The 57,671-nt window shown below is 52.5% G+C and carries 48 protein-coding genes, 1 tRNA gene and 1 other RNA gene (2 of these 50 running past the window's edge); 21 read left to right on the top strand and 29 right to left on the bottom strand.

The genetic code is table 11. From position 1 onward, the window contains the following. From HV229_RS01050 to HV229_RS01040, 3 genes are all read left to right on the top strand, one after another. Positions 1 to 290, top strand: the end of a protein-coding gene (locus tag HV229_RS01050; protein ID WP_103766969.1) for an alcohol dehydrogenase catalytic domain-containing protein. The gene continues 736 nt to the left of window position 1, outside the view; the window shows 290 of its 1,026 coding nt (coding positions 737-1,026); the start codon falls outside the window, past its left edge; the stop codon is at positions 288 to 290. Positions 291 to 310: 20 nt separating this feature from the next. Further along, positions 311 to 1,495 (top strand): mannonate dehydratase, encoded by a 1,185-nt coding sequence (gene uxuA / locus HV229_RS01045; RefSeq protein WP_080859309.1) that lies wholly within the window; start codon positions 311 to 313, stop codon positions 1,493 to 1,495. 104 nt (positions 1,496 to 1,599) lie between these two features. Further along, complete coding sequence (locus tag HV229_RS01040) at positions 1,600 to 3,072, top strand: fructuronate reductase (protein WP_181546717.1); 1,473 nt, start codon at positions 1,600 to 1,602, stop codon at positions 3,070 to 3,072. Between the two features lie 8 nt (positions 3,073 to 3,080). Here the strand turns inward: HV229_RS01040 and HV229_RS01035 are convergent, their stop codons facing one another. Together HV229_RS01035 and HV229_RS01030 are read right to left on the bottom strand one after the other, a co-directional pair. Continuing rightward, a complete protein-coding gene (locus HV229_RS01035) occupies positions 3,081 to 3,752 on the bottom strand; it encodes a FadR/GntR family transcriptional regulator (protein WP_080859347.1) in 672 nt (223 codons plus the stop codon). 108 nt (positions 3,753 to 3,860) lie between these two features. Next, on the bottom strand, positions 3,861 to 5,057 hold the full coding sequence (locus HV229_RS01030; protein ID WP_115190079.1) for an NAD(P)/FAD-dependent oxidoreductase: 1,197 nt from the start codon (positions 5,055 to 5,057) through the stop codon (positions 3,861 to 3,863). Between the two features lie 229 nt (positions 5,058 to 5,286). Between HV229_RS01030 and pitA the strand changes: the two genes are divergently transcribed. Then, positions 5,287 to 6,786: an inorganic phosphate transporter PitA gene (gene pitA / locus HV229_RS01025; RefSeq protein WP_016154875.1), complete on the top strand. Its 1,500-nt coding sequence runs from the start codon at positions 5,287 to 5,289 to the stop codon at positions 6,784 to 6,786. Between the two features lie 64 nt (positions 6,787 to 6,850). On the opposite strand, the gene uspB is transcribed toward pitA, so the two are convergent. Further along, the gene (gene uspB / locus HV229_RS01020; protein ID WP_003023371.1) at positions 6,851 to 7,186 is read right to left on the bottom strand and encodes a universal stress protein UspB; all 336 of its coding nucleotides are present in this window, start codon (positions 7,184 to 7,186) and stop codon (positions 6,851 to 6,853) included. Between the two features lie 393 nt (positions 7,187 to 7,579). Between uspB and uspA the strand changes: the two genes are divergently transcribed. Further along, complete coding sequence (gene uspA, locus HV229_RS01015; RefSeq protein WP_003023368.1) at positions 7,580 to 8,017, top strand: universal stress protein UspA; 438 nt, start codon at positions 7,580 to 7,582, stop codon at positions 8,015 to 8,017. Between the two features lie 281 nt (positions 8,018 to 8,298). Further along, positions 8,299 to 9,771, top strand: a complete 1,473-nt coding sequence (gene dtpB, locus HV229_RS01010) for a dipeptide/tripeptide permease DtpB (RefSeq protein WP_181546715.1) — start codon at positions 8,299 to 8,301, stop codon at positions 9,769 to 9,771. Positions 9,772 to 9,971: 200 nt separating this feature from the next. Here the strand turns inward: dtpB and HV229_RS01005 are convergent, their stop codons facing one another. After that, on the bottom strand, positions 9,972 to 10,475 hold the full coding sequence (locus tag HV229_RS01005) for an Rrf2 family transcriptional regulator (protein ID WP_181546713.1): 504 nt from the start codon (positions 10,473 to 10,475) through the stop codon (positions 9,972 to 9,974). A 232-nt stretch (positions 10,476 to 10,707) separates the two neighbouring features. Between HV229_RS01005 and HV229_RS01000 the strand changes: the two genes are divergently transcribed. Further along, the gene (locus tag HV229_RS01000) at positions 10,708 to 11,907 is read left to right on the top strand and encodes an NAD(P)/FAD-dependent oxidoreductase (protein WP_181546711.1); all 1,200 of its coding nucleotides are present in this window, start codon (positions 10,708 to 10,710) and stop codon (positions 11,905 to 11,907) included. A 44-nt stretch (positions 11,908 to 11,951) separates the two neighbouring features. Here the strand turns inward: HV229_RS01000 and rsmJ are convergent, their stop codons facing one another. Together rsmJ and prlC are read right to left on the bottom strand one after the other, a co-directional pair. Continuing rightward, the gene (gene rsmJ, locus HV229_RS00995; protein WP_047358192.1) at positions 11,952 to 12,701 is read right to left on the bottom strand and encodes a 16S rRNA (guanine(1516)-N(2))-methyltransferase RsmJ; all 750 of its coding nucleotides are present in this window, start codon (positions 12,699 to 12,701) and stop codon (positions 11,952 to 11,954) included. A gap of 8 nt (positions 12,702 to 12,709) precedes the next feature. Further along, complete coding sequence (gene prlC / locus HV229_RS00990; RefSeq protein WP_181546709.1) at positions 12,710 to 14,752, bottom strand: oligopeptidase A; 2,043 nt, start codon at positions 14,750 to 14,752, stop codon at positions 12,710 to 12,712. Positions 14,753 to 14,966: 214 nt separating this feature from the next. On the opposite strand from prlC, the gene HV229_RS00985 reads away from it, so the two are divergent. Next, the gene (locus HV229_RS00985) at positions 14,967 to 15,809 is read left to right on the top strand and encodes a 23S rRNA (adenine(2030)-N(6))-methyltransferase RlmJ (protein ID WP_016154881.1); all 843 of its coding nucleotides are present in this window, start codon (positions 14,967 to 14,969) and stop codon (positions 15,807 to 15,809) included. A gap of 104 nt (positions 15,810 to 15,913) precedes the next feature. Then, a complete protein-coding gene (gene gorA / locus HV229_RS00980) occupies positions 15,914 to 17,266 on the top strand; it encodes a glutathione-disulfide reductase (protein ID WP_016154882.1) in 1,353 nt (450 codons plus the stop codon). 41 nt (positions 17,267 to 17,307) lie between these two features. On the opposite strand, the gene HV229_RS00975 is transcribed toward gorA, so the two are convergent. Continuing rightward, complete coding sequence (locus HV229_RS00975; RefSeq protein WP_016154884.1) at positions 17,308 to 18,702, bottom strand: cytochrome-c peroxidase; 1,395 nt, start codon at positions 18,700 to 18,702, stop codon at positions 17,308 to 17,310. Between the two features lie 425 nt (positions 18,703 to 19,127). On the opposite strand from HV229_RS00975, the gene HV229_RS00970 reads away from it, so the two are divergent. After that, the gene (locus tag HV229_RS00970; RefSeq protein WP_181546707.1) at positions 19,128 to 20,777 is read left to right on the top strand and encodes an alpha,alpha-trehalase; all 1,650 of its coding nucleotides are present in this window, start codon (positions 19,128 to 19,130) and stop codon (positions 20,775 to 20,777) included. Positions 20,778 to 20,804: 27 nt separating this feature from the next. Here the strand turns inward: HV229_RS00970 and HV229_RS00965 are convergent, their stop codons facing one another. Continuing rightward, positions 20,805 to 22,394, bottom strand: a complete 1,590-nt coding sequence (locus tag HV229_RS00965) for an STY4199 family HEPN domain-containing protein (RefSeq protein WP_181546705.1) — start codon at positions 22,392 to 22,394, stop codon at positions 20,805 to 20,807. 167 nt (positions 22,395 to 22,561) lie between these two features. On the opposite strand from HV229_RS00965, the gene HV229_RS00960 reads away from it, so the two are divergent. Both HV229_RS00960 and HV229_RS00955 read left to right on the top strand, forming a co-directional pair. Further along, on the top strand, positions 22,562 to 23,116 hold the full coding sequence (locus HV229_RS00960; RefSeq protein ID WP_181546703.1) for a GNAT family protein: 555 nt from the start codon (positions 22,562 to 22,564) through the stop codon (positions 23,114 to 23,116). Positions 23,117 to 23,187: 71 nt separating this feature from the next. Then, positions 23,188 to 23,538, top strand: coding sequence for a lysozyme (locus tag HV229_RS00955; RefSeq protein ID WP_141875776.1), 351 nt, complete (start codon positions 23,188 to 23,190; stop codon positions 23,536 to 23,538). 18 nt (positions 23,539 to 23,556) lie between these two features. Here the strand turns inward: HV229_RS00955 and HV229_RS00950 are convergent, their stop codons facing one another. After that, a complete protein-coding gene (locus HV229_RS00950; protein WP_080859302.1) occupies positions 23,557 to 24,159 on the bottom strand; it encodes a response regulator transcription factor in 603 nt (200 codons plus the stop codon). Positions 24,160 to 24,695: 536 nt separating this feature from the next. Continuing rightward, positions 24,696 to 25,454 carry an SDR family oxidoreductase gene (locus HV229_RS00945; protein ID WP_016157705.1) on the bottom strand — a complete coding sequence of 253 codons (759 nt, stop codon included), beginning with the start codon at positions 25,452 to 25,454 and terminating at the stop codon, positions 24,696 to 24,698. Positions 25,455 to 25,573: 119 nt separating this feature from the next. Between HV229_RS00945 and HV229_RS00940 the strand changes: the two genes are divergently transcribed. The 3 genes from HV229_RS00940 (at position 25,574) to HV229_RS00930 (ending at position 29,166) form a co-directional block, all read left to right on the top strand. After that, entirely contained in the window at positions 25,574 to 26,473 is a 900-nt protein-coding gene (locus HV229_RS00940) for a LysR family transcriptional regulator (RefSeq protein ID WP_016157706.1), read from the top strand. Positions 26,474 to 26,520: 47 nt separating this feature from the next. Further along, the gene (yhjD, locus tag HV229_RS00935) at positions 26,521 to 27,549 is read left to right on the top strand and encodes an inner membrane protein YhjD (protein WP_016154892.1); all 1,029 of its coding nucleotides are present in this window, start codon (positions 26,521 to 26,523) and stop codon (positions 27,547 to 27,549) included. Positions 27,550 to 27,843: 294 nt separating this feature from the next. Next, complete coding sequence (locus HV229_RS00930; protein WP_003023312.1) at positions 27,844 to 29,166, top strand: MFS transporter; 1,323 nt, start codon at positions 27,844 to 27,846, stop codon at positions 29,164 to 29,166. A gap of 93 nt (positions 29,167 to 29,259) precedes the next feature. On the opposite strand, the gene HV229_RS00925 is transcribed toward HV229_RS00930, so the two are convergent. Further along, the gene (locus tag HV229_RS00925; protein WP_181546701.1) at positions 29,260 to 31,320 is read right to left on the bottom strand and encodes an AsmA family protein; all 2,061 of its coding nucleotides are present in this window, start codon (positions 31,318 to 31,320) and stop codon (positions 29,260 to 29,262) included. Between the two features lie 76 nt (positions 31,321 to 31,396). Beyond that, positions 31,397 to 32,164: a cyclic-guanylate-specific phosphodiesterase gene (gene pdeH, locus HV229_RS00920; RefSeq protein ID WP_016157708.1), complete on the bottom strand. Its 768-nt coding sequence runs from the start codon at positions 32,162 to 32,164 to the stop codon at positions 31,397 to 31,399. A gap of 230 nt (positions 32,165 to 32,394) precedes the next feature. Here pdeH and HV229_RS00915 point away from each other — a divergent pair, with 230 nt between their 5' ends. After that, positions 32,395 to 33,324, top strand: coding sequence for a sugar kinase (locus HV229_RS00915; protein WP_104651753.1), 930 nt, complete (start codon positions 32,395 to 32,397; stop codon positions 33,322 to 33,324). 64 nt (positions 33,325 to 33,388) lie between these two features. On the opposite strand, the gene HV229_RS00910 is transcribed toward HV229_RS00915, so the two are convergent. The 4 genes from HV229_RS00910 to HV229_RS00895 form a co-directional block, all read right to left on the bottom strand. Further along, on the bottom strand, positions 33,389 to 34,882 hold the full coding sequence (locus HV229_RS00910; protein WP_047358202.1) for a pitrilysin family protein: 1,494 nt from the start codon (positions 34,880 to 34,882) through the stop codon (positions 33,389 to 33,391). 222 nt (positions 34,883 to 35,104) lie between these two features. Then, the gene (gene dctA, locus HV229_RS00905; RefSeq protein WP_003023301.1) at positions 35,105 to 36,391 is read right to left on the bottom strand and encodes a C4-dicarboxylate transporter DctC; all 1,287 of its coding nucleotides are present in this window, start codon (positions 36,389 to 36,391) and stop codon (positions 35,105 to 35,107) included. A 157-nt stretch (positions 36,392 to 36,548) separates the two neighbouring features. Further along, positions 36,549 to 38,555, bottom strand: coding sequence for a biofilm formation regulator HmsP (gene hmsP, locus HV229_RS00900; RefSeq protein WP_032931922.1), 2,007 nt, complete (start codon positions 38,553 to 38,555; stop codon positions 36,549 to 36,551). Between the two features lie 226 nt (positions 38,556 to 38,781). Continuing rightward, complete coding sequence (locus tag HV229_RS00895) at positions 38,782 to 38,889, bottom strand: type I toxin-antitoxin system toxin Ldr family protein (protein WP_016154898.1); 108 nt, start codon at positions 38,887 to 38,889, stop codon at positions 38,782 to 38,784. 425 nt (positions 38,890 to 39,314) lie between these two features. On the opposite strand from HV229_RS00895, the gene megL reads away from it, so the two are divergent. Both megL and HV229_RS00885 read left to right on the top strand, forming a co-directional pair. Then, positions 39,315 to 40,511 carry a methionine gamma-lyase gene (gene megL / locus HV229_RS00890; protein WP_181546699.1) on the top strand — a complete coding sequence of 399 codons (1,197 nt, stop codon included), beginning with the start codon at positions 39,315 to 39,317 and terminating at the stop codon, positions 40,509 to 40,511. 117 nt (positions 40,512 to 40,628) lie between these two features. Further along, positions 40,629 to 41,927 (top strand): amino acid permease, encoded by a 1,299-nt coding sequence (locus tag HV229_RS00885; RefSeq protein ID WP_046274482.1) that lies wholly within the window; start codon positions 40,629 to 40,631, stop codon positions 41,925 to 41,927. A 33-nt stretch (positions 41,928 to 41,960) separates the two neighbouring features. Here HV229_RS00885 and HV229_RS00880 read toward each other — a convergent pair whose 3' ends face one another. From HV229_RS00880 to HV229_RS00825, 12 genes are all read right to left on the bottom strand, one after another. Then, entirely contained in the window at positions 41,961 to 43,163 is a 1,203-nt protein-coding gene (locus tag HV229_RS00880) for a sigma 54-interacting transcriptional regulator (protein ID WP_016154900.1), read from the bottom strand. A 176-nt stretch (positions 43,164 to 43,339) separates the two neighbouring features. Then, the gene (dppF, locus tag HV229_RS00875; RefSeq protein WP_003827418.1) at positions 43,340 to 44,344 is read right to left on the bottom strand and encodes a dipeptide ABC transporter ATP-binding subunit DppF; all 1,005 of its coding nucleotides are present in this window, start codon (positions 44,342 to 44,344) and stop codon (positions 43,340 to 43,342) included. Beyond that, entirely contained in the window at positions 44,341 to 45,324 is a 984-nt protein-coding gene (gene dppD / locus HV229_RS00870; RefSeq protein WP_019078085.1) for a dipeptide ABC transporter ATP-binding protein, read from the bottom strand. The genes dppF and dppD overlap by 4 nt, the downstream gene beginning before the upstream one ends. 10 nt (positions 45,325 to 45,334) lie before the next feature. After that, entirely contained in the window at positions 45,335 to 46,237 is a 903-nt protein-coding gene (gene dppC, locus HV229_RS00865) for a dipeptide ABC transporter permease DppC (RefSeq protein WP_016154902.1), read from the bottom strand. Positions 46,238 to 46,246: 9 nt separating this feature from the next. Next, positions 46,247 to 47,266: a dipeptide ABC transporter permease DppB gene (gene dppB, locus HV229_RS00860; RefSeq protein ID WP_016154903.1), complete on the bottom strand. Its 1,020-nt coding sequence runs from the start codon at positions 47,264 to 47,266 to the stop codon at positions 46,247 to 46,249. A gap of 161 nt (positions 47,267 to 47,427) precedes the next feature. Continuing rightward, positions 47,428 to 49,035 (bottom strand): dipeptide ABC transporter periplasmic-binding protein DppA, encoded by a 1,608-nt coding sequence (gene dppA, locus HV229_RS00855; RefSeq protein WP_016154904.1) that lies wholly within the window; start codon positions 49,033 to 49,035, stop codon positions 47,428 to 47,430. Further along, on the bottom strand, positions 48,950 to 49,186 hold the full coding sequence (locus tag HV229_RS00850) for a hypothetical protein (RefSeq protein WP_137398959.1): 237 nt from the start codon (positions 49,184 to 49,186) through the stop codon (positions 48,950 to 48,952). Before HV229_RS00850 ends, dppA begins: the two co-directional genes overlap by 86 nt. Positions 49,187 to 49,605: 419 nt before the next feature. Then, positions 49,606 to 49,739, bottom strand: a non-coding RNA gene (locus HV229_RS00845) — RtT sRNA. A 33-nt stretch (positions 49,740 to 49,772) separates the two neighbouring features. Next, positions 49,773 to 49,849 (bottom strand) — tRNA-Pro (locus HV229_RS00840). 91 nt (positions 49,850 to 49,940) lie between these two features. Continuing rightward, positions 49,941 to 51,635 (bottom strand): kdo(2)-lipid A phosphoethanolamine 7''-transferase, encoded by a 1,695-nt coding sequence (gene eptB / locus HV229_RS00835; RefSeq protein ID WP_181546697.1) that lies wholly within the window; start codon positions 51,633 to 51,635, stop codon positions 49,941 to 49,943. Between the two features lie 210 nt (positions 51,636 to 51,845). Continuing rightward, positions 51,846 to 53,048 carry an MFS transporter gene (locus HV229_RS00830; protein WP_016154906.1) on the bottom strand — a complete coding sequence of 401 codons (1,203 nt, stop codon included), beginning with the start codon at positions 53,046 to 53,048 and terminating at the stop codon, positions 51,846 to 51,848. A gap of 251 nt (positions 53,049 to 53,299) precedes the next feature. Next, positions 53,300 to 54,001 carry an autotransporter outer membrane beta-barrel domain-containing protein gene (locus HV229_RS00825; protein WP_016157717.1) on the bottom strand — a complete coding sequence of 234 codons (702 nt, stop codon included), beginning with the start codon at positions 53,999 to 54,001 and terminating at the stop codon, positions 53,300 to 53,302. 159 nt (positions 54,002 to 54,160) lie between these two features. Here HV229_RS00825 and tag point away from each other — a divergent pair, with 159 nt between their 5' ends. Next, complete coding sequence (gene tag / locus HV229_RS00820; RefSeq protein WP_047358205.1) at positions 54,161 to 54,730, top strand: DNA-3-methyladenine glycosylase I; 570 nt, start codon at positions 54,161 to 54,163, stop codon at positions 54,728 to 54,730. Further along, the gene (locus tag HV229_RS00815; RefSeq protein WP_016157718.1) at positions 54,720 to 55,160 is read left to right on the top strand and encodes an N-acetyltransferase; all 441 of its coding nucleotides are present in this window, start codon (positions 54,720 to 54,722) and stop codon (positions 55,158 to 55,160) included. The genes tag and HV229_RS00815 overlap by 11 nt, the downstream gene beginning before the upstream one ends. Here HV229_RS00815 and HV229_RS00810 read toward each other — a convergent pair. Next, entirely contained in the window at positions 55,129 to 57,462 is a 2,334-nt protein-coding gene (locus HV229_RS00810; protein WP_181546695.1) for a molybdopterin guanine dinucleotide-containing S/N-oxide reductase, read from the bottom strand. The genes HV229_RS00815 and HV229_RS00810 overlap by 32 nt on opposite strands. A 159-nt stretch (positions 57,463 to 57,621) precedes the next feature. Between HV229_RS00810 and HV229_RS00805 the strand changes: the two genes are divergently transcribed. Further along, positions 57,622 to 57,671 carry the 5' end (the start) of an OmpA family lipoprotein gene (locus HV229_RS00805; RefSeq protein ID WP_016157720.1) on the top strand. It continues 613 nt past the right edge of the window, so the window shows 50 of its 663 coding nt (coding positions 1-50); it begins with the start codon at positions 57,622 to 57,624; the stop codon falls past the right edge of the window.

Raw genomic sequence — 57,671 nt, 5'->3', positions numbered from 1 at the left:
GCGAAACGCTGGATATGGCCTCTTTTGCTGGTCGTATTGCTTTCACTGGCTGGCCAAAACAGGAAACATCATTACCCACCAACCTGATCACGTTTAAGGAACTGGATCTTCGCGGATCCCGCACCAGCGCAGGTGAGTTTGAAGAAGCACTACAGATGCTGGCAACGCTAAACATCAATCCTGCAGATGTTGTTAGCAAAGTGGTGAGTATTGATGAGGTTCCTGCCGCCGTGAAAGAACTCGATCAATATCCGGAACGCTATCTGAAGATCAATGCGACCTTTCATTAATTTTCGCAGGAGATAAAACAATGGAACAAACCTGGCGTTGGTATGGCCCGAACGATCCCGTGTCGTTGTCCGATGTTCGTCAAGCCGGAGCCACCGGCATAGTGACAGCGCTTCATCATATTCCTAACGGCGAAGTCTGGTCCGTAGAAGAAATTCTTAAGCGCAAAGAGATCGTAGAGAAAGCTGGTCTGGTCTGGTCGGTTGTGGAAAGCGTGCCGATTCATGAAGACATCAAGACCCACACAGGGCAGTACGATTTATGGATTAGAAATTATCAGCAGACGCTGCGTAATCTTGCCCAGTGCGGCATCTATACCGTGTGCTACAACTTCATGCCGGTTCTGGACTGGACCCGAACAGACCTGGAATATGAGTTGCCCGATGGCTCAAAAGCCCTGCGCTTTGACCAAATTGAGTTTGCCGCCTTTGAGTTGCATATTCTCAAACGTCCAGGGGCTGAGGCGGATTACACCACGGAAGAGGTAGCTCAGGCGAGTAAGCGCTTCGCCACCATGAGCGAAGAGGACAAAGCGCGACTGACACGAAATATTATTGCAGGTCTGCCTGGTGCTGAAGAAGGTTATACGCTGGACCAATTCCGTAACCACCTGGCGACTTATAAAAATATAGACAAAGCGGCCCTGCGCGAGCACTTTGCCTTTTTCCTGCGGGCTATCATCCCGGTTGCAGAAGAGGTTGGCGTACGTATGGCCGTTCACCCGGACGATCCACCACGCCCAATTCTTGGTCTGCCGCGTATTGTCTCCACCGTTGAAGATATGCAGTGGATGGTGGAAACCGTCAACAATATGGCGAATGGCTTCACAATGTGTACTGGCTCTTATGGCGTGCGTGCAGACAACGATCTGGTTGATATGATTAAACAGTTCGGTCCGAGGATTTACTTTACGCATCTACGTTCTACGCAACGAGAAGATAATCCCAAGACTTTCCATGAAGCGGCGCATCTTTCCGGCGATGTCGATATGTACAACGTGGTGAAAGCGATAGTCGAAGAAGAACAGCGGCGTAAAGATGAAGGTAACGCCGTATTGATCCCCATGCGACCAGACCATGGCCATCAGATGCTTGATGATCTGAAAAAGAAAACCAACCCAGGTTATTCCGCTATTGGCCGTCTGAAAGGTCTGGCTGAAGTACGTGGTGTTGAGCTGGCTATCCGACGTGCCTTCTTCAGTCAGTAATATTGTTACCGCATGGTGTCCCCACCATGCGGTTTTTACATTCAGTCAGGACCGGTCTTTGATAGCGCATCATCAAAGAAGATCATCAATGACAGGAGGTTGTCATGGAACAAAATCTCGCCAGCGCTCAGATTTCCACCCCACGCCCGCGTTGGGATCGCTCACGCCTGGTTTCACGCATAGTACATCTTGGCTGCGGGGCCTTTCACCGCGCCCATCAGGCGCTTTATACCCATCATCTGCTGGAAAGCAGCGACAGCGACTGGGGTATCTGTGAGGTCAACCTGATGCCCGGAAACGATGCAACACTGATTCAAAACCTGCGGGCGCAGGATCTGCTTTACACTGTTGCCGAGCGTGGAGCACAAAGTACAGAACTTAAAATCATTGGCTCGATGAACGAAGCACTGCATCCAGAATTTGACGGCAGTAATGCAATTATCCGCGCAATGGCGCGCCCAGAAACTGCCATTGTTTCACTGACAATTACCGAGAAAGGTTATTGTACTGACCCCGCCAGCGGCGTGCTGGATCTGAATCACCCGTTTATCCAGCATGACGTTGCAAATCCACAGTCACCAAAATCGGCGATTGGCTATATTGTCGAAGCTCTGGCATTGCGTCGCGAACAGGGATTAAAGGCCTTTACCGTATTGTCTTGCGACAACGTACGAGAAAACGGTCATGTCGCGAAAGCCGCTGTCCTGGGGCTGGCAACAACACGCGACCCGCGACTGGCCGAATGGATAGCGGCACATGTAACGTTTCCTTGTACGATGGTGGATCGCATTGTTCCGGCAGCAACGGATGAGACCTTAGCGCACATCGCCGGGCAGCTTGGCGTTTACGATCCCTGTGCCATTGCCTGCGAGCCGTTCCGCCAGTGGGTTATCGAAGATGACTTTGTTAATGGTCGTCCGGACTGGGATCGGGTTGGCGCACAGTTTGTGCAAGATGTGGTGCCGTTTGAAATGATGAAGCTGCGCATGCTTAACGGCAGTCACTCTTTCCTCGCATATCTTGGCTATCTTGGCGGTTATGAAACCATTGCCGATACAATGGCTAATCCGGCATATCGCGATGCTGCGCTGGCGTTGATGCTTGATGAACAAAGCCCGACGCTGTCAATGCCTGAAGGTACAGACCTTGCGGGTTATGCGGAATTGCTGATCGCACGCTTTACTAATCCATCACTGAAGCACCGAACCTGGCAAATCGCAATGGACGGCAGCCAGAAATTACCTCAGCGTTTGCTGGATCCCATTCGGCTACATCTTGCACAAGGAGACAATTACCGTCACCTGGCTTTGGGAGTTGCAGGCTGGATGCGCTACGTCAGTGGTATAGATGAAAAAGGCGATTCATTCGAAGTGGTCGACCCTATGGCGGCACAGTTTCGGGCTATTTATCAAAAATATAAATCATCAGGGGAGCGTATCCGGGCACTACTGGCAATCGACACCATTTTTGGGCAGGATCTACGCGATAACACCGACTTTATTGAGCATGTAACCGCTGCCTGTCAGCAATTGCACAGCATAGGCGCACGTGCAGCGGTAGCTGGTCTGAGTCATTAACGCTTTTTTTAAAGACCCACGATCTGCCTGACATAAGCCAGATGTTCCAGCGATTTTTGATAAGCACCGTCAGCATCAGCCTGGCGAATTGCATCCACAATTGCTTTATGTTGCTTATTCATGCTGGTTAACACATCCCGATTGCCGGAGCGTTCATCCAGTCCGGCATACGGGATGTTGACACGTTGCTCCCACAACATACGCGACATATCGAGCAAGACGCGGTTCTGACTGGCTTCAGATACCGTTAAATGGAATTGCTTATCGAGAGAGTAAAAGCCATGAACATTATTTTCACTAATGGCTTTTTCCATGCTGAGGTGCAGTAGTTCAAGCTGGCTAATAAGCTCATCTTTGCCTGCTTCTGCAGCGAGACGCGCGCAATGGCTGTCAACCAACTCACGCGAGTAGAGTATTTCTTCAACTGTATAATCGCTGGCAGAATGCTTTTTATCAGCAACAATTACACCATTACCGGATTGGATGGTGATCCATCCTGAGATCTCAAGCACAATCAATGCTTCTCTGAGCGATGCCCGGCTCACGCCAAGTTGCTTCGCCAGTTCACGTTCAGGAGGCAAGAAGCTTCCCGGTGGAAAAATACTGTCGTTGATGAGCTTAATGATGAGATTGGCTATCTTTTGATAGAGCCGCTCCTGTTTTACCTCAGGAATAACCATGTGCATTCCGTTCCCTTCTGTGTACGATTTTTAACTGATTTATCATATCATTCCCGGAGTTAAGAAACGCATGCCTGAGTCAGTTCCTTGTATCAGAGGTAAACAATTTTAATCACCAGAGACCAAATCCTGCGCGCATGCCCAGGCGCTCGACCACGCCCACTGGAAGTTATAGCCGCCCAGCCAGCCGGTGACGTCCATGACTTCGCCGATAAAGTAGAGTCCCGGTACTTTGCGCGCTTCCATCGTGCGCGATGACAGCTCGTTGGTATCGACGCCGCCCAACGTGACTTCAGCGGTACGATACCCTTCCGTACCGTTCGGCTGCACCCGCCACTCGGTCAGCGTCTCAACCAGCGTTTGCTGATCGCGCACATTAAGCTGCTTCAGCGAGACATCCGGGATTTGCCCTAACTGCTGTAAGCATTCCACCAGACGCTTTGGCAACTGCATTGCCAGGGTGTTCTTTAAGCTTTGATTAGGGTGTGCGCTACGTTGGTCATCGAGGAAGCTCGCGAGGTCAACATCCGGCAACAAATTAATGCTGACAAATTCACCTGGCTGCCAAAAACTGGAAATTTGCAGCACGGCCGGACCAGAAAGCCCGCGGTGCGTAAAGAGCAGATTTTCACGAAATACGGTGCCGTCCTCGGCGGTGATAACGGAAGAAACGGATACGCCAGAGAGCACCTGAAGCTGCTCCAGTAGCGGCTTATGTAAGGTGAAAGGCACCAGCCCTGCGCGCGTAGGCAAAACGTTCAGGCCGAACTGTTCCGCAATTTTATAACCAAACGGCGTCGCGCCCAGACCCGGCATAGAGAGACCACCGGAGGCAATAACCAGCTTTTTCGTGCCGACACTCATCCCATTCAATTCCAGGATAAAATCGTCACCATCTCGCTCAACGCTCAGGATTTCGCTACGTAACCGCATAGTTACGTTACCTTTTTCACACTCATCCACCAGCATATCGACAATTTGCTGGGCGGAATCATCGCAGAAAAGCTGGCCTAGCGTTTTTTCATGCCAGGCAATACCGTGCTTACCCACCAGATCGATAAAATCCCACTGTGTATAACGCGCCAGCGCCGATTTGCAAAAATGCGGGTTTTGACTCAAATACGCAGCCGGCTCGACATAAAGGTTGGTAAAGTTGCAGCGGCCCCCGCCAGACATGAGAATCTTGCGCCCGGGCTTTTTACCATTATCAATTAGCAGTACGCGACTACCTGCTTGTCCTGCCTGCGCGGCACAAAACATACCCGCTGCGCCAGCGCCTATAATAACGGTATCAAACCTTTCCACGTTGCGATCCTCTCTAAAAAGCGGGAGTGAATTGTAAAGATTCCTCAGTGGTCGCACCAGCACCAAACTACCGATAAAGGGTATTTATCTGAAATATATAGGATAATTCTTTAGTGGTGTGAAACAAAGCAGGAGACAAATCAAAAAAACTCTATATTTCACTTTGCCCGCGCCGCCAAAGTCACTGATAATGCGCCGCGTTCATGTCCTCAAAATGGCGTAACGTCCTATGCTACATTTGTTTGCTGGCCTGGATTTACATACCGGGCTTTTACTATTGCTTGCTCTGGCTTTCGTGCTGTTCTACGAAGCAATTAATGGCTTCCATGATACAGCCAATGCTGTCGCAACTGTGATCTATACCCGTGCAATGCGTTCGCAATTGGCGGTGGTCATGGCTGCGGTGTTCAACTTCTTTGGTGTTTTGCTGGGCGGTCTCAGCGTGGCGTATGCCATCGTGCATATGTTACCAACGGATCTGCTGCTTAATATGGGATCGTCACATGGCCTCGCCATGGTGTTCTCCATGTTGCTGGCGGCAATTATCTGGAACCTGGGTACCTGGTACTTTGGTCTGCCTGCATCCAGCTCCCACACGCTGATTGGCGCCATTATCGGTATTGGTTTAACCAATGCGCTGATGAACGGCACCTCGGTGGTGGATGCACTTAACATCCCGAAAGTTATCGGTATTTTTGCCTCGCTTATCATCTCACCTATTGTCGGTCTGGTGGTTGCAGGTGGTCTTATTTTCATTCTGCGTCGCTACTGGAGCGGTACGAAAAAACGTGCCCGTATCCACCTGACGCCGGCAGAACGTGAAAAGAAAGACGGAAAGAAAAAGCCGCCGTTCTGGACGCGTATTGCACTGATCCTCTCCGCTATCGGCGTGGCGTTCTCCCACGGCGCGAACGATGGTCAGAAAGGCATTGGTCTGGTGATGCTAGTGCTGATTGGCGTAGCGCCAGCAGGTTTCGTGGTGAATATGAATGCTTCCGGTTACGAAATTACCCGTACCCGCGATGCAATCAATAACGTCGAAGTCTTCTTCCAGCAGCGCCCTGACCTGCTTAAACAGGCCACAGGCGTAGACCAGCTGATTCCGTCCCCGACGGACGCGGCACCAGCGACGCCGACCGAGTTCCATTGCCACCCGGCGAATACCATCAACGCGCTGGAACGTGCGAAAGGTATGCTGGCGAATCTGGAAACCTACGACAAGTTAAGCGTCGAACAGCGTGGTCAGTTGCGCCGTATTATGCTGTGCATCTCTGATACCACCGATAAAGTGGTTAAGCTGCCTGGCGTAAGCGCTGACGATCAGCGTCTGCTGAAGAAACTGAAATCTGACATGCTGAGCACCATTGAGTACGCGCCTATCTGGATCATTATGGCCGTCGCACTGGCGCTGGGTATTGGTACGATGATTGGCTGGCGTCGCGTGGCAACCACCATCGGTGAGAAAATCGGTAAGAAAGGCATGACCTATGCCCAGGGGATGTCGGCGCAGATGACCGCCGCAGTCTCTATCGGTCTTGCCAGCTACACCGGTATGCCCGTTTCCACCACACACGTTCTCTCCTCTTCCGTTGCGGGAACGATGGTTGTTGATGGCGGCGGTTTGCAGCGTAAAACGGTGACCAGCATTCTGATGGCCTGGGTCTTCACCCTGCCAGCAGCAATTCTTCTTTCCGGTGGGCTGTACTGGCTCTCCCTGAAGCTTATCTAAGCGAATGCGCGGTAAAAAAGCGGGTCAGGAAACTGGCCCGCTTTTTTTGTATCTGTCGTTGGAATCAGTGCCAGATAATCAGCGCAACCATGCTGATTAGCACCAGGCCGCATAGCGCGCTGGTGAGAATGAACTGACCGCGAACCCGCTCACAGCGGCGAATAAATTCATCATCATGATGATCGCGGTAACGCTGAGCGTAGATATACCACACCAGACGCATCTGCTTGTTCGGTTGCCCATGCGAGGTAAAAAAGCCCCCTCCATCTACATACTGGTAAAGCAATGGATCGCAACCACGAAGTACTACTAGCAGTGCGCGTAGCGAAGAAAAATAGCGCGCCATATTAACAATGCAAACGACACATAAAGCCCAGAACAATGCAATGGTGCTTATCATACCCCCTCCCCGGCGACCCGCCCACGGAACTCCTTTCCGGGACTACCGCTCCCCGATACCCTGCCAAACCATTCAGTGAAGAGTACTGAAGAAACCGTTCGTATTAGTATCACGCATTCGAACGCCCCTCTAGATAGTGTAGGAGATTAGTTAATTTTTTTGCCAGAAGGTTAATCGCTATCAATGCAATTAACTAAAAAATTTGTTTAACTGCTTGGCAAGCAAGGCGGATTGACGGATTATTCTGGTCGCTATAATGTAAGGATAGTCCTTATATGGTACGTTTTTACGACTGGGCTAGCCCCGCGCACAAGGTTCGCAGGACGCGGATGACGCGGCGGCAGAGAAACGCCAGCAGGCTAGTCATCGACAACTTATGGAAGGAGTAACACTATGGCTTATAAACACATTCTTATCGCGGTTGATCTTTCTCCGGAAAGCAAAGTTCTGGTTGAAAAAGCGGTCTCTATGGCGCGGCCTTACAATGCTAAAGTTTCCCTTATCCACGTTGACGTAAACTATTCCGACCTGTACACCGGCCTTATCGACGTGAATCTGGGCGACATGCAGAAACGCATTTCTGAAGAAACCCACCACGCGTTAACCGAGCTGTCCACCAACGCAGGCTACCCTATCACCGAAACCCTGAGCGGTAGCGGCGACCTGGGTCAGGTTCTGGTTGATGCCATCAAAAAATACGACATGGATCTGGTCGTTTGTGGTCACCACCAGGATTTCTGGAGCAAACTGATGTCCTCCGCGCGCCAACTGATCAACACCGTCCACGTCGACATGTTGATTGTTCCGCTGCGTGACGACGAAGAAGCATAAAATGCTTGCCGCCGGGATATAGCCCGGCCTGCTGCAAGTAGTTAAGCCTGTAAACGCCCGCCTGTGCGGGCGTTTTTGTTTTTATCATTCGGACACAATTAGTACATCAATCCAACAAACAAATCATAATTAGTGTGATCAACTAATTGGATCGAAAACCATCTCTATAATACTCTACTCTCGCGGCCAATAGCCGCAGTCTATAACAAAATAAGACTTTTTCGGCGCGTTTAAGCATACGCGTTCATACTTTTCGGGATGGCTTTGAAAGGCGATGGAATATGAATAAAACTGCACCTACGGGCTTGCTGCAGCAACCTCGTCCGTTCTTCATGATCTTCTTTGTAGAATTATGGGAACGATTTGGCTATTACGGCGTTCAGGGCATCCTGGCGGTATTCTTTGTTAAGCAGCTAGGATTTTCACAGGAACAGGCATTTGTCACCTTTGGTGCCTTTGCTGCGCTGGTCTACGGCCTGATCTCGATCGGCGGCTACGTCGGCGACCACCTGTTAGGCACTAAGCGCACGCTGGTTCTCGGTGCCATTGTGCTGGCAATCGGCTACTTCATGACCGGGATGTCGCTGCTCAAGCCCGATCTGATCTTTATTGCTTTGGGTACCATTGCCGTCGGTAACGGGCTGTTTAAAGCCAACCCGGCAAGCCTGTTGTCAAAATGCTATCCACCAAAAGACGCCCGTCTGGACGGTGCTTTCACCCTGTTTTATATGTCGATTAACATCGGTTCGTTGCTGTCGCTGTCGCTGGCGCCGGTGATTGCCGATAAGTTTGGCTACGCGGTGACCTACAACCTGTGCGGGGCCGGGCTTATAGTCGCGCTGCTGGTCTACTTTGCCTGCCGTGGGATGGTAAAAAATATCGGTTCTGAGCCAGACCATAAGCCGCTGAATTTCCGTAATCTACTTTACGTGCTGGCCGGTACGGTAGTGATGGTATTTATCTGCGCCTGGCTGATGCACAACGTGCAGATTGCCAACCTGGTGCTGATCGTCCTGTCGATTGCCGTGACTATCATCTTCTTCCGTCAGGCATTCAAACTGGATAAAACCGGGCGCAACAAGATGTTCGTGGCCTTCATCCTGATGCTGGAAGCGGTTGTGTTCTACGTGCTGTACGCGCAGATGCCGACATCGCTGAACTTCTTTGCTATCAATAACGTGCACCATGAAATTCTCGGTTTCGCCATTAACCCAGTGAGCTTCCAGGCGCTGAACCCGTTCTGGGTGGTGCTGGCAAGTCCGGTACTGGCCGCGATCTATACCCGTCTGGGAAACAAAGGCAAAGACCTGACTATGCCGATGAAATTTACGCTCGGTATGTTCCTGTGCTCGTTGGGCTTCCTGACGGCAGCCGCTGCCGGGATATGGTTTGCGGATGCGCAGGGGCTGACGTCGCCGTGGTTTATCGTGCTGGTATATCTGTTCCAGAGCCTGGGTGAACTGCTGATTAGTGCCCTGGGACTGGCGATGGTCGCCGCTCTCGTGCCGCAGCACCTGATGGGCTTTATTCTCGGGATGTGGTTCCTGACGCAAGCCGCCGCCTTCCTGATGGGCGGGTATGTCGCCACGTTTACTGCCGTACCGGAGAACATCACCGACCCGCTGCAAACGCTGCCTATCTACACCAACGTCTTCAGCAAGATAGGCCTGGTCACCCTGGCTGTCACGGTGGTGATGGCGATTATGGTGCCCTGGCTGAACCGAATGATTAATACGCCAGATAGCAGTAAATAAGCTTTTTTTAACATTAACCGCGAGTCACATCGCGGTTTTTTTTGCCTTTTAAGTCCTGCATTGTAAGAGCGTAGTTTATACAAACAGGTCATCATGAATGGACATGACCATGAACGATATTGCGTTGATTAAGACTTCGGTCTTATCACGCCAGCGGAAAGCGCTTCTCACCGAGGATGAGCACCGGGCATTTTCAATCGCTACCCTTTGCGCACGTTAATCCACTCCTGAACTTCGACCACAAAAGTGTCCGGCGCTTTGCGGTACATTTTGCGCGCCAAATCCAGAATCGTATGCTGACCGAGCGCTTCTTCCATTCGCTGCTGAGCCATATCCATTACCGAGCGCACACCACAAATGCCTTCACAGGCCCACTCCGGCGGATGCTCCTCAAATACCGCCAGCCGCTGGCGAATTTCACGACACTCAAAGATGCGCTTATCGCCATCAATGGCATTCACCACGTCCAGCACCGTAATGTGTTCAGCAGGTTTAGCCAACTGGAAACCGCCGCCCTTTCCCTCAATGCTGCGCACCAGGCCCGCTTTCGACAAACGGGTGAAAATTTTCGCCAGGTAGTCATACGGCACGCTTTGCAGCTCGGCAATTTCCCGCACGCTCATATCCCGCGCGTCGCCCTTGCTGTCGACCATACACATCAGGCTATGAATGCCGTACTCAACCCCGGAACTGTAAAATGCCATTCTCTTATCTCAGCCAAAATGAATCTGAGTTAATTGTAGCTTTTTCGTCTCATTCATTCCAGACAGCAGCACAACCCATATTTATATAAAAACTTTAATCTTATATTTATCAAATAGATAATCAAAAACCCTACGACATCAGGACAAAAAGGATCCTGATCGCATTGTAATTCTTAACTCAGACAAATAAAATCCGAGTAAATTATTCGTAGTCACCAGAGAGAACCCCCCAATGCGTAAACGAATTCTGATCGTGGGCGCCGGCTTTGCCGGTATGTGGGCAGCATTAAGCGCCGCACGACTGGCGGATAAACATCAGCAGGCCATTGATATTACAGTAATTGCACCACAGCCAGAGCTGCGTGTCCGCCCACGCTTTTATGAACGCGCCGTACAAACCCTGGTCGCCCCGCTGCAACCCTTGTTTGACGTTACCGGCGTCAACTTCCTGCAAGGTCACGTCGAGCAGATCATCCCGGACTCTAAAGAGGTGAGCTGGAAAGATGCCAACGGAGAAATTCATCTGCGCCGCTACGACCGCCTGGTACTCGCCAGCGGGAGTCACGTTAACCGCGACGCCGTTGTCGGTGCAGCCGAGCATGCGTTTGACCTCGACCAGCTCGAGAGCGCCACCGCACTGGAGCAGCACATTACAGACCTGGCATTACAGCCGGAAAGTGAGACTCGCAATACGGTGGTGGTCTGTGGCGGCGGCTTTACCGGGATTGAGATGGCGCTGGAATTACCTGGTCGTCTGCGTGAGATTCTGGGTGCCGATGCTAAGACCAGAGTGGTCGTAGTTGAACGCGGTGCTCAGCCTGCCGGGCGCTGGAGCCAGGAATTACGCGACGTGATAATCGAAGCCTCCGCTGAACTGGGCATCGAATGGTTGGTAAATGCAGAAGTAGAAAGCGTGGATGCTGGCGGCGTAACGCTGAAAGATGGGCAGGTTATTGCCTCTCAAACAGTTATCTGGACCGTCGGTGTGCAGGCCAATAGCCTGACAGCGCAGATTAACGCCCCGCGCGATCGACAGAGCCGCCTGCATGTGAATGCCAATCTGCAGGTCGTGGGTCATGATGATATCTACGCCACTGGCGATGTGGCCTACGCCGCCACTGATGACAAAGGCAACCATGCGTTAATGACCTGCCAGCACGCTATTTTGTTGGGTAAATTTGCCGGTAATAACGCCGCTGCAAGCCTGCTAGGAGTAGAACCTTCACCGTACCGTCAGGAGATGTACGTCACCTGTCTGGATCTCGGCGCGTGGGGCGCGGTGTATACCGAAGGATGGGATCAGCAGGTCAAACTCACTCGCGCAGAAGCGAAGAAACTGAAAGTATCGATTGTCAGTGAACTGATTTATCCGCCGAAAGCGGAAAAAGCCGGCGCATTTGAGATGGCTGACCCATACGCACCGTTTGTTTAAGCAGTAATGCCGGATAGCGGCTAACGCCTTATCCGGCCTACAAACTACGCGGTCCCCGCGTAAATATCAAACCGATGCCCTTTCGTAACTACCGCGTTCGGCGTGGCGACATCCGCCAGCGGCGGTGCGTAATCCGGGCGCTTCACTACCACACGTTTAGTGGCTAGCTGACGCGCAGGCTCCAGCAGCCCATCCGCATCCAGGTCCGGCCCCACCAACGACTGAAACACGCGCATCTCTTTTTTCACCAGCGCACTTTTCTGCTTATGCGGGAACATCGGGTCGAGGTACACCACCTGCGGACGCGGGGTGATATCGGTTAACGCCGTCAGGCTTGAGGCGTGGATCAGTTGTAAACGTTCCTGCAGCCACGGACCGATTTCCGGGTCAGCATACCCTCTCGCCAGGCCATCATCCAACAGCGCCGCCACGACCGGGTTACGTTCCAGCATCCGCACGCGGCAGCCTACTGAGGCCAGCACAAACGCATCGCGCCCCAGCCCTGCAGTCGCATCAACCACATCCGGCAGGTAATCGCCTTTAATGCCAACCGCCTTCGCCACCGCTTCGCCGCGACCACCGCCAAATTTGCGCCGATGGGCCATCGCACCGCCAACGAAATCCACGAAGATACCGCCGAGTTTGGGCTCATCACGTTTGCGCAGTTCCAGATGTTCCGGTGTCATCACCAGCGCCATCAGGTTATCTTCATCGTGCGTAAGATTCCAGCGGGCGGCAAGAACAGATAAGGCGCCGTCTCCGGCGCCTGTTTCATCTACTAAGCAGATTTTCACGTGAATAATCAGCCTTTAATCCCGTAATGCTCCAGCATTGCATCCAGTTGCGGCTCACGGCCACGGAAGCGCTTGAACAGTTCCATCGGCTCTTCAGAACCACCACGGGTGAGAATGTTATCGAGGAACGATTGTCCGGTTTGACGGTTGAAAATCCCCTCATCTTCAAAGCGAGAGAATGCATCCGCCGCCAGCACGTCGGCCCACAGGTAGCTGTAGTAACCCGCCGCATAGCCACCAGCAAAAATGTGGCTGAAGGCATGCGGGAAGCGGCCCCACGTTGGGCCCGGCACCACGGCGACCTGCTTTTTAATTTCCGCCAGCGTTTCGAGGATTTTCGCCCCTTGCTGTGGGTTAAACTCCGCATGCAGACGGAAATCAAACAGGCCAAACTCCAGTTGACGCAGAATAAACAGCGCCGCCTGGTAATTTTTCGCCGCCAGCATTTTATCCAGCAACTCCTTGGGCAGCGGCTCACCGGTCTCAAAGTGACCAGAGATAAATGCCAGCGCTTCGGGCTCCCAGCACCAGTTTTCCATAAACTGGCTCGGCAGTTCGACCGCATCCCACGGCACGCCGTTGATACCTGAAACACCGGCGGTTTCGATACGGGTCAGCATATGGTGCAGACCGTGGCCGAACTCGTGGAACAGGGTGATCACTTCATCGTGGGTAAACAGCGCGGGTTTGCCGTTCACCGGGCGGTTAAAGTTACAGGTCAGGTAGGCAACAGGCTTTTGCAGCGTACCGTCGGCTTTACGCATTTGGCCGACGCAGTCGTCCATCCACGCCCCGCCACGTTTATGTTCACGGGCATACAGGTCAAGATAGAAACTGCCGCGCAGTTCGTTGTTTTCGTCATACAGTTCGAAGAAACGTACTTCCGGGTGCCAGACGTCAACATCAGTGCGCTCTTTAGCGGTAATGCCGTAAATACGTTTAACCACTTCAAACAGGCCGTTAACGGCTTTGTTTTCCGGGAAGTATGGACGCAACTGCTCGTCGCTGATGCTATAGAGGTGCTGTTTTTGTTTCTCGCTGTAGTAAGCGATATCCCACGGCTGCAGCTCATCGACACCAAATTCCGCTTTCGCGAAGGCGCGCAGTTGAGCCAGCTCTTTCTCGCCCTGAGGACGGGCACGTTTCGCCAGGTCGGTAAGGAAGTCGAGTACCTGCTGCGGGTTTTCCGCCATTTTGGTGGACAGAGATTTAAAAGCGTAGCTTTCAAAGCCCAGCAGCTGTGCCAGCTCGTGGCGCAGCCCGAGGATCTCTTCCATTATCGGGCTGTTGTCCCATTTACCAGCGTTTGGCCCCTGGTCAGACGCGCGAGTGGAGTAAGCGCGATACATCTCCTCACGCAGCCCCTGGTTATCACAGTAGGTCATCACCGGCAGGTAGCTTGGGATATCCAGCGTTAACAGGTAGCCTTCCTGCTGTTTAGCATCAGCCTGGGCTTTTGCAGCCGCCAGCGCGCTTTCCGGCATGCCGGAGAGTTCCGCTTCATCAGTCACCAGCTTAGTCCAGCCCATCGTGGCATCGAGGACGTTATTGCTGTAGAGATTGCCCAGCTCAGACAGGCGGGTGGCAATCTCACCATAGCGCAGCTGTTTTTCCTTCGGCAGACCAATACCAGAAAGCTCAAAATCGCGCAGCGCGTTATCGACCGCTTTTTTCTGTGCGGTGTTCAGGGTAGCGTAATGATCGCCGTCACGCAGGTCGCGGTACGCTTTGTACAGACCTTCATGTTGCCCAACCCAGGTGCTGTATTCAGACAGCAGCGGCAGCGTTTGTTCGTAGGCTTCGCGCAATTCCGGGCTGTTTTTCACCGAGTTCAGGTGGCTAACCGGAGAGAAAATACGCCCCAGCACATCGTCAACTTCCGCCAACGGCTGGCAAAGATTTCCCCAGGTGTACGGCGCGCCCTGCGCAACCACTCGCTCAACGTTTTCGCGGCAATCGTTCAGCGCCTTAGTCACGGCAGGCACGACGTGCTCAGGCTGAATTTTAGAAAACGGCGGCAGTTCGAAGGGGGTCAGCAATGGATTGGTCATTAGCGCGGTCCTGTTGAAAAGAGTGAATGAAGCGCGTATCCGGCGCTGTGCATATTAATTTGTACAATGGGGTTAAGTGTAGAGGATTTCAATGCCAGGCGTTGCGCTTTCGCGGCAGTGACGACTTTTCTGTATACTGTGGCGATACGCTTTATTTTCGCCCGATATTGCGCTGTTTTCGGGCCTACGTTTATAACCTGGAACACGTTTACCCATGCTGAGTTATCGCCACAGTTATCACGCTGGCAACCACGCCGACGTCCTTAAACACACCGTCCAGAGCCTGATCATCGAATCGCTTAAAGAGAAAGAAAAACCGTTTCTCTATCTGGATACCCATGCTGGCGCAGGCCGTTATCAGCTGAGCAGTGAGCATGCCGAACGTACCGGTGAATATCTGGAAGGGATCGCCCGTATCTGGCAGCAGGACGATTTGCCTGCCGAACTGGAACCCTACATTGGCGTGGTGAAGCACTTCAACCGTAGCGGCCAACTGCGCTACTACCCCGGCTCTCCATTAATTGCTCGCCAGCTGCTGCGAGAACAGGATAGCCTGCAATTAACGGAACTGCACCCGAGCGACTTTCCTTTGCTGCGCGGCGAATTCCAGAAAGATGAGCGCGCACGCGTGGCCAAAGCCGATGGTTATCAGCAGCTAAAAGCAAAATTACCGCCGGTTTCCCGTCGCGGGCTGATCCTTATCGATCCCCCCTACGAAATCAAAAGCGACTACCAGGCGGTGGTGACCGGTATTAACGAAGGCTATAAGCGTTTCGCAACCGGCACCTATGCGCTGTGGTATCCGGTAGTTCTGCGCCAGCAAATCAAACGCATGATCCACGACCTGGAAGACACCGGTATCCGCAAAATTCTGCAGATTGAGCTGGCGGTGCGTCCGGACAGCGATCAGCGCGGCATGACGGCGTCCGGTATGATTGTAATAAACCCGCCGTGGAAGCTGGAGCAGCAGATGAACAGTGTCCTGCCGTGGTTGCACAGCAAACTGGTTCCGGCAGGAACCGGTCATACGTCGGTAAGCTGGATCGTGCCGGAGTAATCGCAGTCATCGGTGGAACCTTTTAATTTCAGGTATACAATCGCGAATATTTTGGCGGATGGCGTAACGCTTCTCCGCCCTACAATGAACATGAAGGAGCGGTCATGACCAAGCACTATGATTACATCGCTATTGGCGGCGGCAGCGGCGGTATTGCCTCCATTAACCGTGCAGCAATGTACGGCCAGAAATGCGCGCTGATTGAAGCCAAAGAGCTAGGGGGCACCTGCGTTAACGTTGGCTGCGTACCGAAAAAAGTGATGTGGCATGCCGCACAGGTCCGCGAAGCAATCCACATGTACGGGCCGGATTACGGTTTCGACACCACCATCAATAAGTTCGATTGGGATAAACTGATCGCCACGCGCACCGCTTATATTGATCGCATTCATACCTCGTACGACAACGTGCTGGGCAAAAATAATGTCGATGTGATTAAAGGCTTTGCCCGCTTTGTGGATGCCAAAACCATTGAAGTGAACGGTGAAACCATTACTGCCGATCATATTTTGATTGCTACCGGTGGTCGCCCGAGCCATCCGAGCATTCCGGGTGTGGAATACGGTATCGACTCCGACGGTTTCTTTGAGCTGCCCGCGCTGCCAAAACGCGTGGCCGTTGTTGGCGCAGGCTACATCGCCGTTGAACTGGCGGGCGTAATTAACGGTCTGGGCGCAGAAACGCATCTGTTCGTGCGTAAACACGCGCCGCTGCGCAGCTTCGACCCGATGATCGTCGACACGCTGGTTGAGGTGATGAACGCCGAAGGCCCGACTCTGCATACTCACGCAATTCCAAAAGCGGTCGTTAAAAACGCTGATGGCAGCCTGACCCTGCAACTGGAAGATGGTCGTAGCGAAACGGTAGATTGCCTGATTTGGGCGATCGGTCGTGAACCTGCCACCGACAACTTCAACCTGGCGGTTACTGGCGTGAAAACCAACGAAAAAGGCTACATCGTCGTTGATAAATTCCAGAACACCAGCGTGCCGGGTATTTATGCCGTCGGCGATAACACCGGGGCCGTTGAGCTGACGCCGGTTGCCGTTGCCGCGGGCCGCCGTCTGTCCGAGCGTCTGTTTAACAACAAGCCGGACGAGCATCTGGACTACAGCAACATCCCGACCGTGGTCTTCAGCCATCCGCCTATTGGTACCGTGGGCCTGACCGAGCAGCAGGCTCGCGAACAGCACGGCGATGATCAGGTGAAAGTGTATAAATCATCGTTTACCGCGATGTATACCGCTGTCACCACCCACCGTCAGCCGTGCCGCATGAAGCTGGTTTGCGTCGGTCCGGAAGAGAAGATTGTCGGTATTCATGGCATTGGTTTTGGGATGGATGAAATGCTGCAAGGCTTCGCGGTCGCTCTGAAAATGGGCGCAACCAAGAAAGACTTTGATAACACCGTTGCCATTCACCCAACGGCATCTGAAGAGTTCGTGACCATGCGTTAATCAATAAAAAACCGGATGGCACTTTGCCATCCGGTTTTCTCTTATTTACCCTGCATATACGGTGTATATACCCCATTAAGGCTTTCGAGGAATGCTACGATATCGTCGATATCTTCCTGCGGCAGTTCTTTACCCACCTGATAACGCAGCATCAGTTTTACCGCACCGTCGAGCGTAGGCACATCACCGCGATGGAAATAAGGTGCAGTCAGCGCAACGTTACGCAATCCAGGGACTTTCTGACGCAGCTTGTCACGTAATTCATTGGTGACGTTCATGCGGCCAATATCTGCAGCAGTGACCTCGCCGAAATTAAAGTCCTTTTTCAGACCCAATGGCTCAAATGAACGTCCGCCTAAAATAATACCGCCATGACAGGTCGCGCACTTATTATCTTTAAACAACTGATAGCCATGTTTTTGCTGAGCGGTTAAGGCCGCTTCATCACCACGCAGCCATTTATCAAACGGCGAATTTGGCGTAATCAGCGTTTTCTCAAACTCAGCAATCGCATCGGTAATATTATCCCCACTGAATCCCTGCGGATAAACGGCAATGAACTCTTGCTTAAGTTGCGGATCCTTGTCCAGTTTCTGGATAATTTCATCCCAGGATTTAGACGCCATTTCGATAGGGTTCAACGGTGGACCACCGGCCTGCGCCTGCAGTGTTGGCGCACGGCCATCCCAGAATTGCTCAACGTTAAAGACCGAGTTAAATACCGTTGGCGCATTGATAGGGCCAACCGCGCCGCCTACACCGATTGACGTTTTCCGGCCATCCACGCCGCCCGCATTCAGGGCGTGACAGTGCGCACAAGAAATCGTGCTGTCGCCGGAAATACGCGGGTCATGGTAAAGCGTAAAACCAAGCGCTACTTTGCGGGCATCGGTCGGGATGCTTTCCGGTATCGGCTGTACAGGTTCATTACGATGCTGCGTGGCAGTATCGTTACTGGCGTAGTACTGCTCACGCTGTTTCGCAATCCAGCCCAGGATCTCTGCTCGCTCCGTATCGCTTACCTTGCCAGCCCAGTGCAATGCGGTATAACGCGTCGGCGGCATGGTGTCGTACTGCATCACCCACTCAATTTTATTCAGATCGCTTTGCGAAACGGGTTTATCCGCGACCAGCGCCGCACGAACGGCCTCAAGATTGAATGATTTGTATCCCAGTTGAATATCGTAATTCATCAACTGCTTAGCGACGGGAAAAGAAGAATAGAAAGGTAATTCAGCAGAAGGAGTGTGACAATAATCGCATCCTTTTTCACGTAAGAACCCCAGTACTTTATTATTTTCTTCCAGCGTAGAGGCCTGAACATCAGCCTGTTTACTCCGTTGATTATCGTGATACCACACATAACCGGATAATCCAAAATAACAAATCGCGACGCCAGCTATGGCAATCACGGTAAGACGGGTAATGATTTTCATTATTTTACCCTCACCGTTGTGAGTTATTGTGACCCAGAAAATTAGAATAATTAATAGACAGTCTTTGTCAGACCTGACCATCATAGGAAATGAGGGGATTACTATTTTGATAAGTATCAAGCAATTACATGGAGGAGAACTATCGATAGAATAGCCTGTGCCTATTATAGAGTTAAACGTTACCAGGTTGTGTTCACACCTCGTTGCAATCGAATGTTCTGAAAATGGAATATCCTCAGTTTGTGCAGAATTCGGAATTCTGCATTATTTTCATTGGGATAGATTTATTTTTTGGATATTGCGCAGCACTAAAATGTGATCGACCGCACGCTTTACTCACCAGATACCGAAGCGAATGTCTACGCTTAATTGACGAGCGGGCAATAGCCTTAATCTTTCAACGTCCATCGGAGGTCTTTCGCATTATGCTCAACCAGAAACTACCCCACGCCCCTTCTGAAGAAATGACGATCGACATCGATCTGCTTTATGAAATGGATCCGTGCGAGTTAAAGCTGGATGAAATGATTGAGGCGGAGCCTGAACCAGAGATGATTGAAGGGTTACCCGCTTCAGATGCGTTAACTCCCGCCGATCGTTACCTCGAGCTGTTCGAACACGTTCAGTCGTCGAAACTGTTTGCCGATAGCAAAACCTTCCCCGACTGTGCGCCGAAAATGGATCCGCTGGATATTTTGATCCGCTATCGCAAGGTTAAACGCCACCGCGACTTTGATCTGCGACGCTTCGTCGAGAACCACTTCTGGCTCCCGGAAACGCCCTCCAGTGAATATGTTTCTGACCCGGCAAATTCGCTGAAAGAGCATATCGATCAACTGTGGCCGGTGCTGACGCGCGAACCACAGGATCACATTCCCTGGTCCTCGCTGCTGGCGTTACCGCAGTCATATATTGTGCCCGGCGGACGTTTTAGTGAAACCTACTACTGGGATTCCTACTTCACCATGCTGGGTCTGGCGGAGAGCGGTCGCGAAGATCTGCTGAAATGTATGGCGGATAACTTTGCCTGGATGATTGAAAACTATGGTCACATCCCGAACGGTAACCGTACTTACTACCTGAGTCGCTCGCAGCCGCCGGTCTTTGCGCTGATGGTCGAACTGTTTGAAGAGGATGGCGTACGCGGCGCGCGTCGTTACCTTGATCATCTAAAAATGGAGTACGCGTTCTGGATGGATGGCGCAGATTCCCTGGTACTCAACCAGGCCTACCGTCACGTGATCAGAATGTCGGACGGCTCCCTGCTCAACCGCTATTGGGACGATCGTGATACGCCGCGCGATGAGTCGTGGCTTGAAGACGTCGAGACTGCCAAGCATTCGGGTCGCCCACCCAATGAAGTGTATCGGGATTTGCGCGCGGGCGCGGCCTCCGGCTGGGATTACTCCTCGCGCTGGCTACGCGATGCAGGCCGTCTTGCCAGCATACGCACCACTCAGTTCATCCCTATTGACCTGAACGCGTTCCTCTACAAGCTGGAGAGCACTATCGCCAATATTTCCGCACTGAAAGGCGACAAAGACACTGAAGCGCAGTTTCGCCAGAAAGCCAATGACCGCCGCGATGCGGTGAATCGCTATCTCTGGGACGATGAAAACGGCTGCTATCGCGATTACGACTGGCGGCGCGAACAAATGGCCCTGTTCTCTGCCGCCAGTATTGTGCCGCTGTATGTCGGCATGGCAACGCATGAACAAGCCGACCGACTTGCCAATGCGGTCCGCAGTCGCCTGCTAACCCCCGGAGGGATTTTAGCCACGGAGCATGAAACGGGTGAGCAATGGGATAAACCCAACGGCTGGGCGCCGCTGCAGTGGATGGCGATCCAAGGTTTCAAACTTTACGGCGACGACCATCTCGGGGATGAAATCGCCCGTAACTGGTTGAAAACGGTGCATCTCTTTTATCAGGAACACCACAAGCTTATCGAAAAATACCACATCGCCGACGCCGCGCCGCGCGAAGGCGGCGGCGGAGAATATCCGTTACAGGACGGCTTTGGCTGGACCAATGGCGTGGTGCGCCGACTCATCGGTCTGTATGGCGAACCCTAGCAGCTGACAGTCTGAATTATCAGACCGTCAGTTAATCGCATCGTACAGTTCGGCGTGAATTTTCTGCCATTTCTTGTTCTCTGGGCTTGGCTGCGCGCGAACGCGTAGCTCGGCCTGTTCAAGGTCATACTGCTGACGCGCGACAACCGCCGGCACCGAGCAAAAACTTTGCAGATAGCTTTTATGCAGCGATGTGAGTGACGCCCCATTCGCCATCGCATGGCTGACCGTGGTCATAAACTGCCGACATGGCTTACTCTCACTCATCTGCGAAGGGTAACGCAGCAGCAGCCTCAACACCTCGGTATTGCCTGCCGAGAATGCCTGCTCCGTCCACGCCAGCTTCCAGTCCATCCCGCCCTGCAGGAAAAGTGACGTCACACGGGTGTCGTTGCGCTCGATAGCCGCGCGCATGTTAAAGGCATCCCAGGTGATGCCCATTCGGGTCACCGACTCCCGCGCACCAGGGGCATCACGCCGTGGCTCCTCCTGCACGATTTCAACGGATAGCCCGGAAGACGCTTGTGGCGCTGGCGAAGTGAATAACCAGAACGCGCCCAGCGAAATCACCAGCACCATCACGCCGACCGCTACCCACAACATGCCGGAAATCAGCTGTTCACGTTCTTCCGCCGTGCGCCTGGCCCGCTTCTCCGGCGGATCGATACTGTCTGCGATTTCCTGTTTATCGCCCCCCGCCTGCTCGTCTTTTTGCTTTGCGCTTTCCCAAAACTGGCGAACCGTCGCCTCATCGGACGCCAGATACGACGCAGGATTAATGCGCGTACGCCGTTCTTCAAATGCCCGCTGCACAGGGTGAGTAATCTGTCGGTACTGGCAATCCAGCAACAGCAGTTGTACTGAGGTTAGCGGTTGCTGCGCGATAACGCAGTTACGGGCCAGGCGGCAGTCATCCAGGAACATCCTCAGCGTGATACGTGGCTCAACAAACGACATGAGCACCGAGGTATCGTTAAAAATCTCGCTAAAATGCCGAACGAATAACTTCTTATCGACAACCATCAGCGCCAGTTCGCTAAACATCATGCCGTCCAGCGCATCCCGACTTTCCCCCAGCTTTAACCAGCGACGCAGACGTTCACCGCCAAAGTGCTGTTTCAGGAAGCTGTTGAGCGGATGTTGATCCGGCCATACCCGCGCAATCAGGGATTTGAGGGTTAATTCTATTGCGCGAAGCTGACGCTGCGCCCGCATCTGCGCATCCGGCTCTGCACGTTCAATCTCGGTTGGATACTTCAGGAGGGGCTGTTGCTGGCGCAACTGTTCCAGAGAAGCGACAAAGCGCAGCGCAGAAATCAGCTGGTTTTCACTGACGTCCTGGCCATTTTCATATTGCGGCACGCTCTGCTGAAGATGGCGTAGCCGCAACGTGAACTGACTCAATTGCGCGTCATTCATCTGCAACCGCCTGGCGACAACACCCCAACCTCCCAGATTCAATCGCGCCTGGTCAAGCTGCTCAAGAAACCAGCGTGGATCTTTACCCTCTGCGACGCGCACGCCAAGCATCAGTAAAATTTCTACCGAGGCTTGCCGGATTATCCCCAAACAATGTTCGAATGGTGTACATGTCGCCTGTAACGCGCTATTGGTCATTATCTTCCCTAAAAGGACCCAAAAAGTGCGGCCTCACAATGGTGTGTAGTTATCTTTTTTAAATGCAGCGCTGTGCCGCCACAGACTAAAACATATTCATATAGCAAATAAATATGTTTTACAGTGACTTCCACACAATCATTGAAAATTATTCTGGAGATAAGCCTGTGCCTGTACTGAAAACCTCGCGTTTGATCTGCCGCCCGCTCACACATGACGACTGGGCGTTTTTCTTAACGCTACAGCAGAACGCAGATGTGATGCGCTTTGTCGCTGACTCGCGTACCGAAGAGGAGATACGGACAGTCTTTGACTCCCGCTTGCCTGAATGGTCTCCCGGCAGTCCACACTGGCTGTGCCTGATCCTGTGCGATAAGGCATCGGGCGTACCGCTTGGGGTAACCGGATATATTCAGGATAAAAATGAATGTGCCGAGGTCGGCTTTCTGCTCACTCCCGAGGCGCAGGGCAAAGGTTATGGCGCTGAATCCCTGCATGCCGTTTGCGATTATGCGTTTACCGCCGGAGGACTACGCCGACTGACGGCCTGCGTCACTGCAGGAAACGATGCCTCACGGCGTCTACTGGAAAAGGTCGGGTTCATTCTCGAAGGCACGCTGCGAGAAAGCTACTGGCTACATCAAACCTGGCATGATGACTGGATTTTCGGCCTGTTAAAACAGGAATATCAGCCGCCCGCGCCATCAGGCGTTTCGCTGTAAAAAATGGCTGGATGGCGGCTGGCGTAACGGGGTGTGTTTCTTAAAATAGGTCTCTTTGTACAGAGATTATTATGCCGCTGCATTCGACGCATTTCACGCCCGCCTGTATCGCATTTATTAAGCAATGGCAGGGCCTGTCGCTGGAAAAGTATCAGGACAAAAAGGGGATCTGGGTCATTGGCTACGGGCACGAAATCACCGCAGATGAATCCTTTGATGCCCCAATTATGCTGATGCAGGCCGAAACATTGCTGCTCGCGGATATAAATATCTGCGAGGCATTCATCCATAAGGAAATGCCGCAAATACAAGATCGGTTTCAACAGGAAGCGTTAATTGCATGGATGCTCAGCGTGGGGATTAGCCGGTTTTGCACTGCTGAATTCTGGCCGATGGCTATTTCACAGCCAGAAACAGTCTGACTGTGAAATATTTTCCCATTATAGGGTGTCGTTTAGCATCATTGCCGCCTGCGTACGGTTTTTTACCTCCAGGCGCTGATACAGCGATTCAAGATGGGCTTTTACCGTTCCGGTGCTGATATTTAATAATCGACCAATTTGTTTATTAGATTCCCCGGCGGCCAGCATCGTCAGAATCTCCCGCTGACGCGCGCTGAGCAATCTGATATTTTGCCCGCCACATTCGGTCGCTGTGATGCAATCTCTGGGGATAAACATCATACCTATCGCGACGCTATTGAGTGCCAGCGTGAAGGTTTCCGCATCAGAATCGCGCGGAATAATGGCCAGCACGTTTAATTGCGTGACTTCCTGTAGCCATTTTTTACGGCAGTCCGTTGCGGTTACCAGCACTTTTACCTTCGCAAAGCGCTCTGCTATCTGTTGCAGCAAGCTACGGCAGAACTCAGCGTCAAAATCTCCATCCAGCATTACCAGTGCATCAGGATTGTCTTCCAGCGTCCGCCAAAGATCATCTGCCTGACTGACACCCTGAACATTCACTCCTGGAATACGCTCTTGCAAAATTACATTCATTCCATGAATAAATATTGACTGCCTGTCAAACATTATTAACTGCATTATTTATCTCCGTCTGAATAAGATATTAGCCTTAACACGCGGAAGGGTATTATCCGAGGGGCAAAATATGAAGTCACCATTTGGCGGAGGTCATTTTACCGATAGACGGAGAAGAAAGAAGCAGACGTTATAAATAGTTACAGCTGAAACCAAAGAATCACATAAAGGATCAAAATCGGGGTCAAATATTCAGAAAATCCTTAATGTTTGATGTTCAAACCTGGATTACTAATATTAATAATCCGGAGTTTATATTCTTAGCTAAAAATAAGGAACTCACGATAACAGACAAATATGTTACAAAACAAAATATCGCATTAAATGATCATTCGGGCATGAGAATGGGGAGGTGATCATGGTTTCTGATGCAACAAATCCACTCCCGAAGAAGAATGAACTCTTAAGAACGTTTATCCCCGATCTCTTTCCGCGGTATCAGATTCCAAATAATACCGGCAAACGCCATCAGCTATATTTTGACCTCTGATAGCGCGCCAGTTTTCTCTTGCTCAAAAGGCTAAGTAAGAGGCGGTCGATTACAGGAACATCCCGCCAGAGACTTCGATACGCTGTGCCGTCATCCAGGCCAGTTCATCGCTGAGCAACGCAGCAATGGCGTCGCCAATATCGTCCGGTAACCCAACACGCCCCAGCGCCGTCTGCGATGCAATGTAGGCATTCAATTGCGCATTATCCCGCACGTTTCCGCCGCTAAAATCCGTCTCGATTGCCCCAGGCGCAATAATATTCGCCGTAATGCCGCGCTCTCCCAGCTCCTTCGCCTGGTAACGGGTTAACACCTCCATCGCCCCTTTCATGGCAGCGTAAGCGCTGTAACCCGGTAGCGCAAAGCGCGACAATCCGGTCGAGACATTAAGAATTCGTCCGCCGTTGTTGATCAGCGCCAGCAGGTTCTGTGTCAGGAAAAAAGGTCCTTTAAAATGGATGTCCAAAAGCTGGTCAAATTGCGCTTCAGTGAACGCCGGATACGGTGCGTTAATGCCAACTCCGGCATTGTTCAATAAATAATCAAAGGTGTCGCTTTGCCAGTGCGTTTGTAGGGTTTCCTGCACCTGTTTGACAAACTGAGGGAAAGTGGAAATATTTCCGACGTTCAACGGTAATGCTGCAGCTTTACCGCCAGATTGGCGAATTTCATCTACAACCTGCTGCGCTTCTTTTTCATTGCTGTTCCACGTCAGGATGACACCAATGCCTTTACTCGCCAGCTTTAGCGCCGCGTTTTTACCGAGTCCACGGCCGCCGCCGGTCACCAATGCGATACGTTGCGTCATAAGAAACCTCATTTCAGGTGTTGTGAAGATTGAGACAAAGCTTATTAGGTGGTAGAAAAACAATAAATACCGCTAACTGCGCATTACTGTTTCATTTAGAACAACAATAGGGCATGAGAATGGATAAAATTCACGCAATGCAGTTGTTCATCCGCGTCGCAGAACTGGAGAGCTTTTCGCGCGCGGCAGACACCCTCGGACTTCCTAAAGGTAGCGTATCGCGTCAAATCCAGGCCCTGGAAAATCACCTGGGCACACAGTTGTTGCACCGCACAACCCGCCGCGTTCAGCTCACGCAAGACGGCATGATCTATTACGAACGAGCGAAAGATTTGTTGAGCAATCTCGATGAACTGGATGGGCTATTCCATCACGACCCGGCCAGCATCAGCGGCAAGCTGCGCGTCGATATGCCGGTTGGTGTGGCGAGAAATCTGGTGATGCCCCGCTTACCGGCCTTCTTGCATCAGTATCCGGGGCTTGAGCTCGAACTTAGCAGCAGCGACCGCCTGGTAGACTTGATCCGCGAAGGCTTCGACTGTGTGGTACGCGTGGGGACGCTGAAAGATTCAGGGCTGATTGCGCGCCCGCTGGGAAAACTCACGCAGATTAACTGCGCCAGCCCGCAATACCTCGCCCGATTTGGTTATCCGGAAAGCCTGGAGGATTTAGCCTCGCATGCGGTGGTGCACTACTCAGTCAATTTGGGAACACGTGCGCAAGGCTTTGAAGTGGCGACAGACAACGGTGCTAAATGGGTTAAAACCGGCGGCATGCTGACGGTGAACAGTACCGAAACGTATCATGCGGCATGTCTTGCCGGTCTGGGCATTATTCAGGTACCGCGCGTGGGCGTGCGTGATGCCCTGCGCGCCGGTACGCTGATTGAAGTATTGCCGCAATATCGCGCCGAACCATTACCGGTTTCATTGCTCTATCCGCATCGCCGTAACCTCTCCCGCCGCGTACATCTGTTTATGGAATGGCTGACCGGCGTGATGAAAGACTATGTGGACTGACAAGCTATACTGTCCTGAGAATGAACAGAACAAGGATTACTGCCCTGATGACGCAGGAAAAAGAGATTAAACGCCCCATTCAGGAACTTGAGCACGCACCAATCCCAAAAATTGAGACCCTGGAGCGTAAGAATACAGAAACCAACGGTAAGACCAACCAGGCGCTGAAAACCGCCCTGACCTTCGCCGATAAAATTCAACGCCAGCCCATGATTGCCCATCTGATTCGCGCCGCGGAGAGATTTAACGATCGTATGGGAAATCAGTTTGGCGCCGCCATTACCTACTTCTCGTTTCTGTCGATGATCCCTATCCTGATGGTGTCGTTTGCCGCCGCGGGTTTTATTCTCGCTTCGCACCCTACGCTGTTGCAGGATATCTTCAGCAAAATCCTGCTCAACGTCAGCGATCCGACGCTCGCCTCCACGCTGAAAAACACCATCAATACCGCCGTTCAGCAACGCACCACCGTCGGTCTGGTGGGTCTTGCCATCGCGCTCTATTCCGGAATTAACTGGATGGGAAACTTGCGCGAAGCTATTCGTGCCCAGTCGCGGGATGTCTGGGAGCGGACCCCACAGGATCAGGAAAAAATTTGGGTCAAATATCTGCGTGATTTTGTCTCATTGATTGGCTTACTGATTGCGCTGATTGTTACGCTGTCCATTACCTCCATCGCCGGTTCCGCCCAGCAGATGATTATCTCTGCGCTGTATCTCGACGGCATCGAATGGCTGAAGCCCGCCTGGCGGCTGATCGGCCTGACCATCTCTATTTTCGCCAACTACTTGCTATTCTTCTGGATTTTCTGGCGGCTACCGCGTCACCGACCGCGCAAAAAAGCGCTCATTCGCGGCACGTTTATCGCGGCACTGGGGTTTGAAGTCATCAAAATGATCATGACGTACACGCTGCCATCACTGGTGCAATCGCCGTCAGGCGCGGCGTTTGGTTCCGTACTTGGCTTGATGGCGTTCTTCTACTTCTTCGCCCGTCTGACTCTGTTTTGCGCTGCCTGGATTGCCACAGCAGAATACAAAGACGACCCGCGTATGCCGGGGAAAACCCACCGCTAATCTTTGTTAACTGCCGGATAACGCTGCGCTTATCCGGCCAACCCAATGCTTACGTCGAAATTCTGCGCATTATCAGAATTAAAATCCAGCCCGTAACTTTTGTTTAACCAAAAACCAGTTTTATCATCCAAGTTTTAAATTATGTGAAGCATTTCATGGAAGTGAAATCTCCAGCCTAAAAATTATCCCCTTTTTGCTCTATTTTTGACCGATCGCATGGTTTGTTACAGATTGAAATGTCTCTTTTGCTGTGCGTAATATGACCTTTCGTTCGACCAAAAATAAGAAAATATTATGCAAGCAACAGCCACAACGCTCGACAACGAACAGGAACACACCCCGGTCAACTCGCGCAATAAAGTCGTCGTCGCCTCACTCATTGGCACTGCCATTGAGTTCTTCGACTTCTATATCTACGCCACCGCCGCGGTGATCGTGTTCCCCCATATCTTCTTCCCGCAGGGGGATCCGACCGCGGCAACGCTGCAGTCCCTTGCCACCTTTGCTATCGCCTTTGTGGCACGGCCTATCGGTTCTGCTGTGTTCGGGCATTTTGGCGATCGCGTAGGGCGTAAAGTCACGCTGGTTGCCTCACTGCTCACTATGGGGATCTCGACGGTTGTCATTGGCCTGCTGCCGGGCTATGAAACTATCGGTATTTTCGCCCCGCTGCTGCTGGCGCTGGCGCGTTTTGGTCAGGGTTTAGGACTGGGCGGTGAATGGGGCGGCGCGGCGTTACTGGCGACGGAAAACGCACCGCCGCGTAAACGCGCGCTGTACGGATCATTCCCGCAGTTGGGCGCACCTATCGGCTTCTTCTTCGCCAACGGCACTTTCCTGCTGCTCTCCTGGCTGCTGACCGACGAGCAGTTTATGAGCTGGGGCTGGCGCGTACCGTTCATCTTCTCTGCGGTGCTGGTGATTATCGGTCTGTACGTTCGCGTTTCGCTGCATGAATCCCCGGTCTTTGCCAAAGTGGCTGCGGCGAAAAAACAGGTGAAAATCCCGCTGGGTACCCTGCTGACAAAACATGTCCGCGTGACGATCCTCGGCACGTTCATCATGCTGGCGACCTATACGCTGTTCTATATCATGACCGTCTATTCCATGACGTTCAGCACCGCCGCGGCGCCTGTAGGGCTTGGCCTGCCGCGTAATGAAGTGTTGTGGATGCTGATGATGGCGGTTATTGGCTTTGGCGTCATGGTGCCGGTGGCGGGCCTGCTGGCCGATGCGTTTGGTCGTCGCAAGAGCATGCTCATCATCACCACGCTTATTATTCTGTTTGCGCTGTTTGCCTTTAAACCGCTGCTCGGCTCTGGCAATCCGGTGCTGGTGTTCGCCTTCCTGTTGCTTGGTTTGAGCCTGATGGGTTTGACATTTGGTCCGATGGGCGCGCTACTGCCGGAGCTGTTCCCGACCGAAGTGCGCTACACGGGGGCGTCGTTCTCGTACAACGTTTCGTCGATTCTTGGTGCTTCCGTTGCCCCTTACATTGCCGCATGGCTGCAGGCGAATTACGGCCTGGCGGCGGTCGGTACGTATCTGGCATCAATGGCGGCGTTAACGCTGATTGCGCTGCTGTTAACCCACGAAACCCGCCATCAGTCATTGTGATTTTTTGGCTGTAACCACCGTCTGCGGCCTACGTTGAGCATGAAATGTAGGCCGCAGAAGCGAAGCGTTAGCGCCATCCGACAACGGCAAAAATCACTTCTTCATTTGCGACAAAATGGTCCGGCATTGATTAGCGTCTCCTTCAGAAGGTGAAATCAGCGCCAACAAGGCCGCCGCGGGCGTCACTAACGTTGCCAGCGCGGCAGCAACCGCACCGCGCGCAATCAGCGGCCCGGCCTTCACACCGGTCTGCGGATTCTTAAAGGTGCCGCGAACATACAGCGGCGAACGCAGGGTAATAATACGAATGCCTTTGCTCTCCGGATCAATGGTTAAATCCAGTTGCTCCGACGCAAAACTCGCCGTACCAGTGACATTAATGACCGCGTTTTCCGTGTCGAAGGCAAAAATCTGCGGGCGGGCTACGCCGTTAACAATATCCAGATTCGCCGCCGCGCAGTTCACCCGCACCTCGTCATCACCAAATATCTGTCCAACAAGATAGTTGCCCAGATTCAAGCCAACAATTTCCATCAGATTCCGGCTGATCAAACCGTCGTTCATCAGCAGCTTCAGGTTGCCATTGCTGTTACCAAGCAGCGCCGCTACCGAGTTTCCGCTCCCGCTAAACCTGGCGTCACCGTTCATTTCACCGAGCGTTTTCTGCATCAGCTCCACATCCGGCATCAGCGCTTTTAGCTTCAGGCGGCGAGCCTGGATGTCCGCCTGCCCCCGCATCGGCTTTTTATCCCCTTCCAGATGGATGCTGGAGACAATGCTGCCTCCCGCGAGGCCAAATTTCAGCGGCTGCAGGCGCAGGTCGGCATTTTTCAGGATGATATGGGTGGAGAGATCGCTGATTGGCAGGCTACTGCCGTGCTCAATACGCCGTCCTTTGAAACGTACGTCAGCGTCCATCACGTTCCATTTGTCGGTTTCAAAACGGTCATACGGCAAGACCTTGTCCGCGGGCTGGACGCTCTTCTCACCTTTGCGCTGTTCAGATTGTTTGGCCCGCTCCGACCCTTTGCCTGAATCCACACCGATCAGCGGCCCCAAATCAGCCAGCCTCAGTTGGCGTGACTCAACATCCCCTTTCAGCATTGGGCGCGGCTTACCGGTGGTATAGGTCAGCGTTCCGTGAATATCGCTGTCGCCAATTCGGCCATTAAAATCGCGGTAATCAAAAACAGAGGATTTTTCCGGGTCAATTTTCGCGACCAGATGTCCGTCGGTTTCAAACGGCGGCGTATCCGGGAGCAGCACGCCGGTCAAATCGTACAAATCCCCTAGCGAATCTCCCGAGAATTTAAGCCGCAGATCCGCCCCGCCCATATTCATCGGATCGTTTATCGTACCCATAAACGCCACACGCGTATTACCCGAACGGAAATCAGCCTGAATCGGGAAAGGGGTTCCTTCACCGCGCAGCGCCAGCATTCCGCCTATTTTCCCGCTACCGCTTAGCGGTTCGCCGTTATATCGGCCTTGCGCTTTCAGACCAAACACGTAGTCCTCAATGTGGGCGTTGCTCTCTTTACTTTTTGCGCCAGTCACTTCGCTAAAGGGCAACGGCTTACCCAGCGGATCGACCAGGATCTCAATCTCTGACTTCGTCACCTTATCGTTAATGGCGATGCGCCCTTGGTCGAACAGAATGTTATCCAGCCGGAAAGACCAGGCTGATGGCGGCGCTTTGGGATCGCGGTTTTCATCCCCTGCCAGGTTAAAGGTCCAGTTATTGTTTTCCTCCGACAGGCGGATAAGCCGTGCATCGGGTTTTACCAGCTTGATCCACGGGAGCCAGACGGTTTTTGTCAGCAACGCCAGTGGGGCGAGCGTTGCTTCAACGCGCGGGAGATGCACCATGGTGACGTCAGGAATGTCCGGCGGGTTGCCGAGGATGATATCCTCAGCATGAACATGCGGCCACGGAACCCAGCTACGCCAGCCGGTTTCCTGTTTTTGGCGTTCCCAAACCACGCCCAGGTCACCCCGTATGGCGAAGGGACGGTTGAGTTCTGTAGAGACTTTCTGGTTGATGGTCGGTTTGAGCCGGTTCCAGTCAAATGTCGCAATCACGATGATGAGTACGACGATCAACAACAAGAAAACCCCTATTACTGAAGTGGTTATTTTGCCTGTTCTCGTCATGTTTAACCTCCTTACTTTCTTCCTTGCCTGTCCTAAAGATAGTCCAGCAGAGGAAAGGAGGCGCTCTACATCCTTATCAAAGCGACAGAATTACGTCTTCAAGGGTATCCAGAGGCACTGGACGAGAGAGAAAATAGCCTTGCGCAGCGAAAGCCGGTGAGTTTTGCACATCACGCCACTCTTCCAGCGTTTCAACGCCTTCGACAATCACACCGCGGCAATAGCGGTTCATCAGCTGTAACAGCAGCGTAAAGAGATTGCGGCCCTCCGGCGTCTGGCGCAGCATGACAAACAGATCCCGCGCCACTTTGATATAGTCGTAACTCACTTCGCTCAGAGCCGAGAAGTTTGCCATTCCGGTACCAAAATCATCCAGCCAGAGCGGGCCAAACTCGCACATTGAGGCGAACGACGAACCTTTCGGCAAGCGGATATGCTCCACCAGTTCAAAGCGCAGCCACGGCAGACATTCGATGATTTTCAGGATTTCGGGATCCTGGCGCATTGCAATCAGCGTTGGCCCGTCGACATTCACGGATGCCAGCAGATCGTGGGCTTTGAAAAACGCCCCTTTTTGTTCAAGCTGTACGAGCTGCTCTTTCACCACATCTACACGATGTCGTACGGCCACTTCGGCGAAATAGCGGTCCGGCGCGATACGTTGGGAGGGGTTTTCAGGATGGCTCACGACGGTCAGCAGCTCAACGGCCATCAGCCGTCCGTTGGTCTGATAAATCGGCTGGTAGGTGTAAGCACGCTCGCACTGCAGCCAATAGCGTCTCTCCTGCAAGTTTTCAATACTCGCATCGAGCGTAATTAGCTGCTGGGTAACCTGCTTTATCATCTGAGATGTCCTGTAAATAAGAGTGTGACTGACCGGACTCGTCAAAGGTTATCGGCGCTCAGGCGAAGAACTTTACGTTCAGCCCTACGCAAAATAGAAACTAAGCGGCAAAAAACGACGCAGAACACGTGCTGGCTCAAAAAAATAATGGAACGATGTTTTAATATAGTTGACCACTTAACACCCACAGCGCACACTAACGCTAATTTTTTTCAGAGCAGGTTACGACTATGTCCAGAAAGATTGCCGTGATTGGCGAATGCATGATTGAGCTGTCACAGAAAGGCGCTGACGTTCAGCGCGGATTCGGTGGCGACACGTTGAATACATCCGTTTATATCGCCCGTCAGGTCGATGCTGCGGTACTTTCCGTACACTATGTGACTGCGCTGGGTACCGACAGTTTTAGCCAACAAATGCTGGAATCCTGGCAGAGCGAAAATGTGGATACCTCATTAACCCAACGCATGGAAAACCGCCTGCCGGGCCTCTATTACATTGAAACCGATAGCACCGGCGAGCGCACCTTCTATTACTGGCGTAATGAAGCCGCCGCAAAATTCTGGCTTGAGAGCGAACAGTCCGCCGCTATTTGCGAAGAACTGGCGACATTTGACTATCTGTATCTGAGCGGAATCAGCCTGGCTATTTTAAGCCCGGCAAGTCGTGACAAGCTGCTGTCGCTGCTGCAAGAATGCCGCGCCAACGGTGGAAAGGTCATTTTTGACAATAACTACCGCCCACGTCTGTGGAGCAGTAAAGAAGAGACCCAGCAGGTGTATCAGCAAATGCTGGAATGCACCGATATCGCGTTCCTGACGCTGGATGATGAAGACGCGCTGTGGGGTGAAAAACCGGTTGCCGAGGTGATTGCCCGTACTCACGCGGCTGGCGTACAGGAAGTGGTTGTGAAACGCGGTGCTGACTCTTGCCTGGTTTCCATCGCAGGCGAAGAACTCATCGACGTTCCGGCCGTAAAACTACCGAAAGAGAAGGTTATCGATACGACCGCTGCGGGAGACTCCTTCAGCGCCGGGTATCTGGCGGTACGTCTGACCGGTGGCGATGCCGCTGATGCCGCAAAACGCGGCCACCTGACGGCAAGCACCGTTATTCAGCATCGTGGGGCGATTATTCCTCGCGACGCCATGCCGCAATAATTTGGCGTTCTGGCAGGCCGGATTAGACGTTAACGTTGCGTCCGGCCTGCAGGTCACGATTCCCTTATTGCACCGGCGGGATGTCCGTCACTTCAGAATGTGATTCATCCGTTTCTACCGACGTTGCCGCGGCGGTAACCGGCGCCATAATGCTATCCCACGTCGCCTGCAGATCCTTCATATTGAATTCAGGTTCACCCTTCGGCTGCAACAGAATTAACGCCATATCTTGCGACAGTTGCTGACGCAGGTCCTGATTCAGCATCTCAACACTCAGGTTGTTCAGGAAGCTCTGACGTAAACGCTGATACTGTTCAGGCGCAATATCTACGACCTGGTTTTGCAACGAGCGCAAACGCTGGCTGATCAAAATATCGGTATCGGTGCGACCATAGGTGGCAAACAGCTTCTGCAGTTCCAGATTCTTTTGCGCCACCAGCGCATTAAACTCTTCTTCCGGCAGCCCCTTATCGCGCACTTTGGCCAGCTCACGCGCAACCGTGCTGAGGTTCGCGTTCAGCTTACCGTTCGGTGATTCAACGTTAATGGCACATTGCGCGCGCAGGAACAGCACCCGACAGTCAAAGCCAAGGCCAATGTCTTTGGCATTGTTTTTGGTGAGCTCCTGCTGAATGTGCCAGAACAACGCTTCACGGGCTAAATCAGCGCGCCAGTAACGTAACAGCGCGGCAGATTCACGGATCGGCTGCCACGGCGTATCCCACATAATAGACAGGCGATCCTGACGTACCGCATCGGTCATTATGCTTACGGCCTCTGCACGCAGCGGAGAGAGCGTGGGTACCGGCGCAGGCGTTTCACGTTTACCTTTTAATTCGCCAAAGGTTTTATTGATTTGATCAGCCACGCTGCGCGCATCTACGTTACCGACGATAATCAGCGTCATCGCATCCGGGGTATACCATTTCTGGTAGAAGGACTGGATTTTCGTCGCATCAACAGGCGTTTTCAGCGGATCGGCAGGATCGTGACCCAGTAGCGTCGATCCCTTCAGACGATAGCGCCACCATCCCTCTTTGGTATCTGACGGCCAGGTTGCAACCATATCTTCGCTACTCAGCGCATGATTGACCGATTCAGGGGTGATGCTCAGATTACCGGAAATATTCGCCAGATAAGAAAGTGACTCTTTCAGCAGATCGTTACGGCTGTTAGGCAGACTGAGGTTATACAGCGTGGAATCATAGGAAACGATAACGGGCGGCATGGGACGACTGGGATCGAACCCCTGCTGCCACAGAGAACGGGCTTGCGTAGCATCGAGGCCACCGCTTTGCGTCAGCGCGATACGCGGGATCGCATGGCTGAAACCACTCTGTTGTGTACTTTCGGTGAGTGAACCGGTATTGACCAGCAGGCGAACCTCAATACGGTCGCTGGGGCGCTGGGGAGTGGCTAAGACTTGCCACTGTAAACCATTTGCCAGCGTGCCCTGTTGCCACGCCGGGTCAGGCTGGAGCGCATCTGCCTGCACATAGCCGGCAGTGGCCATCATCAGCAAGCCGCCCGCTAAAAGTCGAATTTTTGTGCCCTGCATGTGAACCCCTGATCAACTATCCTGGAAATAAAAAGACAGCCCGCGAGAGGACTCTCTGAATATGACGTTAAAAACACTTCGTGTTAGACCGCAAGAACATAAAAATGTCACGGAGGAAGTGAAAAAATCCCGACGCCGCCGAATCGGCGGTTTCAGGCACAGGGGTTAATTATGCGCAAACGCCCGCAGTCCTGGAAGGGACTACGGGCATAAGTGGAGAGATTAAGAGGATATTTCGTGCGTTTTGCCATCCGGCGCACGATTATTCAGCACATCATCCAGCTTTTTATGGTCCAGTTCTTTCACCCATTTCGCTACTACAACAGTTGCCACACCGTTACCGACCAGGTTAGTCAGCGCACGGGCTTCAGACATAAAGCGGTCAATACCGAGAATCAGCGCCAGACCAGCAACCGGCAAATGGCCCACAGCGGAGATAGTCGCGGCCAGAACAATGAAGCCACTCCCGGTCACACCCGCAGCACCTTTTGAAGAGAGCAGGAGCACCACCAGCAGGGTTATCTGATGGAAGATATCCATATGGCTGTTGGTGGCCTGAGCGATAAATACCGCCGCCATCGTCAGATAGATTGATGTCCCATCAAGGTTAAACGAGTAGCCCGTGGGTATAACCAACCCGACAACCGACTTGCGACAGCCGAGTTTTTCCATCTTATCGAGCATACGCGGCAGCGCGGACTCGGAAGAAGAGGTACCCAGAACGATCAGCAGTTCTTCACGGATATAGCGGATGAATTTGAAAATGCTGAAGCCGGTTGCGCGCGCAATCGAGCCCAACACCACAACCACAAACAGAATACAGGTGATGTAAAAACAGATGATCAACTGACCCAACTGCACCAGCGTCCCGACGCCATATTTACCGATGGTAAAGGCCATGGCACCGAAAGCACCGATCGGCGCCAGGCGCATGATCATGTTGATGATGCCAAAAATAACCTGCGAGAAGCTTTCAATCACGTTGAAAATCATCTGGCCTTTGCTACCTAAACGATGCAGCGCAAAACCAAACATAACCGCAAACAGCAATACCTGCAGGATGTTGCCACTGGCGAACGCGCCAATGACGCTACCCGGGATAATATCCATCAGGAAGCCTACGATCCCCTGGTCTTTTGCCTGTTCGGCGTAAATCGCAACCGCTTTGGCATCCAGCGTCGCCGGATCGACGTTCATACCGGCACCGGGTTGCACCACGTTGACGATGATAAGGCCGATGATCAGCGCAATCGTACTGACAATTTCAAAATAAAGCAGTGCAACCGCACCGGTGCGGCCTACGGCTTTCATACTTTCCATGCCTGCAATGCCGGTCACGACAGTACAGAAGATGACAGGTGCGATGACCATTTTGATGAGCTTCACGAAAGCATCACCAAGTGGCTTCATTTGGGCGCCTAATTCAGGGTAGTAATGGCCAAGGAGGATACCTATGGCAATTGCTGTCAGGACCTGAAAGTAAAGGCTTTTGAATATAGAGGTTTTCATAGGGTGTCCTTAAAGTAAAAACCACAGGTCTTGTAAGGTTTTGTTTAACCTGCGGCCTTAAAGTAACACCCACACAACATGACAGAAATGCGCCTGGATCATAATTGATACAGAAATGTTAAAAATTTTGAGCTGGCTCGCACAAGCGAGACCTTTTTTAACTTTTGTAATCAGCGTTTTTCGGCGTCAGATAACGTTCTTCGAAGATATTCGCCGGAACCGGCCGGGCAAACAGGAACCCTTGTGCCACTTCTACCCCCGCTTGTGATAACCATTCGCGTTGCGCTTCGGTTTCGACGCCCTCAGCGATCATCTGCAAATTGAGGCTATGCGCCAACTGAATGATGGCGGAGATCATGCTGCAATCTTCAGGGACGCCATCGACAAACATCTTATCGATTTTGAGTACATCCACCGGGAGCGACTTCATGTGCTGCAGCTGCCGCAGACCCGCATAGCCCATACCAAAATCGTCCAGCGCGATACGCACACCCGCGTTGCGCAGCGGGCGTAAAATAGCCACAGCGGCGTTAGGATCATCAATATGCCGGCTTTCGGTCACTTCCAGAATCAACGTCCCAGGCTTGATGCGATAGCGGTTTAGCAATTCCAGCAGATCCGACACCATACTCGGGTGCATCAGCTGCAGCGCAGACAGGTTCACCGAGAGCGGCAACATCAGGCCGCGTTCCTGCCAGGCTGACAGCTGGCGGCATGTCTCCTCCAGCACCCAGTAACCGACCGTCACCATCAGGCCACAGGACTCAATCCTGTCGATTAACCCTTCTGGCAGCTCCCAGCTTCCGTCTGGCTGCTGCATTCGCAATAATGCTTCTGCGCTCAATACCTTACCGCTGGACATCTCCACCTGCGGCTGCATCCAGAGCGCAAACTGATGGTTATCCAGCGCGGTAAGAATATCGTTCTCTTCCGTCAAACGCTGTTGCGCCTCTTCCATCTGCAACGGGTCAAAGAACTGAATCCGGTTTTTACCCTTGTGACGCGACGTTAACACGGCTGAGAGTGCGCGGTGGTAAAGCTGTTCTGCGGTCAAATCGCCATTAAACATCGCCACCCCAATGTTACAGGTTGGACGTAGTTGAATGCCCTGAATCGGTAATCGCTCGTTAACGATAGTGAGCACTTGCTGACCTAGCGTAATAGCGTGCCAGGGTTCTTTCACACCATGTGCGATGATGGCAAAGTCATAGCCGCTCACCTGGGTAAGCACCATTCTGGGGGCCAATACTGACTTCAGCTTTTCAACCAGCGTAAGCAGCAGGATTTCCCGCTGGGTCTCGGATAACACACCCGCGGTATCACGTAGGGTTTCGCAGGTGACAATCATCAACGCCGTAGTCTGCTGACGATTCACAACCTGCTCCAGCAGCGCCATCAGAAACGACTTGTTGGGCAGCTCAGAAACCGGGAATCGCATTGAATGGTCGCTTTGCTCTTCACTGCGGCGCTGAATCAGTTGCTGATTGAGGTTGTAGCTACGCACCAGCAGGCCAATCTCGTCGTCCTGATGCAGACGCGGCAATGCCAGCTGATAGCCAATCAGATCCTGCTGGGGAATGTCGTTCAGCTCACGCGCTATTTTACGTAATGGATGCAAAATCAATCTGTTAATACACCATGAGATGGCTACCGTGAGTATTAACGAGAGAAGTAAGTAAATGGTCACTAACGTTGAGAGCGTACTCATCACGAACTTGTACATACGGTACGAATCCGCCTGTAGCACCAGATACGCCAGCGGTTGCGGATTCGCTGAACGCTCAAGAGAATAGACCGGCAGCGAAATTTGTACCGGAAGTTCAAACAGGCGAGTCACAGTAACCGGAACCGGGCGTTCAGGAATAAAGCTCATCCGCAGCGCCTGAAACTGATTGGGAAGCACCACATCGGCGCGGCTGACCACGCCTGCTGGTCGAATACTTCTTAAAATAGCTTCGGCTTCGGGAATATCCCCTTTCAGGATCGTGCCCGACAGAGGCTCACGGACGGAGCGAGCGATACTTTCCAGTTGCGTAGCCGTGTTGTAGCGATTCTGCTGGACCAGATGGAACAACAAAACGGTGCAAAAAATAAACACAAACACCATGACAACGGCCGCAACCATTGCCATCTGCTTAATTGTTAACGAGCGACTGACACGCAAACTGACTCTCCACGGATAGACGAAACTGCCGTCAGAGTATACCCGATCGTAGCGGTATTAAGAGAGGCGGTATCTGAAAACTTCCCAGCATGCATTATCCCGACAGGATAGGCACCTGGCGACGAGATTTATCAGCATTTAAGCCGAAAAAGGCCGCAAGGTTCCCCCCTGCGGCCTGGTTCGGGCGCATGTTGCCATCACGGCAGACAGACGCCCACAACGTGCATTACTTCCTGTTACGCAGCCAGCTCACAATCAGGCTGGCAATAATGCCAGCGATGATCGGAGCCGCTAAATCGTGCCAGAAGGCCACGCCTAACTGTGCGAGCGTCATATAGCCGCCTGTGTTGCAATGGCAACTGTTCACGGCTATTCTTGAGTTGTTCAGGTTCAAGTTAGCCCCCGTTTTGTTGCCAGGTTTATACCGAACAACGTGCGGGGGTTTTCTCTTTCCAGCAACCGATGCCGCCGGGGATCAAGCCCCCGCAACATTGCGCCTCACCGGGAATTACCGGCTTGCCGCAGATTCTACGGTAGCCTACTTGCCATATCACTGCGCAATATACGGCTCTGCGTAGCGCCTCGCATTTCACCTGTTTTCTCACCATTACGCTGGAAAGATTCTTGCCAGTTGGCAACATTCCTGCCTCTCTTCAATACAGAAAAAGACATATCTCATTGATATCTATGCCTTCATTTTCTGGCACAGCGATTGCTATTTGACTGTGAGCTGTTCTGTTCCGAATCAAAGGAGATATCATGTCTGACTGTCGTACTTACGGATTCAACACCCAGATCGTTCACGCGGGGCAACAACCCGACCCTTCTACTGGCGCGCTCAGTACGCCTATTTTCCAGACTTCAACGTTTGTTTTTGACAGCGCCGAACAAGGTGCCGCCCGCTTTGCGCTCGAGGAGTCCGGGTACATTTACACCCGTTTGGGTAACCCCACCACCGATGCGCTGGAGAAAAAGCTGGCGGTACTGGAAAGAGGTGAAGCCGGGCTGGCAACCGCATCCGGTATTTCTGCCATCACCACCACGCTGCTGACGTTGTGCCAGCAGGGCGACCATATCGTTTCCGCCAGCGCGATTTACGGCTGCACCCACGCGTTTTTGTCGCACAGCATGCCGAAGTTTGGGATTAACGTCAGCTTCGTCGATGCGGCAAAGCCTGAAGAAATCCGCGCCGCCATGCGCCCGGAAACCAAAGTAGTGTATATCGAAACGCCCGCTAACCCGACGCTGTCGCTGGTCGACATTGAAACGGTAGCCGGTATGGCCCATCAACAAGGCGCATTGCTGGTGGTGGATAACACCTTTATGTCACCGTACTGCCAGCAGCCTTTACAGCTAGGCGCGGATATTGTGGTGCACAGCGTCACTAAATATATCAACGGTCACGGAGACGTGATTGGCGGGATCATTGTTGGTAAGCAGGAGTTTATTGACCAGGCGCGGTTTGTTGGTCTGAAAGATATCACCGGCGGCTGCATGAGCCCTTTCAACGCGTGGCTGACGCTACGCGGCGTTAAAACACTGGGTATACGTATGGAACGCCACTGTGAAAACGCATTGAAAATCGCCCGCTTCCTCGAGGGGCATCCATCCATTACCCGCGTTTATTATCCTGGCTTGTCTTCACACCCGCAGTATGAGCTGGGCCAGCGACAGATGAGCCTGCCAGGAGGAATTATCAGCTTCGAAATCGCTGGCGGCCTCGAGGCTGGCAGACGGATGATCAATTCTGTAGAATTGTGCCTCCTCGCGGTCAGTCTCGGTGATACCGAAACCCTCATTCAGCACCCAGCGTCTATGACACATTCGCCCGTTGCGCCAGAGGAACGGCTTAAAGCAGGTATTACCGACGGGCTTATCCGTCTTTCTGTGGGTCTTGAAGATCCAGAAGATATTATTAACGACCTTGAACACGCCATCAGAAAGGCAACATTCTGACCATTATGACCTGAAGCGACGCCAATCGGTTCAGGTTGTTGAGAATCAAGGCACAACAGTCTGGTAATACGCGCAATCCTGTTTCGGGGAGAGCGCGTATTTTGGGCAGGGGGTTCTATGCAGGACGACACATTACAACTAAGCAACAATACAGCAACCACCGTACCATTCTCAAAGAAAATACCGTTTACGAAATATGACTTTGGCTGGGTATTACTGTGTATCGGTATGGCAATTGGTGCCGGAACGGTACTGATGCCGGTACAAATAGGCTTAACAGGCATTTGGGTATTTATCGTCGCCTTTATTATTGCCTATCCAGCAACCTATATTGTGCAGGATATTTATTTAAAAACATTATCAGAAAGTGAAACTTGTAATGACTATACCGATATTATCAGTCATTACCTGGGGAAAAACTGGGGTGTATTTCTTGGCGTCATCTATTTTTTGATGATTATTCACGGCATATTTATCTATTCCTTATCCGTGGTTTTTGACAGTGCCTCATATATCAAAACCTTCGGCTTAACCGATGCCGATCTTTCACAATCGATAATCTATAAAGTGGCCATTTTTGCCGTGCTGGTGGCCATTGCTTCCGGGGGAGAAAAGCTGCTGTTTAAAATCTCCGGCCCGATGGTGGTAGTCAAAGTGGGGATCATCATCGTGTTTGGTTTTGCGATGGTTCCGCACTGGAACTTCTCTAATATCAGCGCATTCCCTGAAGCATCGGTCTTCTTTCGCGACGTGCTGCTGACCATCCCGTTCTGCTTCTTCTCGGCGGTGTTTATTCAGGTGTTGAACCCAATGAACATCGCCTACCGCAAGCGGGTAGCGGACCGGGTTCTGGCCACCCGCATGGCAATACGCACGCATCGCATCAGTTACATTACGCTGATTGCGGTCATTCTGTTTTTCTCATTCTCTTTTACCTTTTCTATTAGTCATGAAGAGGCCGTTTCGGCCTTCGAACAAAATATTTCCGCACTGGCGCTGGCAGCGCAAGTCATTCCTGGGCAAATTATTCATATCACCTCAACGGTGCTAAATATCTTCGCCGTATTAACCGCATTCTTTGGTATTTATCTGGGGTTCCACGAGGCGATTAAGGGTATTATTCTTAATGTTCTGAGCCGCGTTATTGATGTGGAGAAAATTAATCCCCTGGTGCTTACGCTGGGTATTTGCACCTTTATTGTTATCACCCTGGTGATCTGGGTGTCATTTCGTGTATCGGTACTGGTGTTCTTCCAGTTGGGTAGCCCACTTTACGGGATTGTGTCCTGTATTATTCCGTTTTTCCTGATCTATAAAGTAACGCAACTGGAAAAACTACGCGGGCTGAAAACCTGGCTAATCCTGTTGTACGGGATCCTGCTGTGCCTGTCGCCATTATTGAAGCTGATTGACTAATCCGTTTACAGCGCCGTCAGTCACTGACGGCGCTTAACTCACACTCTCCAGTTGATAGCTGCGAATTTTATTCAGTACCGTGGTATGTGACACCCCCAGCGCTTTAGCGATATGCCGCGACGACACATTCTCTTCCACCATCTGTTCAATAAGCTGGCGTTCAGCACACAAAACCTGTTCTTTAAAAGGACGCTCTGTCGGCGTCAGCTCAACAGCAGGCAAATTCACCATCCCTAATTCTTCCCGCGTAATGACGTCGGATTCCGCCATCAGCATCAGGCGAATGATGGTATTTTCCAGTTCGCGAACGTTTCCCGGCCAGGTGTGATGATGCAGGGCATCAAAGCAGGCTTTATCCAGAATGATCCGTCGCTGGAATTCCTTCGCGTATTTCTGCACAAAGTGGCGAATCAATAGGCTGATATCCTGCGGGCGCTCCCGCAGGGGCGGAATGGTCAGTGAAAGTACATTAATGCGGTAATAGAGATCGGCGCGCAGCAGACGTTGTTCCACCATCTCTTCCAGATTGGCGTTGGTTGCCACAATAATGCGCACATTGACCGGAATAATTTGCGCCCCGCCAACGCGACGGATCCCACCATCCTGAAGTACGCGCAGTAATTTAGCCTGTAAGCTCAGCGACATTTCACCAAATTCATCGAGAAAAAGGGTGCCTTTATCGGCCATTTCAAACAGCCCTTTTTTGCCTTTACAATCTGCACCGCTAAAAGCCCCTTTCTCATAGCCAAAGAATTCACTCTCCATCAACGACTCAGGTAGCGCAGAGCAGTTGACCGGAATAAACGGATAAAAACGTCGCTGCCCGGAATTATGGATAGCCCGGGCCAGAAGTTCTTTGCCAGTACCCGTATCGCCGCGGATCAAAACGGTATATTTGCTGTCGGCAATTTTTATCGCCTTTTCGATAAGCGAGTGCATGCTCTGGCTGCTACAAATAATGTCAGAGAAATAGCGCGGGCGTTCCGGCTCAGGCGTTGACAGTTCGCTTATCTCTTCACACAGGTAAGCGACGTTAATAATATCGGCGCGCCGACCTAAACAGGATTGCACGCAGGAAATATCCTGTAACTGGCGGCACCAGGATTTAATCAGGATCCGTCCAGGTGTGACTTTCATGGAGATGATATTGATATCGCAGCAGGAAAATTCCTTCAGGACATCCTCAACCATCGACAGACGATCAATTGTTTTAATATCCCAGCGTATCGTGACCACATTTGCTCCTGACAGTTAGCAACTGCGAAATAGATATTTCTGTGACGAGAGGAAATCTGACTACATTTTAGACGCTGTGGAATAATGTTCTGCCAGAGGACTCACATTGTGGACGTAAAAACAAAATATAAAAAAACCGGAGCACAAGGCTCCGGTTATCAGGTCATAACCCACGTTTATTGCTGTGGATTTTCATCCTGGTCAACAGCGAAACAGGCCACGAGTTGTCCACCGTAATCCTTCAGCTGCGGCTGAAGCTGGGTACACGGACCAAAACGCCGACGGCAGCGGGCATTGAACGCACAGCCCGGCGGTGGATTCAGCGGGCTTGGCAGCTCACCGGTCAGCTTGATACGCTCGCGGCGATCGTCCGGATTCAGGCGTGGCGTCGCGGAGAGCAGCGCCTGCGTATACGGATGACGCGGATTATTGAAGATCTGATCCTTCGTTCCTTTTTCCACGCAACGGCCTAAATACATCACCATCACCTCATCGGCAATGTGCTCTACCACCGACAGGTCGTGCGAGATAAAGACGTATGACAGCCCCAGTTCCTGCTGCAAATCCATCATCAGGTTCAGCACCTGCGCACGAACAGAAACGTCCAGCGCCGAGACCGGTTCGTCGGCAATCACCACGTCTGGATCAAGCATCAGCCCGCGAGCGATGGCAATACGCTGACGCTGACCGCCGGAGAACATGTGCGGATAGCGGTCGTAGTGCTCGGTTTTCAGCCCCACTTTCGCCATCATCGCCAGCGCTTTTTCACGACGCTCCTCTTTACTTAGCGTGGAGTTGATCAGCAGCGGCTCTTCCAGAATCTGCCCTACTTTCTTGCGCGGGTTCAGGGAACCGTAAGGGTTCTGGAACACAATCTGGATTTTCTGCCGGCGCAGCTTCTGCGCCTGCGGGTCGTGCTTAAGCAGATCCTGCCCCTGGTAATACAGCTCGCCGCCGGTCGGGACTTCAATCATCGTCAGCAGGCGACCAAGGGTGGATTTCCCACAGCCTGACTCGCCTACCACCGCCAGCGTTTTGCCGCGTTCCAGGGTAAAGGAGACGCCGTCCAGCGCTTTCACCAGGCGTTCCGGGGCGAACATCCCCTTCTTCACCGGGTAGTGTTTTTTCAGGTCAATTGCCTGCAACAGCGGCTGTGGCAAAGCGGCCTTTTGCGTACTCATAGCCCAGGCCTCCCGGCATCATCAAGTGGGTAGTGGCATTTCGACTGACGACCGCCTTCCAGCAGGTTCAGTTCAGGTTCTTCAGCGCGGCATTTGTCAGTCGCATAGGGGCAGCGCGGGTTCAGTAAACAACCGGTCGGGCGGTCATATTTACCTGGCACCACGCCCGGCAACGAAGCCAGACGCGCTTTATCCTGAGCGAACTCCGGCAACGCGCGCAGCAACGCCTGGGTATACGGATGACGCGGCGCGCGGAAAATATCCTGCGCGGCACCGGTTTCCACTACCTGCCCGGCGTACATCACAATGATCTTGTGCGCCGCTTCGGCCACCAGCGCCAGGTCGTGCGTGATTAAGACCAGCGCCATGTTCTCTTTTTGCTGCAATTCCAGCAGTAGCTCGATGATCTGCGCCTGAATGGTCACATCCAGCGCCGTTGTCGGTTCGTCGGCAATCAACAGCTTTGGACGACAGGCAATCGCCATCGCGATCATCACGCGCTGGCTCATCCCACCAGACAACTGGTGCGGATAGACATCCAGACGCGAGGCCGGGTCGGGGATCCCCACCAGCGTCAGCAGGTCAATCGCCCGCTGAATACGCGTTTTTTTGTTGCCGCCCTGGTGCACCTTAATGGCTTCCATAATCTGGTAGCCGACGGTGTAGCACGGGTTAAGGCTGGTCATCGGGTCCTGGAAGATCATCGCCACTTCCGCGCCCACTAACTGGCGACGCTCTTTCTCAGAGATGCGCTTCAGGTCACGACCATTAAACTCCAGATTTTCGGCCATAACGCGACCTGGGTAGTCAATCAGTCCCATGATCGCCAGCGAGCTGACGGACTTACCAGAACCGGATTCCCCTACAATGCCAACCACTTCACCCTGGTTCACGCTGTAACTAATGCGGTCTACGGCACGGAATTCGGACCCCACATCGCCGAAGTGCACCGATAATTTATCTACATTTAATAACGCCATCTCGAACCTCTTACTGCTTCAGTTTGGGATCGAGCGCGTCACGCAGACCGTCACCCATCAGGTTAAATGCCAGCACCGTCAGCAGGATTGCCAGCCCCGGGAAGGTCACGACCCACCAGGCGCTTTGGGCAAATTGCAACACGTCAGAGAGCATGGTGCCCCATTCCGGCGTAGGCGGCTGTGCGCCCATCCCCAGGAAGCCGAGGGCAGCCATATCGAGAATGGCGTTAGAGAAACCAAGCGACGCCTGAACAATCAGCGGCGCAAGACAGTTAGGAAGAATATTGACGAACATCTGGCGCATCGCACCGGCTCCGGCCACGCGGGATGCGGTAACGTAGTCGCGGTTAACCTCCACCAGGACGGCGGCGCGCGTCAGACGCACATAGTGCGGCAATGCCACGAACGTCAGCGCCAGCGCGGCATTGCCAATCGAGGGCCCGAATACCGCCACCAGCACCAGCGCCAGTAGCAGGCTCGGCAGTGCCAGCATGATATCGACCACACGCATGATGACGTTATCGACAATCCCGCCAAAGTAACCGGCAATCAGCCCGAGAATCACGCCCATCAGCAGGGAGAGCACCACCACCAGACAGCCGACCAACAGAGACAAACGCGCACCGTACATCAGGCGGGACAGCACATCGCGGCCCACATCATCAGTACCAAACAGATGCGCCATGGTACCGCCTTCCTGCCACGCAGGAGGAGCCAGCAGCGTATCGCGGAACTGCTCTGCCGGGTTGTACGGCGCGAGGACGTTGGCAAAGACCGCAATCAGGATCATCACGACAACGTACACCAGCCCAACAACCGCACCTTTGTTGCGTTTAAAATAGTGCCAGAACTCCTGCAGCGGGGTCATGGGCACCGGTGCAGCAATAACTTTATTTTCAGTAACCTGTGACATGATGGCCCCTTACTTCCTATGCCGAATACGCGGGTTCACCACGCCGTACAGCAGGTCTACCAGCAGGTTGACGAGGATAATCATCGTCGCGACCAGCAGTACCCCGCCCTGTACCACTGGATAATCACGGCGTTGTAGCGCATCGATCAACCAGCGTCCCAGTCCCGGCCACGAGAAAATAGTCTCGGTCAGGATCGCCCCAGCCAATAACGTACCGACCTGCAGGCCGATAACGGTCACAACGGGCAGCATCGCGTTACGCAGAGCGTGAATGATGATGACGCGCATACGGGTCAGGCCTTTGGCGCGTGCGGTACGAATGTAATCTTCACCCAGTACTTCCAGCATTGATGAACGAGTCATACGCACAATTACCGCCAGAGGAATGGTGCCAAGCACCATTGCCGGCAGTATCATATGCGCCAGCGCATCGATAAAGTTGCCCTCTTCACCCCAAATGGCGGTATCAATCAGCATGAAACCTGTCAGGGGATTGGAATCATCAAGGAACACCATGTCGCTCACCCGACCGGAAACCGGCGTCAGGTTCCACTGCACGGAAACCAGCATGATCAGCATCATGCCCCACCAGAAAATCGGCATGGAGTAACCGGTCAGCGCCAAACCAACAGCAGTGTGATCGAAAATGGAGCCGCGCTTAACGGCAGCAAGTACCCCCACCGGAATACCCACCGCAACGGCGAAAATCATCGCGCAGACGCCAAGTTCCAGCGTTGCTTTAAAGCGAGGAACGAACTCTTCCCACACCGGTAATCGGCTTTTCAGCGAGATACCTAAATCACCATGCATAACCCCCCAGATATAATGAAGGTATTGCTGCCACATCGGTTTATCCAGACCGAGTTCAGCCAACAGTTGAGCATGACGCTCAGGGGAAATTCCACGCTCACCCGCCATGATCATTACCGGATCGCCGGGGATCATATGAACGAAAGCAAAGGTGAGAAGAGTGATACCGATAAACGTGGGGATGACGAGTCCCAAACGTCGGAGAATGAACTGCAACATAACCCGGATTCTCTCTAATGACGCACGGCCTGGAACCGTGAATCTGTATTGCTCACAAATCTTATCTCCCCCTCCAGCGAGAGGGAGATAAAGCATTACTGTCAGGTGGCGCTACGGTGACCCGACTTAACGGTCCGTAGCGCTGTCTGGCTTGCTTTTAATTATTCGACAGAGACGTTTTCGAAGTGATGTTTGCCTAATGGATCAACCACATAGCCTTTCACTTCTTTACGCACTGGTTCATACACGGTGGAGTGAGCAACAATCAGAGCCGGGGCCTGATCGTGCATAACAACCTGAGCTTGCTTGTACAGTTCAATACGTTTGTTGTGATCGTCGGTCGCACGCGCCGGCTGGATCAGATCTTCAAACGGCTTGTAGCACCAGCGAGAGTAGTTGGAACCGTCTTTCGCTGCCGCACAGCTGAACAGGGTGGCGAAGAAGTTGTCCGGATCCCCGTTGTCACCGGTCCAACCCATCATCACCGCCTGATGCTCACCCGCTTTGGCGCGTTTCAGATATTCGCCCCACTCGTAGGTCACAATCTTGGCCTGAACGCCGATTTTCGCCCAGTCAGCCTGAACCATTTCCGCCATACGGCGGGCGTTCGGGTTGTAAGGACGCTGTACCGGCATGGCCCACAGCTCAACGGTGAAGCCTTTATCCTGACCCGCTTCCTTCAGCAGCGCTTTAGCCTTTTCAGGATCGTAGGTGTAGTCTTTAACGTCGTCGTTATAGCCCCACATGGTCGGTGGGATCAGGTTTTTCGCGGCAACGCCAGCGCCCTGATATACCGCTTTAATGATGGCTTCTTTGTTCACCGCGTAGGTCAGCGCCTGACGGACTTTCACGTCATCAAACGGTTTCTTCTCGGTGTTGAAAGAGAGGTAGCCAACGTTCAGACCGGCCTGCTCCATCAGGTTAATGTTTTTATCCTGCTTCATGCGCGCGATATCTGCCGGGTTCGGGTACGGCATCACCTGGCACTCGTTCTTCTGCAGTTTGGCGTAACGCACGGAAGCGTCAGGCGTAATGGAGAAGACCAGACGGTCAATCTGTGGCTTGGTGCCCCAGTAACCTTCGAATGCTTTATACAGAATACGGGAGTCTTTCTGGTACTGCTGCAGCTGGAACGGACCGGTCCCAATTGGGTTCAGATCCACTTTCTCCGGGGAGCCGGCTTTCAGCATGTTGTCTGCATATTCTTTGGAAAGAATAGAAGCGAAGTCCATCGCCAGGTCAGCCAGGAAAGGCGCTTCCGGGCGAGTCAGCACGAACTGAACGGTTTTATCGTCCACTTTTTTCACTTCGGAGATCAGATCTGGCAGACCCATCCCTTCGAAGTATTCATAGCTACCGCCAGAGACTTTGTGGTACGGGTTCTGGGCATTTTTCTGACGATCGAAAGAGAACACCACGTCATCGGCGTTTAAATCGCGCGTCGGTTTGAAATCTTTGTTGTCCTGCCACTTCACGCCCTGGCGCAGGTGGAAGGTATAGGTTTTACCGTCTTCGCTGATTTCCCACTTCTCAGCAAGGCCCGGGATCACTTCAGTTGTACCGGTTTTGAACTCGACCAGGCGGTTATAGATCGGTACGGAGCTGGCATCATAGGTCGTGCCAGAGGTGAAAAGCTGTGGGTTAAAGCCTTCAGGAGATCCTTCTGAACAATAAACCAGAGTTTTAGCCTGTACGCTTGCGGCGCAGGTCATAGCCACCAGGCTCAGACCAAGCTTCAGCATCCCTGACTTCTTCAAGGAAATACTCATTCTTCTGCTCCAAATGTGATGTTTGTTGTTTTACCCTTTGCAGTGGGTTTGCACCGCCTGGCCTTTTTTGTTTTTTACCCGGCCGGGTCGGCGTTAAGAGGATAGGGATTCCGTTCACATAAGCGACTGAGTTGCAGTGCGGATTCTCCATGAAATGCCCCTCATGCCCTACAATCTGTCAACAGAATGTGAAAACGTCAATACAGGTAACCGTGATTTACACCAACGGTGAGAATTCGCAAACAAAGATTAAAAAAAGTGCAGAAGGACATTTTCAGCAGGGAAATTTGTGCTACGCGCACTATGCCAGAATAAACATCTTCATATTTCGCAACATTTGGTGATTAACATTTATGCAAATTATTAAAACTTTCTAAATTAATGCTGCATATCTGAGCGATTAATGCCATGAACGCTAAAGCGCACAGCGGAAAATGCCAGGTTCAGCCATAAGTAGCGCAAAAAAAGTTTCAAGCAAATATAAAAAAAGGCAATGGAATATGTCACAGAATCGTTAACAGTCAGTGGGAAGTGGTGCACAATTTTTGCAGATAAAAGGAAGGTCAATTTTGGTCGGAGAGAGAGGATTACTCGCCACTGACGTGGCTCGCCCTACGGGCCGTTGCTAACGCAACGTTCTCTCGCTGCGCTCGAGTCGAACCTCTTACCCCCGGAGGTTCTCATCCTCGTGGGTTTCAAATGCAAAAAACCCTGCTCGTTGAGCAGGGTTTTGAATTTGGTCGGTGATAGAGGATTCGAACCTCCGACCCCTTCGTCCCGAACGAAGTGCGCTACCAGGCTGCGCCAATCACCGAATGCGGGGCGCATCTTACTGCTCAGCCGCGCCCCCGTCAATCCCTTAGTATCAAAATGCCATTTGATCGGCGAGAAAGTCAGCAGCCCAATTACTGAGCCGTAACCTTCTTCGCGTCCGGGATACGGCACCAGTTGTTATTCTCGTTAATACCGCCATTTGGCGAGGTATAACCGAGGCAACCCAAGATAGTGTCGTACAGTTCCACATGACGACGCGGCACCTTCATATCAGCTTCTTGCTTCAGGTGTGCAAACGCCTTCGCATGGTCTGGGTCTTCCAGATATTTATCTGACATCCACACCAGCATAGGAACGCGGAACTGCTCTGGCGGAGCCATTTTACGCGGCGTACCGTGCAGGTGCTCACGCTCGTTAATCGACTCACCGTGATCGGCGGCGTAGAACACTATCGCTTTCTTATCCCGCAGTTGATCAAACACTTTGGTAATAAAGTGATCAACATAGGTTACCGAGTTATCAAAAGAGTTAATCATCTCGGCTTTCGAGCAACCGCTATCCACATTGACACACTCCGGCTTCCACTGCGCATATTCGCGGGTGTAGCGCTGCGTGTAGTTAAAATGCGAACCTTTGGTATGCAGAATAATCAGACGTTTGCCATCATCGTCATTCGGTTGCAGAGACTGCTGCATTTCGGTAATCAACAGCATATCGTCAACGTTCTTGCCACGGTTACGCGGCTCTGCGCCAATCTGCTCTCGGTAAGCGATGTTCTCCGCCATAGTATTGCTGTAGAACCACATCTCGCTTTGCATCGCGTAGAGGTCTGTCTTGAACCCTAACTGACCGAGCACGGAAAAGACGTTTTGTTCTTTCAGGGTACGCTGCGGGTTTTCTTCCGCCCCACCTTCACGCACAAACATACAGCGCAGCGAAAGCTTGGTCGCTGTGTCACAGGAATATCCACGGAACGCGGCCAGGTTTTTCTCCTGGGCGAGCCTTGGCGTGGTATTTCGCTCATAGCCAAAAATCCCCATATGGTCCCAGCGGGTGGTTTCGCCGATAATAAAGACCACATAGGTGTCGTCGAGGTTCTTAGGCTCAACATAGGTAAATTTCTTCGCCGGGTTCATCAGCGATTTGTTGTCTGAGGATTCATCCACCTGTGCCCAGGCGTACAAACCCAGCGCAGAGAGCCAGTTTGACGGCAAATAAGAGTTCGCCACAACCCCGCCATAGCTGGGTAAATCGATACCAGTTTCTCGCTCTACGCTTCTCTGTTGCATGCTCAGCAGGCGAATCGGCGCCCACACCATCAGGCCGGCCAGTAAAACTACCGCTACGCTACGCCACCTCATGCCCGGTGTACGAATTTGTCTCATCAACGTGTAGCGGCAGCGGTTACTCCAAATCAGCACCAAGGGAATAATACTGACCGAAACCAGCCACACGATGAAATGCCAGCCGACGACTTCTTTCGATAAATCAATATCCGTGGTCATTACGGAGGCGATAATACCGTAACCAATTACCACGTTCAGGAAGGTCATATAATAACTGGCGCCGGCAGAACACAGCACCAAACAGGTTGCCAGGACACGCCAGGCGCGGCGGCCAAACAAAGAGAGAAGTCGTAGTAAAAAGAAGGTCACCAGCACAGTGCCGGCCAATTCAACAACCGCGGAAAGTCCTTTCCAGACGGTAAAATCGTGCGCATATCCGCTAAAACGACGGAAAAATACAGCACAGTTCATAAACAAACCGATATAGATTGCCAGCAAGAAACTGAGTTTCTGCTGCGTCATCGACTTAATGTATCTCATGCAAACAAACCCTGGAAATCGGGATAAAAAACCCTGAGCAGCGATCAATCAGACCTGACAGAGGAAAAATGCGACAACAGCAGAGGTGAAATGTCTACGGGCGCGGGTAAGTAGACCACAGGAGGGAGCAAAAGTGCTTATAGAGAATGAAAATGGCGCATAAATTTTTGTAAATATATGCGCCAGGTATTAATCATACTACTAATAGATTTAGGCGTGCGCCTCGGTATAGACGCTACGTTGTGGCTGACGAATAGTGGTAGAAAGCGCCAGCGAAATGATTAACAGCGCAAAGATGACGCAGAAGGTCACATAGAACCCGCCAAACAGCGAGGCGATAATGGAACCGCAAATGCTACCGATACCGAAGCCCAGGTAAATAACACCGTAGTTTTTAGCCAGGTTATTCAGACCGAAGAACTCGCTGACCAGTGACGGGAATACGGTGATGGTGCCGCCAAAGTTAAATGCGACACAGGCAATTGCCATAAAGAAGGTTACGTCATTCAGCGGCGCGAACAACAGTGCAGCCATACCGACCAGCGAAACGACCTGACCAATGGTGATCACGCGAATACGGGAGATTTTATCGGACAGAATCCCCAGCACCAGACGACCCGACAGGTTCGCGATAGAAATGACGGTAACCGCATTCGCCGCCGTCGCCACATCCATATGCGCCAGGCTTTGTGCGATATCTTTCGCCACGCCAATGACGTACAGACCGCTCATACACGCTGTCAGGAACATGACTGCCAGCATCCAGTACTGCGGTTTGCGCATGGACTGCGCCAGGGTGTAGTCGTTCTCAACTACGCCATTCTTCGCTTTCACTTCCTGATTCGGCGCATCTTTCATCAGCGTGGAGCCAAAGACGATCATCACCAGTACGATCGCGCCCCAAATCATGAAGGTTTTTTCCAGGCCCACGGTGCTCAGCAGTTGGCTGTCGATAAATTTAAAACCGAGGCTGCCAAGGCCATAAGAACCGATGGCAAAGGCGGAAATCAGCCCTTTACGCTCAGGGAACCATTTTACGCAGTTGGAAAGCGTTAACAGGTAACCTGCACCATCCGCCAGACCAACCAACACACCGGCGCTCAGCCACAGCATAATCAGACTGTTGGAATGGGCAGTTAAGAAGAAACCGACGCCGAGTAAAATACCGGAGGCCATGGTGACGCGTTTCACGCCAAAACGTTCCTGCAGCTTGCCAGCAACGGAAGAGGAAATCGCCAGCCCGAGGCTCAGTAGGCCAAAGGAAAATGCCACCTGACTTACCGGCGCATCGAGCTTAGAAGAGAGTGCGCCATTAAACAGGCTCCAGGTATAAACAGAACCTAAAGCAAATTGGGTAATAATCGTGCCGATCAGTGTTAGCCAGCGAGTACGCTGATAATCAGAAGTTTTCATGGCAGTCTTCCTGCATAAGCAAAATGGGAAATTCTCTGCCAACAACCATACCGAAGCGCTTTTATGGCCAGGAGAAAACGGCATGAAATGCCACCAGGACGGAATGAAATGCCTGGAATGCGGAATGAATGACGAGACAAAAAGTCGGGTTACTGAATTTTATCGTAAGAGTTAGTACACGCTATCGCTGAGGGGCGTGTGATTGTTGATCTCAATATGTAACAAAGATGTTTATATGATGATTGTTTGCGTTAAAATTTGGCACTCACTCCCATGGTGTACATATAGTCGCTGTTATTGGCGCTATTTTCCGCCTGCGAAAGCGCCGCGTAAGCCGCCATGTGCCTGTTCAACAGCATATCTGCGCCAACGGTAACATCCAGCCAGTTACCGTCTTGACCCGCCGCCGTCATGCGACTGAGACCCGACTGCGCTTTCCAGATATTCTCGCCAAACTGCTGGTTATAGCTGATTTGCGCCCACGGTCGCACATCACCGAACTGAGAATTGACTCGCCAGCCTAACGTGCTGACGCTGGCATGCCACAGCGGATCGTTCTGCGTTACCGACGTCACGCTATCGCCAAATTCGTTGTAAGTAGACGTGGTCGAACCGTCATAATGCAGCGCGGCCACCGGACCGGTCATCACCTGCCTTGAAAGCGGAAAGTTCCAGCCCATACTCATGCCGCTGGTCGCATCCATAGGCGTTTCATCCGCCAGATTCACCACGGGACCCGCCACGTTTTGAGTGGAGCGAATACGTTCTTCCAGAATGTCGTTATAACGTGGTTGGTGATCGCTGTCCCATGTATAACGTTCAGCCGTATGCCCTGACATCGCATCAACGATATATTCTTGTTGCCAGCCATATGCTGTATTGATGAACAGCGCACAAACTACGACGCTCGCCAGAGTTAACCTTTGGCGACCACTACTGTTTCTTATAATCATCAACGCGACTCCAGAAAAGAGCCGAATTCGGCGATATTATTGTCATTGTGTGAAGGATATCGGGCCCATCAGGCCCTGTATTAAATATTGTCTTTTTAGCTGGCGCGTCAAGGCGGGCCGAATGAAATTTTTACGCCAGTAAAAACAGCGAGGAAGAATATGCAGCGTTGCGGATGGGTCAGCCAGGACCCACTTTACATTGCCTACCACGACAAGGAATGGGGCGTCCCCGAAACAGATGGCAACAAGCTGTTCGAAATGATCTGTCTGGAAGGCCAACAGGCCGGTTTATCGTGGATCACCGTGCTAAAGAAACGGGAAAATTATCGCCACGCCTTCCACCATTTTGACCCGGAAAAAGTGGCGGCCATGACCGAAGAGGATGTGGAAAGACTGGTACTGGATGCTGGCATTATTCGCCATCGAGGAAAAATTCAGGCCATTATCGGCAACGCTCGCGCCTTTCTGACCATGGCGCAAAACGGAGAATCGTTTAGCGAGTTCGTCTGGTCGTTTGTTGATAACCAACCGCAACTGACCCGCGCCGCCAACCTGAGCGATATCCCCACCTCTACACCGGCGTCAGATGCACTGTCTAAAGCGTTAAAAAAACGCGGATTTAAGTTTGTCGGCACCACCATCTGTTACTCCTTTATGCAGGCATGCGGCCTGGTCAATGACCATGTCACCAGCTGTATCTGTTACCCGGGAGAACAACATGATTCGTGAATCAAAGGCTGACGATCTACCGTCGATTCTGGCGCTGTGGATGGAAAGCACGATCCATGCCCATCCGTTTATCGAAGAACGCTACTGGCGCGAAAGTGAATCCATCGTGCGGGATGTTTATCTGCCAGCCGCACAAACCTGGGTATGGGAAGAAGAAGGGGTGCTCAAAGGCTTTGCCAGCGTCATTGACGACCGTTTTCTCGGCGCGCTGTTCGTCGCGCCTGCCGCCATCAGAAGCGGGATCGGCAAAGCGCTGGTGCAGCATGTACAGCAGCGCTTTTCGTTACTCAGCCTCGAGGTCTACCAGAAGAATCAATCAGCGGTGAACTTCTACCATGCGCTGGGTTTTCGCATTGAAGATGGCGCATGGCAGGAAGAGACTCACCATCCCACGTGGATTATGGGCTGGCAGGCGGATCAAACGCCGTAAGCGTCAACGTTGGTCCGCTGTATTTTTCGAGCCACGCCAGCGCAGTGTTGCCCGCACAGCCATTCCCCAGCTTTGAGCTGGGGAGATCTTTGGTCAGCACGTTAACGGCGCCATTTTTACAAATACCGTTGGCGGCGAGGTCCAAATCAGGCCAGGCGCCCTCATGAATACAGATGACACCGGGTTTAATTCCCGTCGTCACGACCGCTCCCGCCAGAACGTGCCCACGCTGGTTCCACACCCTGACCGTGTCGCCATCCGCAATACCGCGCGCTTTGGCATCCTGCGGATGAATCGTGACGGGCTCACGATCCGCTACCGCATACTGTTCGCGCAACGCGCTGTAATTAAGCTGACTGTGCAAACGGTGCGCCGGATGGGCGGAAAGCAGCTGTAACTGGCCCGACTCGGCGTTACCGAACCACTCATCCGGCTCCAGCCACATCGGATGCCCCGCACAGTCCGCGTAACCGTAACCGGCAATCCTCGCGGAGTAGATTTCAATTTTACCGCTGTCCGTTTTCAGCGGATGCGCCTGTGGGTTACGGCGAAAATCTGCGAAACGGATAAACTGCGCGCTGGCGGCGTTTTCTGGCATTTCGATCAGCGCATTCCGCTGCCAAAACTCGGTGAATGGCGGCAACGTCACCTGCTGGCTAGCCCCACGCTGCCCGGCAATGTTGTAAAAAGTCTCCAGCCATTCCAGCTCGCTTTTGCCTTCGGTAAATCGCTCATACCCGCCCTTCTCCCAGCGTTCACTCAGCTCGGCAAAGACATCAAAATCATTTCGCGCTTCATCCTGCGGCGATACAACCTGCTTCATCGGCACCAGATGCTGGTTGCTGTAATCGCCGGTCATGGTCAAATCATTACGCTCAAAAGACGTCGTCGCCGGCAGCACGATATCGGCATGCTTCGCTGCGGCTGTCCAGAAACACTCCGAGATAACCACCAGCTCCGGTTTTTGCCAGGCGCGAATCAGACGGTTGGTGTCCTGATGATGGGTGAAGTTAGCGCCGCCCGCCCACCACAGCATACGGATGTCCGGGAAATGGCGGTCCATCCCGTTGTGCTGATAAAAACCACCCGGGTTCTCCAGCGCTTCAACAATTCGCGCCACCGGGATTTTATCCACCGCGTCGGTGCCGTTTTTAACGCTGCCCTGCATTGAAGCCAGCACCGCAGCACGGCGCGTGGGGTTGCCGCCGTTGGCAAAATGATACGACAGCCCAAAGCCGCCGCCAGGCGTCCCGATTTGCCCGAGCATGGCGGCCAGCGTGACAATCATCCAGTGTTTCTGCTCACCATACTGCTGGCGTTGCATACCCCATCCCGCCATTAGCATGGTGGTATTTTGGTGAAATATCGCCGCAAGTTCACGTATTTTCGCCGCCGGAACACCACAAATTTCAGCGGCCCATTCTGCCGTTTTTGCAACATCGTCAGATTTGCCCAGCAGATAGTCGGCAAAACGGTCATATCCGGTCGTACACCGGGCGAGAAAGTCCGCGTCGTGCCAGCCGTTTTCCACCAGCGTATGCGCGATACCCAGCATCAGCGCCACGTCGGTCCCCATATGCGGAGCGATCCATTCCATCTTCTCGCCAAAGAAATCGACGCTTTCCGATCGCATCGGATCGATACAGATCAACCGCTTCCCGCTGCCACGCAGTGCCTCAAAGTAAGCGAGGCCCTGCTCGTCGGAGGCGTTCCAGGCAATTTTCAGGGTATTCAGCGGATTGGCGCTCCATAACACCACCACTTCGCTGTTCTCCAGCACCACCGGCCAACTGGTCTGCTGCTGGTAAACTTCGTTACCGCCCACCACGTACGGCATGATGGCCTGCGCAGCACCCGTCGAGTAATCCCCCAGATGCCCGGTATAACCACCCGCCAGCGCCATATAACGCTGTAGCAGGGTTGCGGCTTTGTGTAACACGCCGTTGGAACGCCAGCCGTAGGAACCGGCAAAAATCGAGGCCGGGCCGTAGCTGTCACGGATGCGTTTATGCTGCGTATGGATAAGATTCAGCGCGTCGTCCCAACTGACACGAACAAATTCATCCTGCCCGCGCACACCCTGCGGATCCTCCGGCGAGGCGAGAAAGCCTTTACGCACCATGGGAAAACGTACCCGCGTTTTACTGTGTACCTGGTCGCGCACCACGGTTTGCAAAGAGTTGGGATGGGCGGTGGGCAGCACGCCGCGAGAGGAGAAAACCGTCTCGCCATCGGTTTCGACGAGAATAGGTCCCCAGTGGGCGGCGGTTAACACCGAGTAATGTGCGGGTGAATTAGCCAAGATGGCGCTCCTGAATGCGATGTGACGGCTTATTTATTATGCCGTTCAATGTTACTTACAAATTTCAGAGTCTTCCCTGGAATTTTCTTCATGTTCACACGTCATAATCAACCGCCACGGTCGCTGTGGCAAAGAAGAAAAAGTCATTAAGGAATTAAGATGAAGAAACGTGTTTTTGTTATTGCTGCCATCGTGAGCGGCGCCCTGGC

The organism is Citrobacter sp. RHBSTW-00524 (genome assembly GCF_013747755.1).
Taxonomy (GTDB): domain Bacteria; phylum Pseudomonadota; class Gammaproteobacteria; order Enterobacterales; family Enterobacteriaceae; genus Citrobacter; species Citrobacter braakii.
The sequence above is the reverse complement of the archived record's forward strand: the minus strand, read 5'-3'. Positions and strand labels throughout refer to the sequence as shown.

Excerpts from the sequence above, each read along its gene's own strand:
- uxuA (WP_080859309.1), top strand. The coding sequence starts at position 311 with ATGGAACAAACCTGGCGTTGGTATGGCCCGAACGATCCCGTGTCGTTG.
- HV229_RS01040 (WP_181546717.1), top strand. The coding sequence starts at position 1,600 with ATGGAACAAAATCTCGCCAGCGCTCAGATTTCCACCCCACGCCCGCGT.
- HV229_RS01035 (WP_080859347.1), bottom strand. The coding sequence starts at position 3,752 with ATGGTTATTCCTGAGGTAAAACAGGAGCGGCTCTATCAAAAGATAGCC.
- pitA (WP_016154875.1), top strand. The coding sequence starts at position 5,287 with ATGCTACATTTGTTTGCTGGCCTGGATTTACATACCGGGCTTTTACTA.
- uspB (WP_003023371.1), bottom strand. The coding sequence starts at position 7,186 with ATGATAAGCACCATTGCATTGTTCTGGGCTTTATGTGTCGTTTGCATT.
- uspA (WP_003023368.1), top strand. The coding sequence starts at position 7,580 with ATGGCTTATAAACACATTCTTATCGCGGTTGATCTTTCTCCGGAAAGC.
- dtpB (WP_181546715.1), top strand. The coding sequence starts at position 8,299 with ATGAATAAAACTGCACCTACGGGCTTGCTGCAGCAACCTCGTCCGTTC.
- HV229_RS01005 (WP_181546713.1), bottom strand. The coding sequence starts at position 10,475 with ATGGCATTTTACAGTTCCGGGGTTGAGTACGGCATTCATAGCCTGATG.
- HV229_RS01000 (WP_181546711.1), top strand. The coding sequence starts at position 10,708 with ATGCGTAAACGAATTCTGATCGTGGGCGCCGGCTTTGCCGGTATGTGG.
- prlC (WP_181546709.1), bottom strand. The coding sequence starts at position 14,752 with ATGACCAATCCATTGCTGACCCCCTTCGAACTGCCGCCGTTTTCTAAA.
- HV229_RS00985 (WP_016154881.1), top strand. The coding sequence starts at position 14,967 with ATGCTGAGTTATCGCCACAGTTATCACGCTGGCAACCACGCCGACGTC.
- gorA (WP_016154882.1), top strand. The coding sequence starts at position 15,914 with ATGACCAAGCACTATGATTACATCGCTATTGGCGGCGGCAGCGGCGGT.
- HV229_RS00975 (WP_016154884.1), bottom strand. The coding sequence starts at position 18,702 with ATGAAAATCATTACCCGTCTTACCGTGATTGCCATAGCTGGCGTCGCG.
- HV229_RS00970 (WP_181546707.1), top strand. The coding sequence starts at position 19,128 with ATGCTCAACCAGAAACTACCCCACGCCCCTTCTGAAGAAATGACGATC.
- HV229_RS00965 (WP_181546705.1), bottom strand. The coding sequence starts at position 22,394 with ATGACCAATAGCGCGTTACAGGCGACATGTACACCATTCGAACATTGT.
- HV229_RS00955 (WP_141875776.1), top strand. The coding sequence starts at position 23,188 with ATGCCGCTGCATTCGACGCATTTCACGCCCGCCTGTATCGCATTTATT.
- HV229_RS00950 (WP_080859302.1), bottom strand. The coding sequence starts at position 24,159 with ATGCAGTTAATAATGTTTGACAGGCAGTCAATATTTATTCATGGAATG.
- HV229_RS00945 (WP_016157705.1), bottom strand. The coding sequence starts at position 25,454 with ATGACGCAACGTATCGCATTGGTGACCGGCGGCGGCCGTGGACTCGGT.
- HV229_RS00940 (WP_016157706.1), top strand. The coding sequence starts at position 25,574 with ATGGATAAAATTCACGCAATGCAGTTGTTCATCCGCGTCGCAGAACTG.
- yhjD (WP_016154892.1), top strand. The coding sequence starts at position 26,521 with ATGACGCAGGAAAAAGAGATTAAACGCCCCATTCAGGAACTTGAGCAC.
- HV229_RS00930 (WP_003023312.1), top strand. The coding sequence starts at position 27,844 with ATGCAAGCAACAGCCACAACGCTCGACAACGAACAGGAACACACCCCG.
- HV229_RS00925 (WP_181546701.1), bottom strand. The coding sequence starts at position 31,320 with ATGACGAGAACAGGCAAAATAACCACTTCAGTAATAGGGGTTTTCTTG.
- pdeH (WP_016157708.1), bottom strand. The coding sequence starts at position 32,164 with ATGATAAAGCAGGTTACCCAGCAGCTAATTACGCTCGATGCGAGTATT.
- HV229_RS00915 (WP_104651753.1), top strand. The coding sequence starts at position 32,395 with ATGTCCAGAAAGATTGCCGTGATTGGCGAATGCATGATTGAGCTGTCA.
- HV229_RS00910 (WP_047358202.1), bottom strand. The coding sequence starts at position 34,882 with ATGCAGGGCACAAAAATTCGACTTTTAGCGGGCGGCTTGCTGATGATG.
- dctA (WP_003023301.1), bottom strand. The coding sequence starts at position 36,391 with ATGAAAACCTCTATATTCAAAAGCCTTTACTTTCAGGTCCTGACAGCA.
- HV229_RS00895 (WP_016154898.1), bottom strand. The coding sequence starts at position 38,889 with ATGACGCTCGCACAGTTAGGCGTGGCCTTCTGGCACGATTTAGCGGCT.
- megL (WP_181546699.1), top strand. The coding sequence starts at position 39,315 with ATGTCTGACTGTCGTACTTACGGATTCAACACCCAGATCGTTCACGCG.
- HV229_RS00885 (WP_046274482.1), top strand. The coding sequence starts at position 40,629 with ATGCAGGACGACACATTACAACTAAGCAACAATACAGCAACCACCGTA.
- dppF (WP_003827418.1), bottom strand. The coding sequence starts at position 44,344 with ATGAGTACGCAAAAGGCCGCTTTGCCACAGCCGCTGTTGCAGGCAATT.
- dppD (WP_019078085.1), bottom strand. The coding sequence starts at position 45,324 with ATGGCGTTATTAAATGTAGATAAATTATCGGTGCACTTCGGCGATGTG.
- dppC (WP_016154902.1), bottom strand. The coding sequence starts at position 46,237 with ATGTCACAGGTTACTGAAAATAAAGTTATTGCTGCACCGGTGCCCATG.
- dppB (WP_016154903.1), bottom strand. The coding sequence starts at position 47,266 with ATGTTGCAGTTCATTCTCCGACGTTTGGGACTCGTCATCCCCACGTTT.
- dppA (WP_016154904.1), bottom strand. The coding sequence starts at position 49,035 with ATGAGTATTTCCTTGAAGAAGTCAGGGATGCTGAAGCTTGGTCTGAGC.
- HV229_RS00850 (WP_137398959.1), bottom strand. The coding sequence starts at position 49,186 with ATGGAGAATCCGCACTGCAACTCAGTCGCTTATGTGAACGGAATCCCT.
- eptB (WP_181546697.1), bottom strand. The coding sequence starts at position 51,635 with ATGAGATACATTAAGTCGATGACGCAGCAGAAACTCAGTTTCTTGCTG.
- HV229_RS00830 (WP_016154906.1), bottom strand. The coding sequence starts at position 53,048 with ATGAAAACTTCTGATTATCAGCGTACTCGCTGGCTAACACTGATCGGC.
- HV229_RS00825 (WP_016157717.1), bottom strand. The coding sequence starts at position 54,001 with ATGATTATAAGAAACAGTAGTGGTCGCCAAAGGTTAACTCTGGCGAGC.
- tag (WP_047358205.1), top strand. The coding sequence starts at position 54,161 with ATGCAGCGTTGCGGATGGGTCAGCCAGGACCCACTTTACATTGCCTAC.
- HV229_RS00815 (WP_016157718.1), top strand. The coding sequence starts at position 54,720 with ATGATTCGTGAATCAAAGGCTGACGATCTACCGTCGATTCTGGCGCTG.